Below are 56,935 nucleotides of genomic sequence, written 5' to 3'. Positions count from 1 at the left end.
CACACTTCGAGGCGCGGGACCTGCACGCGACCCAGTGGGGTCGCATCGGACCCTCCGAGACGCCGGAGGGTCCCAACTGTGGGCTGGTGAAGAACTTCGCCCAGTCGATGGAACTGTCCCAGAACGTCGAGGACGAACAGGAACTCAAACGCGAACTGGCATCGATGGGGGTCGAGGGCATTCCCGGCCTCGAGGGCATCGAACGAACGGCGGCCTCAGGGGACGACTAAATCATGAGCAGCCAAAAACGAGAGGCGAAAGTCTACGTCAACGGATCGCTGGTGGGGACCCACCCCGATCCGCACGAACTGGCAGAACAGATCCGGGAAGCGCGACGCATCGGCGACGTGAGCGAGATGGTCAACGTCTCGGTCAAAGACCGTACCCGCGAAGTGATCGTCAACGCCGACGCCGGCCGCGCGCGACGACCGCTTCTGGTCGTCGAGGACGGCGAACCGCGCATCTCCGAACAGGAGATCGAGGCGCTCCGCGAGGGGGATCTCGAGTTCGAGGATCTGGTCGATCACGGGTACATCGAGTTCATCGACGCCGAGGAGGAAGAGGACATCCTCGTGGGCGTCGACGAGGACGATTTGACCGAGAACCACACCCACCTCGAGATCGACCCATCGCTGATCTTCTCGATCGGTGCGGGGATGATCCCCTACCCCGAGCACAACGCCAGCCCCCGCATTACGATGGGAGCGGGGATGATCAAGCAGTCGCTTGGCCTGCCCAGCGCGAACTACCGGATCCGACCGGACACGCGCCAGCACCTGCTGCATTACCCCCAGCTCTCGATGGTCAAGACCCAGACGACAGAGCAGATCGGCTACGACGAACGGCCCGCGGCCCAGAACTTCGTCGTCGCGGTGATGAGCTACGAGGGGTTCAACATCGAGGACGCGCTGGTCATGAACAAGGCCAGCGTCGAGCGCGCGCTCGCTCGCTCTCACTTCTTCCGGACCTACGAGGGCGAGGAACGCCGTTACCCCGGCGGCCAGGAGGACCGTTTCGAGATCCCTTCCCAGGACGTCCGCGGTGCCCGCGGCGAGGAGGCCTACAACCACCTCGACGAGGACGGCCTCGTCAACCCCGAGACCGAGGTCGACGAGAACTCCGTCCTGCTCGGGAAGACGAGTCCGCCGCGATTCCTCGAGGAGCCCGACGATATGGGCGGACTCTCGCCCCAGAAGCGGCGCGAGACCTCCGTCACCATGCGCTCGGGTGAGTCGGGGATCGTCGACACCGTCACGCTCATGGAGGGTGAGGACGGCTCGAAGCTCTCGAAGGTCTCGGTGCGCGACGAGCGGATCCCCGAACTCGGGGACAAGTTCGCATCGCGACACGGCCAGAAGGGTGTCGTCGGCCACCTCGCGCCCCAGGAGGACATGCCCTTCACCGAGGAAGGGGTCGTTCCCGACCTCGTCCTGAACCCCCACGCGCTGCCGTCGCGGATGACCGTCGGCCACATCCTCGAGATGATCGGCGGCAAGCTCGGCTCGATGGAAGGCCGGCGCGTCGACGGGACCCCGTTCCTCGGCGAGGACAAGGACGAGCTCCGCGAGGGGCTCGAGGAGGCCGGCTTCGATTCCGCCGGCAAGGAGACCATGTACTCGGGCATCTCCGGCGAGAAGATCGAGGCCGAAATCTTCGTCGGCGTGATCTTCTACCAGAAGCTCTACCACATGGTCTCGAACAAGTTGCACGCCCGCTCGCGCGGGCCGGTGCAGGTGCTGACCCGCCAGCCCACCGAGGGCCGGGCCCGCGAGGGCGGGCTCCGTATCGGGGAGATGGAACGCGACGTGTTCATCGGCCACGGGGCCGCGATGACGCTGAAGGAACGGCTGCTCGACGAGTCCGACCGCGAGTTCATCCACGTCTGTGCGAACTGCGGGATGAGCGCGGTCGAGAACGTCGAACAACGGCGTGTCTACTGTCCGAACTGCGACGAGGAGACCGATATCCACGAGATCGAGATGAGCTACGCGTTCAAGCTCCTCTTGGACGAGATGAAGGCGCTGGGTATCGCACCGCGACTCGAACTGGAGGACGCCGTCTAACCCATGCAAGACACGACACCCAAAGACATCGGAGCGATCACCTTCGGGCTCATGGAGCCCGAGGAGTACCGGGAGATGAGTGCGACGAAGATCATCACCGCCGACACCTACGACGACGACGGCTTCCCCATCGACATGGGGTTGATGGACCCACGCCTCGGCGTCATCGACCCCGGCCTCGAGTGCAAGACCTGCGGGAAGCACTCCGGGTCCTGTAACGGCCACTTCGGTCACATCGAACTGGCCGCGCCGGTAATCCACGTCGGCTTCACGAAGCTCATTCGACGGCTCCTGCGTGGCACCTGCCGGGAGTGTTCCCGCCTGCTGCTGACCGAGGACGAGCGCGACGAGTTCCACGACCAGCTCGACGAATCGCGGAAGCTGAGCCGGGACTTAAACGACGTGACCAAGGCGGCGATCCGGCAGGCCCGCAAGAAAGACCGATGTCCGTTCTGCGGCGAGATCCAGTACGACATCGACCACGAGAAGCCCACGACCTACTACGAGGTCCAGCAGGTCCTGACCAGCGAGTACTCCCAGCGCATCGCCGGCGCGATGCAGGGCAACGAGGAGGAAGGCATCGAGCGGACGACGCCGGACGAACTCGCCGAGCAGACCGAGATCGAACTCACCCGGGTCAACGAGATCCTCTCGGGCTCGTTCCGTCCCCGGGAGAGCCAGCGCAAGGCCATCGAGAAGGCCCTGGACATCGATCTGACCGAGGAGGACACGAACAAGCTGATGCCGAGCGATATCCGGGACTGGTTCGAAGCCATCCCGGACGAGGACATGGAGGTACTGGGGATCAACCCCGAGCGCTCCCGGCCCGAGTGGATGATCCTCACCGTCCTCCCCGTGCCGCCGGTCACCGCGCGGCCGTCGATCACGCTCGACAACGGCCAGCGTTCCGAGGACGACCTCACCCACAAGCTGGTCGACATCATCCGGATCAACCAGCGGTTCATGGAGAACCGCGAGGCCGGTGCGCCCCAGCTGATCATCGAGGACCTCTGGGAGCTGTTGCAGTACCACGTCACGACGTTCATGGACAACGAGATCTCGGGGACGCCGCCGGCGCGACACCGCTCCGGCCGCCCCCTCAAGACCCTCTCCCAGCGCCTGAAGGGCAAGGAGGGTCGTTTCCGCGGCTCGCTGTCCGGGAAGCGTGTCAACTTCTCGGCTCGGACCGTCATCTCGCCGGACCCGACGCTCTCGCTCAACGAGGTCGGTGTCCCCGATCGCGTGGCCAAGGAGATGACCCAGACGATGAACGTCACCGAGCGCAACTTAGAGGACGCCCGGCGGTTCGTCTCCAACGGGCCGGAGGGCCACCCCGGCGCGAACTACGTCCGACGGCCGGACGGTCGCCGGCTGAAGGTGACCGAGAAGAACTGCGAGCAGCTCGCGGAGAAGGTCGAGGCCGGCTGGGAAGTGAATCGGCACCTCATCGACGGCGACATCGTCATCTTCAACCGCCAGCCGTCGCTGCACCGGATGTCGATCATGGCCCACGAGGTCGTGGTCATGCCGTACAAGACGTTCCGGCTGAACACCGTCGTCTGTCCGCCCTACAACGCCGACTTCGACGGCGACGAGATGAACATGCACGCGCTGCAAAACGAGGAGGCCCGCGCCGAGGCGCGCGTCCTCATGCGCGTCCAGGAACAGATGCTCTCGCCGCGGTTCGGCGAGAACATCATCGGGGCGATTCAGGACCACATCAGTGGGATGTACCTCCTGACCCACGACAACCCCCGATTCAACGAGACGCAGGCGCTGGACCTGCTGCGTGCCACCCGGATCGACGAACTGCCCGAGCCGAGCGGCGTCGACGACGAGGGCGAGCCGTTCTGGACCGGTCACGACGTCTTCTCGGAACTGCTTCCCGACGACCTCGATCTGGAGTTCACCGGCACCGTCGGCGACGAGGTCGTCGTCGAGGACGGCCAGTTGCTCAAGGGGACCATCGCCGAGGACGAGGTCGGCGAGTTCGGCGGCGAGATCGTCGACACCATCACGAAGGTCTACGGCAACACCCGCGCCCGGATCTTCGTTAACGAGGTCTCGACGCTGGCGATGCGTGCGATCATGCACTTCGGGTTCTCGATCGGGATCGACGACGAGACCATCCCCGATGAGGCCGAGTCCCGCATCGACGAGACCATCGCGGACGCTAACGACCGCGTCGAGGAACTGATCGAGGCCTACGAGCGCAACGAACTCGAGAGCCTCCCCGGCCGGACGATCGACGAGACCCTCGAGATGAAGATCATGCAGACCCTCTCGCGTGCGCGTGACAACGCCGGGAACATCGCGGACGAACACTTCCAGGACGACAACCCCGCGGTCGTCATGGCAAACTCCGGTGCGCGTGGGTCGATGCTCAACCTGACCCAGATGGCCGGCGCGGTCGGCCAGCAGGCCGTTCGAGGCGAGCGGATCAACCGCGGCTACGAGGACCGCACCCTCTCGCACTACGAACCGAACGACCTCTCGGCCGAGGCCCACGGCTTCGTCGAGAACTCCTACACCAGCGGGCTCACCCCGCGAGAGTTCTTCTTCCACGCGATGGGCGGCCGCGAGGGCCTGGTCGACACTGCAGTCCGGACCTCGAAGTCCGGCTACCTGCAGCGGCGGCTGATCAACGCCCTCTCGGAACTCGAGACCCAGTACGACGGCACGGTCCGGGACACCTCGGATACGATCGTCCAGTTCGAGTTCGGCGAGGACGGCACCTCGCCGGTCAAGGTCTCCTCCGACGAAGACAACGACATCGACGTCGAGGCGATCGCCAACCGCGTCCTCGATTCGGAGTTCGACTCCGAGGAAGACCGCGAGGAGTTCCTCGGCTCCAAGCCGCGCCCGACGAACCTCTCGGAACACGCCGACGATCGACTTACCGAGGGCACGGAGGTGAGCTCCGATGACTAACGTCGAGTACGACGTCGACGACGACACCATCGCGGTCGTCGAGGACACCGACCTCCCGCGGCGACTCAAGGACAACGTCTACGAGACCCTCGAGGACCGCGGCGACGCGACGGTCGAAGACGCCGACGAACTGGCGAAGGCCGTCGAAACCCGGTATCTCGACACTCGCGTCGATCCGCTCGACCCCGTCGGGACCGTCTCGGCCCAGTCGATCGGCGAACCCGGGACCCAGCTGACGATGAACACGTTCCACTACGCGGGGGTCGCCGAGATCGACGTGACTCAGGGGCTGCCACGGCTGATCGAGCTGGTCGACGCCCGGAAGACTCCGGACACGCCGATGATGACCGTCTACCTCGAGGGCGAGTACGCGACCGAGCGCGAGAAGGCCCACGAGGTCGTCTGGAAGATCGAGGCCACCCAGATCCTCGCGTTGGGTGACGTCTCGACGAACGTCGCGGACATGCGCGTCCAGATCTCGCTCAACGAGGACACCCTCAAAGAGCGGATGATCACGCCCGAGGAGGTCGCCGAGATCATCGAGGACTCGCTGGGCGTCAAGACGGTCCAGCAGGGCACCGAGATCCAGTTCGGCCCCGAGGAGCCGTCTTACCGGGACCTCCTCCAGCTCGTCGAGGAACTGCGCGACATTACGTTCAAGGGAATCGAGGATGTCTCCCGGGTCGTTATCCGCCGCGAGGAACTGGATAACGGCAACGAGGAGTTCGTCCTCTACACCGAGGGGTCGGCCTTCGGCGATGTCTTGGAGATCGAGGGCGTCGACGCCTCGCGAACGACGTGTAACAACATCCACGAGATCCACCGGAACCTCGGTATCGAGGCGGCCCGCGAGGCCATCATCGAGGAGACGAACAACACGCTGGCCGAACAGGGCCTCGACGACGTGAACGTCCGCCACCTGATGCTGGTCGCGGACATCATGACCAACCGCGGCGAGATCGAGTCGATCGGCCGCCACGGTATCTCCGGCAACAAGGACTCGGTACTCGCCCGTGCGGCCTTCGAGGTGACGGTCAACCACCTGCTCAACGCCGCGATCCACGGCGAAGTCGACGATCTCGACGGCGTCACGGAGAACGTCATCGTCGGCAAGCCGATCAAGCTCGGCACCGGCGACGTCGACCTTCGGATGGGATCGACGACCTCCGGCAGCGGCCAGGCCGACTGATCGATGGGTGTCACCCTCGACGACGACGCCCGGCAGTATCTGGCGGCTTTCGAGGACGTGACCGGCGTCGACGGGCGGGACTGTCTCGTCACCGACGGCGGTGACAGCCTCCTGATCGTCGTCGAACGCGGCGGCATGAGCGAGGCGATCGGTCCCGGCGGCCGTACCGTAAAGCGGTTCGAGGACCGTGCCGACGCACAGGTCCGACTCGTCGAAGACGCCGATAACGCCGAGGAGTTCGTCGCGAACGCGCTCGCACCGGCGGCGGTCTACAACGTCACGATCAGCGAAAACGACGATACCGTCGCGTACGTCGAGGTCGCGGAAGCGGACCACGGGGTCGCGATCGGCACGAACGGTCGCACGATCGACGCCGCCCGCACTCTCGCGAAGCGCCACTTCGGGATCGACGACATCCAGCTGTTGTAGCCCCGTTTTCTACCGTCTCGGTCGAGCCGAGCGACGCCACCCCGCGTCGGGGCCGGTCGGTTCGGTTCCCGACGATGGTCTCATACGGGTTCTCGTCACTGTTTACGGAGCCTACAGGACAGTCGCGGGTGTCCCGGCGACGACTGTAGATCACCCGTCTCGGTCGTTGCCGGTACGGCGGCGTCGCCGAAGACGTCCTCGCTTCTCCCCGTGACGCCGGGATCGTCCGGATCTCGATCGAATAGTCCGCGATCGTGAATTACAGAACCAAATGAATAAGCCGTACCCACCGATAGGCAGACTCACATGACGAATACGAGTGCGGAATCAGCCGACGAGATCGCCGTCGACGACCTCGAGATCGCGCCGGAAACCGGATGGAACGCGCTGTATCTCGACGGGGAGTGGGTTCCCGCGGGTGACCGTGACCTGATCGACGTCGAAAACCCCGCGACGCGGACGCGCCTGACGACGGTCCCCTCGGGAACCGAGGGCGACGTCGACGAGGCGTACGCGATCGCGGCGGAAGCGCAAGCGGCGTGGGCGGAGCGGCCACCCCAGGAGCGCGCCGGGATCGTATCCGAGGCCTGTCGGTTGCTGGGAGAGTACGCCGACGACCTCGAGACGTTGTTCGCGGTCGAGTGCGGCGGCGTCGAGCTGAAAGCGGACTTCGAGACCCAGCTCGCCCAGGGGACGATGGAGGTCGGTGCCGGACTGGCGATGCGCGACGGCGGTCGCCGCAAGGACTCGGTCACGCCGGGCAAGGAGAACCTGCTCGTGCGCGAACCGGCCGGCGTCGTCGGCGTCATCACGCCGTGGAACTTCCCGCTGTATCTCTCCAGTCGCGTCGTCGCACCCGCTATCGCGCTCGGCAACAGCGTGGTGTTAAAACCCGACGAACACACCCCGATAACGGGCGGACTCGTCCTCGCGAAGGTCTTCGAGGAGGCCGGCCTCCCGGCGGGCGTCCTGAACGTCGTCCCCGGCTACGGTCACGAGATCGGCGACCATTTCTCGGGCCACTCGGTTCCGTCGGTGATGTCGTTTACCGGCTCCTCGGAAGTCGGACGCGGCGTCGGCCAGCGCGCCGTCGGTGCGTACACGGAACCCGCACTCGAACTGGGCGGCAACAACGCCCACGTCGTCCTCGAAGACGCCGACCTCGAGCGGGCGATCGACGCCGGCGCGTTCGGCTCGTTCACCCACCAGGGACAGGAGTGCATCTCCATCAACCGCCATCTGGTCCACGAATCGCTGTACGACGAGTACGTGGCTGGACTGGCCGACCGCGCCGAGCAACTCCCCATCGGCGATCCCCTCGAGGAGGGGACCCTCGTCGGTCCGGTCATCAACGAGAGTCAGCGCGACAAGATCGTCGGCTTCCTCGAGGAGTCGGTCGAGCGCGGTGCGACGGTCGAGGCTGGCGGCGACTACGAGGGGCTGTTCGTCGAGCCGACGGTACTTTCGGATGTCACCAGCGACATGCCGGTCGCCTGCAACGAACACTTCGGCCCGGTCGCGCCAGTCGTTCCCTTCGAAACCGACGAGGAAGCGATTCGGATCGCCAACGACACCGAATACGGGCTGTCGGGATCGGTTCACTCGACGGACGTCGCCCGGGCGCGTGACGTGGCCGACGCGATGGAAACCGGCATGGTCCACATCAACGACCAGCCGTTGAACGACGAACCGCACGTCGCGTTCGGCGGTGTCGGCGCGTCGGGAATGGGTCGGTACAACGACGAGTGGATCCTCGAGACACTAACGACGGTGAAGTGGATCTCGGTCCAGCGCGAACCGAGAGAGTATCCGTACTGAGTCGCTCTCTCCCCGACGGTGCGTCGGTTCGAACGGCTACGCCGTCGGGCGCGACACGAGACCGTTCAGAGCCATTCGACGCGATACTCACAGCGGTGACCGCCGTCCGATCGACACTGGTCGCCGACTTCCTCGACCTGTACGGGGTTGTCGGCGAACTTTTTCGCGACGCCCTTGATTAGCCCCTTATCGAATTCACACGGGTAGGGGTTCTCACAGATCATCACACCCTCGTTCGCTCCCTCCTGTCGGAACTCGTAGGAGCCGATTTCGCTGCCGCGGTGGTTCTGATGGTAGGCCGTCTCGATCGCCGGTAACGCGTTCTCGACTTCGGAAAGGTCCGGCGGGAATTCGACGTGTTCGGGGACGTTCTGTCCCATATTTCGCATCCTGACGTCGCCGTACTCGTCGCGCATATCGTACAGCATGGCAAGCGGGATCTGAAGCGGATACCACTCGTCCGGTTCGATGTCCTCGAGCCCGTAGTCGGCGAGTTTGGACGTGATCTCTTTCCCCACGAACGACGAGATCGATTCACCGGCAGCGATGTACGACAGCGGACTCCGACCGATTACTTCCGCGTCCTCGAGCGAGGCCTCGAATCCGATTCGATCATCCACTGCCTGAAGTTCATCGCTGGACTGGGACTCCCCGTCGTCGCTTCCGACGAGTCGCTTGATCCAACTGTTCAGTGTAGCCATAACGAGTACAGGACATGTCCGATCCACCTAATAACTTTAGTTGCTAATTCGATATGATTATATGTCCGAATCGATCGATTCGCACTTCCATACGGGCGTCGGGTCCCGACTCGACGAACATCGAGTCGAACGAGGCGTTGGTTGCCGGCCCTCGCGGGGCGAGCGGTCATCGCAAACGAATGACATAATGGGGGCGCGACCGATCCGACGCCAGCGCGCGCCTCCGGCGACGAAACGCTCTGAAATCCCTTCGTTACCCTGCGTCGCCGATTCTCGAGCCGTAACGCCGCGCGGAAACGGGTCGCTTAAGTGCCTCCGTCGGATAGCGACGCCCATGGCAAACGGCAAATACGCCGCGCGCAAGCTCAAGAAGGACCGCCAGAATCAGCGGTGGTCCGACTCGGACTACGCGCGCCGCGCCCGTGGACTTCGCGAGAAGTCCGACCCTCTCGAGGGCGCACCTCAGGCCCGCGGTATCGTACTCGAAAAGGTCGGCATCGAAGCCAAACAGCCCAACTCGGCGATTCGGAAGTGCGTCCGAGTGCAACTGATCAAAAACGGCAAGCAGGTCACCGCGTTCTGTCCCGGTGACGGCGCGATTTCGTTCATCGACGAACACGACGAAGTCACCATCGCCGGGATCGGTGGGGCCAAGGGTCGTGCGATGGGTGACCTCTCCGGTGTCAACTACAAAGTCGACAAGGTCAACGGCGTCGCACTGAAGGAACTCGTTCGCGGGAACGCGGAGAAACCGGTGCGATAACTATGGCGGCAGAAGACCAACCCGACCCGGACGCGCCGGCCGGCGGCGCGGACGTCTCGGCCAAGCTGTTCGGCGAGTGGGAGATCGGCGAGATCGAGTACGCCGACCCCTCGACCGAACGCTACATCACGGTGTCGCCCGTCGCTCACACCGCGGGTCGCCACGCCCGCAAGCAGTTCAAGAAGTCCGAGATCTCGATCGTCGAGCGCTTTATCAACCGCTTGATGCAGACCGAGGAGAATACGGGCAAGAAACAGCAAGTCCTCAACTACGTCAGCGACGCGTTCGACATCATCCACGAGCGTACCGAGGAGAACCCGATTCAGATCCTCGTGACTGCCGTCGAGAACGCGGCCCCGCGTGAGGAAACCGTCCGCCTGAAATACGGTGGGATCTCGGTCCCGAAGGCCGTCGACGTCGCTCCACAGCGCCGCGTCGACCAGGCCCTGAAGTTCCTCGCCGAGGGCGTCTACAACGACTCGTTCAAGACGACCACCGACGTCGCGGAGGCCATCGCCAACCAACTCGTCGGCGCGTCCAACTACGACGTCGGCACCTACGCCGTCAGTCAGAAAGAGGAGAAAGAGCGCGTCGCGGCAGCCGCACGCTAACGCGTTACGCCGTCGCTTTTCGGCTTTCTTCGGGTGCGATAGCTTCGCCTCCCTATCTCGAGGGCTGCTCGTGACCGCGGGCCGTTTCGACCGACGTGTCGTAGTCATTGACAGCATTCCACGCCTGATCGCACGACTGCGTCGCGATCAGTCTGTCCATCGTTTCAGTGGCTACGATCACTGTCTGAGGTCCCCTTCCTCCGAGTCGATCCGTTAGCCGCCGTCCGGCTCGTGGTCGAACGGGCCGTGATTTCTGTCCGAGTATTTTTCTTCCTACATCATATCGGTACTATCTGGGATTGATATTGTTGATATCTCATACACTATATTAAAATAAATTTATTACAGCCGGCAACTATACTTCGAGTGTACCATGACGGATGTTACGCAGTACCTGAAGAATCACCCGCGAATGATCGGCGCACTGTTTACGATCCTGTTGCTACTCGGGCAGGCAGGCAACGCCGCAGCAACGAACGCGAGTGGCTTTGTCGGCCCCTAAGCGACGGGACCGAAGACCACTGTCCGAGAACTGGTTTTGTGTGGGAGTCCACCGCCCGGTGAGCGACCGCGAAGCGTCGTGATCGGGCCTGCCCGTTACGGTTCGAGTCCATCGTCGACCAGATCGGTACTCCACTGGACGTGCCCGTCTCGTATCACGGGGAACAACGCCTCATCGAAAAACGCCTCGAGTTCCGACTGCGTCACCGAAATCGGTCCCGTCTCTCCGGGAATAACGAAATACGACTCGACCGAATCGATGTGTGGTGACAGGACGCTTCCGTGCCGTCTGTTTCCCGCCGTGTACGCGATGATGTTCGCCGTGAGTGTCTCGCGTTCCCCGGATACCAGACAGACGTTCGGGATCTGCGTTTCGGGCTGTGTGATCGTCGTTCTCCCATCGCCGACCAACTGATACTGTTGCCCGACGACGTTTTCCTGTCGAGCGATGTCCAGCGTACTGTAGAGCGGGAACCCGAGGTTTAACAGTCGGGAGATGAGGACGCCGACGCTGACTGCGCCGCTGTTGACGACGTTACTGAGCGTGACGATCCCGCCGATACTCCCCCGCTCGACGAGATGCAGTCCCTGCTCGTGGGATCGACACGCGTTCAGTAAGAACGCCTTTATTCCGACGGTGTCGACTGTGTTAGCATCTAACTTCCCGTCCGAACACTGAAATCCGTCGTCGTCGATATGTCCGATGTAGTGGAGGAAGTCGCTGTCTTTCTCGAGAACGGCTGCGAGGTCGTCCATCGAGAGATCGTAGTGGATCGTCGTCTCGAACGGGAGTTGTTCGCGGGTCCCGTAGGTCCCGTGGACGCTCTCGAGTTCCGCGCGCATATCCGGATCGTTACAGACGACCTCGATTTCGATGGGGCCGTCTTTCGGCGTTCGCCCGATGTCGTTCCGATAGGCCGTGACAGACGTGGTACTGACGATCTCCGAGCCGTCGATACCGGTCCACGACTGTTGGATCCTCGGGACGTCCGACCGGTCCGTTGCCGTCTCGACGTTTGCGTTCCCACGGACGGCACCGGGCCGCGTGCTTCGCACGAAATCGTCCCGCGTGAACGCGTCGATCGCTCGTTCAGCGGCCGGCTCCGGTCCCGTCCGTTCTCGGCCGCTTTCTCTCGTCGTGACGACCGCGAGATCGTAGGCGAGAAACGGGAGCATCGGCACGTGAGCGCCGGTCGTCTCGAGTCGCGTCTCGAACTGCCAGGCCGGGAGATGAGGTTCCAGTTTCTCGTCCGGAATCTCGAGATAGCGTTCGAGTCGTTCGGCCAACGATCGGTCGTACGCGTCCGCGATGTCGATGTCGATCACCGGTTCGATCGATCGTCGTTCGCGTGACGGGAGCGGCGTGTTTCCTTCGGTCCTGACGACACAATCGAGGAGGAACGTTCGTTTCAGGACCCGCTTGACTGCCGACTCGAACTCATCCGAACCGTCGAGTGAGTGGGTATATCCGCTTTCGGTGACGATCCGCGGACTCGACCCCGGAACGACTTCTGCATCGAGATAGTACGCAAGCGGTGCGACGACGAACACGTGCCGGAGCGTCTCGGGAACCGCTATCCGAACGCTGTGGTCTCGATCGAGGGGGTCCGGTATCCGTAGGTCACTGCCGAGTTCGAGACGGGGTGGATGCCCTCGAAGCGTCGGATACGCCCGTTCCGGTGACGTCGTCTTTAATTCCGATCCGAACGCCGACACTGCGGCCATTAGATCGGTCGGGGCAGTCGTCGTCGTAATCGTTCTCGCCGGGCGCTTGTGTAACGATCTGGCCCCGAGGTGAACGGTCGTCTCCGCCCCGAAGTTGAGATACGTCTGCTCACGGTCCGAAAACACCTGCACGGAACCGGTAACACGAGCGTATACTTTTAACGGACCGGCCAGATCGAGCGTATACTCGTCCGGGGGGAGTCCCAGCTGCTCGGTCGGACTTACCTCGGCGAGCATCAGTCCGTCCGAGTCCCGAACGAGGACCGTATTGGGCTTCGGTAACGCGATCGAATCGGTCGTCACCGTCACTGCGGATCCGATCGGAAAGCCGATCCGATCAGTATTCGCCGCCGACGGGGTTACCGGACTCCCGGTCTCGAGACGGTAGCGGTGTCGCTCGATCGGATCGACGATCTCTACGCCGCGTTGTGTCGGCTCGAATTTCGGTTTCATTGGAACGGTAACTCGTGCGGTTGCCCGCGGACTGCCGGGGTCGTCGCTGGGAATTGGCCTTGGCCCGAGCCGTTACTCGGGACCGACCGATAGCCAACCGGACCGACGGTCGCCGTCCTCGATCGTCCATCGCTCCTGATAGTCGCCGTCGTGTTCGCGGAGTTCGACGATGATATCGAAAAGCGGCGAGAGGGTCTGGACGATCCTGGCGTCTCGCTCGACCGGCAGATGGTAGTGGGCCATCCCATCGACAGCCTTCGTTCGTCCGTTGACGAGATGGAGGAGTTTGAACACCCGCTGGCGGCCGTACTCCTCGAGCAACGGGAGCAGTGAGTCGATCCCCAACCTGACTTCGCCGGACTCGAGCGCGGCGGTGTTGGTTTCGAAGTTCTCGATCGCTTGCTCGATGGCGATCCCGAGGTCGGCAAGTGACTCCGCTTCGGTCGTTGCCGGCCGGATCGACGGTGTCTCCCCCGGCTCGGCCGTTGTGGCGTTGCGAGCCTGCGCGTCGTAGGCGATGACCGAGAGGGCCTCCGATCCGGTCTCATCGACGTGGTGTATGGCGTGGTGTGGGCCCGCCGTCGTCGAGACGAGGACGCGCCGCCGGGTCCGATCGGTACCACAGCCAAGCAGTCGACGACACGCATCTCGCCACTGATCGGGGTGGACGGATCCGACGACGAGGACGCTTGCCCCCCGGCGTTTCAACCGCGATAGCTCGTCGGCGAACCCCCCGTCAGTAGTTCCCACCTGGTCCGGTCCCGAAAACATTCCTCTATGTTCGATCCGTTCCGCTTATCAACCAATAAACGTTCGGGTCGAACGGTAGGCGAATTCGGGGATGGACATCGCGTTGTGCGCTGTGGGTGTTGGTCCGGAACCGTTCGTCACGACGGGACGCATGCGGTCTCCCGTTCGTCATTTCGGTGAGACCCCGGGGCATCGTGGTCCCACCGGGGAATCGGCACAGCGGCCGGTCTCAATCGGCCGCGGGGCCGCCACCGCCGACGTACGACCGGGTCGCATCGACCAGTACCTGTCGGTAGGTACTCGCGTCGGTCTCCCGGCCGAGTTCCCGGAACCGCCGTTTGAATCCCTCGAAGTCGATTTCCGGGGCGTCCATCGCCGCCGCGTGTGCGAGATCGTAGAGCCGATGATCACGCTTGACGAGGTCGTGTCGTTCCGCGAGTGCGAGCGCGAAGGCCGCGTTCACCGCCGTGATCTCGGGGTCGGCGCTGGCCGACAGCCGCCGGAGGCCGGGACGGGGCGGCGTCTCGGGGCGGTCGGCGATCGCCGTGGCCAGACTCGACTCGAGAAAGGAGAGCAGTTTCTCGCCGGGACCGACCGAGAGGGTGATGTCGTCGGCGTAGATGTCTTTCATGTGGTTGGCGATCTGGTAGCAGTGTGAGAGCTTGCGGCGTTCGACGCTCTTGCCGGCCAGCGCCAGGTAGAGAACCTCCTCGGTCGATTGGGTGTGTGAGGGGTGGTCCTGTTCGTGACGCGCCATGTGGGCGAACTCGTGGAGTGCGAGTTCGCTGGCCATCGCGCTCGAGGCGGCCTGTCGTGAGATGTTCAGGACGTGGCGGTCGTCGTAGTGGGCGGCCCAGGTCCGTTCGTCGGGGTCGTCCCGGAGCTGGACGTGGACCGGCAGCGAGAGGTCGTGTTCGGTTTCGAAGCGGTCTCGGGCACTGAGGAATGGAGAAGTCGGGCCCGGTCCCTGCACGCGAATATCCATGTGTGTTCCTACCAAGAGCCGACGGGATTTGACTCTTTTGTGCGTTCACACGTCGTCGGCTCCGCCGAGATCGTCTCGCTCTCGCCCTCGAGTGGCGACCAGCTCGCGGCCGAGTCGCCACGATAATGGGAGTGATTCACTCACTCAAATTGGATATTTCAACGTTCGAACCGGGAACGACGGCGGATTTCGGCGCCGACGAAACACTACCCTTTTGACCCCGCTACCGGTAATGGGGGGTATATGGGCCGACGCAAGAAGATCGTCCAAGAGTGTGAACGGCTGATGGACGAACCGGAGAACATCCGGAACATCGCCATCGCCGCTCACGTCGACCACGGGAAAACGACCCTTACGGACAACCTGCTGGCCGGTGCCGGCATGATCTCCGACGACACCGCCGGCGAACAGCTGGCGATGGACACGGAGGAAGACGAGCAGGAACGCGGGATCACCATCGACGCGGCCAACGTCTCGATGACTCACGAGTACGAGGGTGAGAACCACCTCATCAACCTCATCGACACGCCGGGCCACGTCGACTTCGGTGGCGACGTCACCCGCGCGATGCGAGCCGTCGACGGTGCCCTCGTGGTCGTCGACGCCGTCGAAGGGGCCATGCCCCAGACCGAGACGGTGCTGCGACAGGCACTGCGAGAGGGCGTCAAGCCGACGCTGTTCATCAACAAGGTCGACCGCCTGATCTCCGAGCTACAGGAGGGTCCCGAGGAGATGCAACAGCGTCTCCTCTCGGTCATCCACGACGTCAACGAACTCATCCGCGGCATGACCGAGGAGATGGACGACATCGAGGACTGGACCGTCTCCGTCGAGGACGGTACCGTCGGCTTCGGCTCCGCGCTGTACAAGTGGGGCGTCTCCATGCCGTCGATGCAACGCACCGGGATGGACTTCGGCGAGATCATGGAACTCGAGCGCGCCGACAAGCGTCAGGAACTCCACGAGCGGACGCCGCTGTCGGACGTCGTCCTCGACATGGTCTGTGAACACTTCCCGAACCCGCTCGACGCTCAGCCGCGTCGTATCCCGCGTATCTGGCGCGGCGACGACGAGAGCGATCTCTCGGAGTCGATGCGCCTCGTCGACGAGGACGGCGACGTCGTCCTGATGGTCACCGACATCGGGATCGACCCCCACGCCGGCGAAATTGCCGCGGGACGGGTCTTCTCGGGGACGATCGAGAAAGGCCAGGAGCTGTACGTCTCCGGGACCGCCGGCAAGAACCGCATCCAGTCGGTCGGGATCTACATGGGTGGTGAACGCGAGGAAGTCGAGGAGGTTCCCGCCGGGAACATCGCCGCCGTTACCGGTCTCAAAGACGCCATCGCCGGCTCGACCGTCTCGAGCGTGGAGATGACGCCGTTCGAGTCGATCGAACACATCTCCGAGCCGGTCATTACGAAGTCCGTCGAGGCCCAGAACATGGACGACCTGCCGAAGCTGATCGAAACGCTGCGACAGGTCTCCAAGGAGGACCCGACGATCCAGATCGACATCAACGAGGACACCGGCGAACACCTCATTTCGGGACAGGGTGAACTTCACCTCGAGGTCATCACCCAGCGCATCGAGAAGAATCAGGGCATTCCGGTCAATACCGGTGAGCCGATCGTCGTCTACCGCGAGCAGCCCCAGCAGCCCAGCGACGAAGTCGAGGGCATCTCGCCGAACCGGCACAACCGCTTCTACATCTCCATCGACCCGATGACGGACGACCTCGTCGAGACGATCAAACGCGGCGAGGCCTCGATGGACATGCCCGAGCAGGAACGCCGCGAGGCCCTGCAGGAGGCCGGCATGGAGAAAGAGACCTCCCAGAACGTCGAACACATCCACGGGACGAACGTCCTCATCGACGACACGAAGGGGATCCAGCACCTGAACGAGACGATGGAGCTGGTCATCGAGGGACTCGAGGAGGCCCTCGACAACGGCCCGCTGGCCAACGAGCCCGTCCAGGGGACGCTCATTCGCCTGCACGACGCCAAGCTCCACGAGGATACCATCCACCGCGGTCCGGCCCAGGTCATCCCCGCGACCCGCGAGGCCGTCCACAAGGCGCTGATCGACGGCCAGATCAAGATGCTCGAGCCGATGCAGGACGTCCGTATCGACGTGCCCAACGACCACATGGGCGCGGCCTCGGGCGAGATCCAGGGCCGTCGTGGCCGCGTCGACGACATGTACCAGGAAGGCGACTTGATGGTCGTCGAGGGCATCGCGCCGGTCGGAGAGATGATCGGCTTCGCCTCGGACATCCGCTCTGCGACCGAGGGACGGGCCTCCTGGAACACCGAGAACGCCGGCTTCGAGGTCATGTCCAACTCCCTCCAGCGCGACAAGATCATGGAGATCCGCGAGCGCAAGGGTATGAAGCTCGAACTGCCGCCGAGTATCGACTACATCTAAGCGCAGCTCACGGTTCCCGGGCGGTTTTGATTGCTTTCGGTATCGATGTGTCGCTCTCTCTCTCCTTCCGTTCTATTTTCGACGCGCTATAGTAGCCGCTGAAAGTCATTGCACACCTGATCGCACGATGGCGCTGCGATCAGTGTGTGAATCGTTTCAGCGGCTACTATAGTAATGCTCGGGCTTACGATCTCGCTGTAAGCGACACCGTACATCGACTTCTAGTATCGGTGATTGCCGGCGGTTCCAGTTTTGAACTGAAAAGAGAAATCGCTCGAGGTCGTCGGTACCCCTCGATGGATCCTCGCGGCGAGTAGTGCCGTCGTCGTGTCGCGGCCGCCCCCGCCTCATCTCCGCTCCCCACCAGCATTATTAAAAATAAACTATCTCAATAAATCTAAAGGTAATTAAAATATATTTTTAATTTATAGTAAAAAATACTCATCACTGGGGACATAGCTTTCCGATTAACTCGCACGCAAGTAAGTCGCGTTGCGAACGCGGTCGGTCAGTGCAGGTAACCGACGAGTGGCGATGCTGTGAGTCCGCCAGCGCCGGGCGTCGTACGGCGTCGGAGAGCAACAATGAATCGACGCAAGTTCATCGCGAGTGCAGGCGGTATCGGCACGGCAGCTATCGGCACTGCAGTAGTGCTTTCGGGTTCAGCCGCAGCACAGATCGGCGACTATACGTTCATCGGAACCAGCATCAGCGGAGAAAGCGACGACGGATCAGTCTCGGACACCCGGGCAGGAGCGACTAACGTCGTCTTCCAGTACGAAGGGCTGGACGAAGAACCAGGGGAAGCGACGGTCGAACTTCAGGTAGTCCACGGTGGCAAAGCGGCGACGATCGACGAGGCGACGACCGCGGTCAGCGGCACCAGCCAGTCGGACATCTCCCTCGGGGAAGACCTCACGGGGAGCGTCCTCGATCACGACGGTCTCTCGGCGTCGGACTTCCGGGCGAAAGAGGACGGTAGTGTGACGGAAAAGAACGTTGTCCTCCGTCTCAAGGTCACCGTCAACGATGTCAGCGGCTCGAGCGAGACGGACCTGAACGTCGTCATGCGAAACGCGGCCGCGGACGCCGGAATCGGTGGCGAAGCCGACGGTGAAGTCGTCACGGAGGAAGAGGAAGACGACCCCGTCGAGGAGATCAACGCCATCGTCGAGGACATCAACGCACAACTCGAGAACGTCGAGCCGGTCGGGAAGATCGATAACGCCGACGCCGAGACGATCGGCGCGCTCATCGAGGAGATCTTCACGCAGGTCACGGCCGAGATCGAGGCTCAGGCCGGCGTCGAGTACGACGTGAGTACCGTCGAGGAGGCCCGTGCAGCGGCCGAGGAGGCCTCACTCCCGCCGATCGCGGATGCGCTGAACAACGCGGCCGACGCGTCGAGGACATCCGGAACCTGGCCGACCAGTAGTGGCTTCGGCATCGCTGTGGCCGACTGATCCGGGGGCAGCACGCCTGCTATCGACGGTAATCCCAACGCGGTAACCCCCGAACCGGCCGCCGGCGCGCGTTCGCGGCTCTCGTCCGCCGTCGGCACTCCTTCCGTCGAGTCAACAACGGAGGCCCCGTCGCTGACGAGAAGAGACATCCTATTCGTAATCACCACCAGACGGCCGGAATTCCGTCTCCAGACGTCTCGATTCGGACCCGTTGTCGCTATTCGGACGGGTCGTCGGTGACCGCCCACCAGTAGAGAAACGGCGGCGTCGCGCTACTCCCGTTCGCCCGCGCCGAGCGCCGACTCGCCGACCTTCTCGTGGCCCTCGATGACCTCTTTGCCGCTCATGTACGGCCGCAGGGGCTCGGGGACGGTGACCGTTCCGTCCTCGTTCTGGTAGTACTCGAGGATGGCCACCATCACCCGGGGAATCGCGAGTCCGGAGGCGTTCAACGTGTGCAGATACTCCGCCGACTCGTGGCGCTCGGGTCGGTAGCGCAGGCCGGCCCGGCGAGCCTGGAAGTCCTCGAAGTTCGACGCGCTCGAGACCTCGAGCCAGCGGCCGCCGGCCTCGGGGCCGTCGTCCATGTCGTCGCCGGGGGCCCAGACCTCGATGTCGTAGGTCTTGGCGGAGGCGAACGTGAGATCGCCGGTACAGAGTTCGAGGATGCGGTAGGGCAACTCGAGCCGGCGCAGGACCTCCTCGGCCTCGTCGAGCAACTCCTCGAGGCGGTCGTAGCTGTCTTCGGGTTCGACGAAGTTGACGAGTTCGACCTTGTTGAACTGGTGGACGCGGACGATGCCCCGCGTTTCGGTGCCGTGTTCGCCGGCCTCGCGCCGGAAGTTCGGGGTGTAGGCCTGGTGTTTCAGCGGGAGGTCGTCGTCCAGCAGGATCTCGTCGGCGTACATGTTGGTGACCGGGACCTCCGCGGTGGGACAGAGCCAGAGGTCGTCGTCCTCGTAGGCCTCCTCGTTGCTGCCGCCCAGCCGGTAGGCGTCGTCGGCGAACTTCGGCAGCTGACCGGTCCCTCGCATCGACGCGCTCGTGACCGGGACCGGCGGGAAGACGTCGACGTAGCCCTGCTCGCGGTGGACGTCCATCATGAACTGGATCAGGGCGTGTTCGAGCTGTGCGCCCTCGCCCTTGAGGAAGTAGAAGCCGGCACCGGTCGTCTTGGCGGCCCGTTCCTCGTCGATGATGTCGAGTTCCTCGCCGAGTTCGTAGTGGGGGGTGACCTCCTCGGGGAGGTCGTGGTCCTCGTCGAAGCCCCAGCGGCGGTCCTCGACGTTGTGGCGCTCGTCGACGCCCAGCGGGACGCTCTCGTCGGGGAGCTGGGGGACCTCGAGCAGCCGCTCCTGGAGTTCGTCCTGCAGTTCGATGGCCTCGTCCTCGACGTCCTCGATCTCGGCTTTGAGGTCCTGCGAGCGCTCGATGGCTTCCTCCCGTTTCTCCTCCTCGCCGTCGGCGACGAGCTTCCCGATCTTCTTGGTGATCTGGTTGCGCTCGTGGCGCAGGTCGTCGCCGCGGGCTTTCAGTTCCCGCCAGCGTTCGTCCAGCTCGAGTATCTCGTCGACGTCCACGTCGGCCCCGCGGTCGTCGAGGGCGTCGCGTACCTCGTCTGGGTTCTCGCGCAGGTAGGTCCGGTCGAGCATTGCCCGTGCGTTCTCTGCGCCCGGGCAAAACCGTGTCGGAAGCCCGGCTCACCGTCGGCGGTTCGGAACCGGCGGGAAACGCTTTTTTCGTCGGCGGGCCGACTCTCGAGGTATGGACCCGCTCGAGGGCGAGACGTCGTCGGCGTCGATCGAGTACGAGCCCGTCAGCGTCAAGGACGTACTCGTCGAGATGAAAGACACCGCGGAGCTGTTGATCGACCTCTCGTACTCGGCGGTCCTCCACCGCAGCGAGGAACTCGCGACGGAGGTCCTCCGGCTCGAGGAACGGATGGACGTCCTCGAGATGCGAGCCCGAATGAGCCTGTTGATGGCCGCCCGGAAGCCGGCCGACGCCGAGCAGCTCGCGCCCGTACTCGGCATCGTCGGGGCCGCCGACGAGATCAGCGACGCCGCCGGCGACATCGCGAAGATCGTCCTCGAGGACATGGGGCTGCCCGAGGCGATGCGGGCGGCCCTGCCCGACGCCGCCGAGGCGCTGCTCCGGGGCGTCGTCGCGGCCGACTCGCCCTACGCCGGTCGCACCCTCGAGGACATCGACCTCGAGTCCGAGACCGGCGTCCGGGCCATCGCGCTCCGACGGGGCAACGAGTGGCTGCTCAACCCGGGGCCGACGACGCGGATCGAGGCCGACGACGTCGCCTTTCTCCGGGGGCCCGAGTCGGCGATCGGCGACGTCTGTGAGATCCTGACCGGGGAGGCCTACGAAGCGCCTACGGTCGTGAGTCCCGACATCGACGACTTAGAGCGGGCGGTGGACACGATCGTCCACATGAAGGACTTCTCGGAGCTGGCGGTCGATCTGGCCTACAGCAGCGTGCTGTTCGACAGCGAGGAGCTGGCCGAGGAGGTCCGCAACCTGGAGGTCGAGGTCGACGCGATGCAGTCGCGGTTCGAGGCCTGGACGCTGCGGGCGGCCGCGGACGCGACGGATCCGGTCGTGTTGCGCGGACTGATCCAACTGGGCAGCAGCACCGAGCGGATCAGCGACACCGCGATCGAGATCAGCGAGGGCGTCCTGCGCGACATCGACGTCCACCCGGTCGTCCAGCTGGCGGTCCAGGAGAGCGACGAGATCATCGCCCGCATCCCGGTCGAGTCGGGCAGCGACCTCGACGGGACCGCGGTGACCGAGGGCGTTCCCGACGCCGACTCCACGATGTCGGTGATCGCTATCCGCCGGCCGGACGAGGGGTGGCTACTGGTGGCCGACGCCGACGCCGAACTGCGCGGCGGCGACGTGTTGATCTCGAAGGGGACCCGGACGGCCGCGGCGGCGTTTCGGGACCTCGCATCAGTGTCGTGACGCGCTCGCTCTTTAAGTGGTTCTGGCCATAAGGTAGAGATACGACGGGAGAACGGTCCTTCTCGAGCCGACCACGGCCGGCGAGACGCGAGTCCGTCGGTCGCGCCGTCGGGGTCCGGGCACTCAGTTCAGGACGACGATCGCGACCCCCGAGAGGACGATCACGCCGAGGATGTCACAGACGTTCGTGACGACCGGAATCGTCGTGTCGTCGGGATCCAGCCCCTGTGTGTAGGAGACGTAGGTCGCGAGAACGCTGAGGACGATCGCGAGACCGGCCAGCACCATGCCGCTGACGACCGAGATGAGCATGAGATCGAGCAGCGCCATCGGTTCGGCGATGAACTGGCCGACGAGCCAGGCGACGATCCCCAGCGCGGTGAAGATCGTCGCCGCGAGCCCGAGGATCGCCGCCACGTTCGTCCACAGCACCTCGTCGCGGGGATCGAACTCGAGCAGGCCCAGGTGGAGCCGCGTCGAGAGCCGCGAGGAGAGGATCGCGCCGAGGTTGCCGCCCATGCCGATCATCACGGGGACCAGCACGAGCAGGGTGGGGTTCGCGAGATAGGTCTCCTCGAGTTCCTCGAGGACGTAGCCCGACCCCATCTCGAGGATCGAGAGCGCGATCAGGATGGGAAACATCGTGGCGACGATGCTGCGGATCGACCAGGTGTCGGACGGGTCGTCGGGATCGGTCGCGGCCATCAGAAGATCACCCCGACGACGGTGATCGCGACGAACAGGAAGACGACGCCGAAGATGTCGCCGAGCGTGGTGACGATCGGCCCGATCAGGTTGTCGGGGTCGAGCCCGTACTCGTAGCTGGCAAACACCAGTGTCAGCATGCCGAAAATCAGCGTGAACGAGGTCAACACGCCCGAGACCAGCATGATGCCGACGAGTTCGACGAGTCGGGCGGACTCGCGACCCAGGACCTGCAGGATTCCCCACGAGAGGACGCCGATGAACACCGAGATGCCGATGCCGTTAATAAAGGAGGCGGCGACGGCGTTGACGAGCCGTCGGTCCCACGAGAACTCCGGATCGATCATCCCCTGATGGAGGCCGCTCGAGATGCGTGCCCCGAGCGCGCCGTAGACGTTCCCCCGGGTCGCGAGGAAGGCGGGGAGCAACAGCAGGAGGCCGGGAAACCGCTCGAACCCCGCGGTCATCCCGTCCGAGCCGAGGACTGAGCCGGCGAAGACCCCGCCGGCGAGGCTGACCACGAGGATCGGCAGTGCCTCGCGGTAGATGCGCCACGCGTCTTGGCGAGCCGCCATAGCGTCGTCTAACGCAGGCCGGACATATACCTACCACGGGTCGAACCCGAGCGGATCGCGAGAAACCGTGGGTTTATGTGTCACATCTGAGCGATCGCTAACGTGTCTCGGGCCGGCGCGACGTCGGAGCCGGACGCGCCTCAGAGGGCGGCAACGAGCCCCCACGCGAGGCCGATCGCGGCGAGCGACCCGGCGAGACTGATCGCGGCGTTGCCGATCGCGAGGGTGCGGTCGCCGCGTTCGTACAGCCGGAGGGTCTCGACGGAAAACGAGGAAAACGTCGTGAACGAGCCACAGATTCCGGTCGCGACGAGTTGCAGCGTCGACTCGCTCGCGCCCGCGAAGACGACCAGCCCGAGGGCGAAGCTCCCGAGGACGTTGACGACGACCGTCGCCACCGGGAACCGCTCGCGCTCGAGTCGGCTCGAGACCCACTGGCCGACCCAGTACCGACAGACTGCGCCGATCGCACCGCCGGTGCCGACGACGTGGGCCGGCTCGGGGTCGACGGTGGCGGCCGCGCGGGCGAGCGCCTCGAGCAGCGACGTGACGGGCAACGTCGCGCTCACGTCGTCTCACCACCGACGGGTCGGGGACCGTCGAGGCGACGCGCGAGCGCGCGGCCCGCCAGCACCCCGACCAGGCCGAGGCCGTAGTTGGCGGCGACGACGCCAAACAGGGCGAGCGGCGACGACGCGAGCGCGGCCTGTAACGCGAACGTGCTGTAGGTCGACAGCGAGGAGAGGAAGCCGGTCGTGAGGACGAGTCGCGCCCGCGACGACAGCCGGCCGGCAGCCTCGGCCTCGTAGACGACGACGGCGAGGACCGCACTGGCGACCGCGTTGACGAGGACGATCGACGCTACGTCCGGGAGCAACCCCATCGCGAAGAACCGCAGGTTCGAGCCGGCGAAGCCGCCGATCGCGATCAACGCGAGCGCCTCGAGTCGAACGAGGGGATGTGGGTCTGCCATGGCTGGTGGTGGCAGGGACCGTCAGCCGACCGTCGCCCGTAGCGTGACCGTTCGCCGTCGGGACAGCGGTCGGCAGTTGGGTCAGGCGGGCCCCATCGCCCGGATACGACGCCGTTCGCACAGGCGCGAAATGAACGTTGCGAACGCCGTCACGTCGCGTCGAGCGGGGAGGGAAAGACCCAAGGTTAGACTGGCTCTAAACCGAGCCATGGCCGGAGACGTCCCCGCGGACGGTAGCCGGACGGCGTTCGCGCGAGCGTCGTGGGCGAACGTCCTCGGCAACGTCGTCAAGATCGTCGCCGAGGGGAGCGCGGGGCTGGCCTTCGGCAGCGTCGCCCTGCTCGCGGACGCGGCCCACTCGGTGGCGGACCTGGTCGCCAGCGTCGTCGTCCTCGTCTGGGGACGGAGTTCCTTCGACGAGCCGGACACGACCCATCCGCACGGCCACGACCGGATCGAGCCGCTGACGGCGCTTTTCGTCGGTTCGGTGGTCGCCCTCCTCGGGCTGAACCTGCTCTACCGATCCCTCGAGGGACTCGTGGCGGGTCCCGATATCGAGTTCAGCGTCCTGTTGCTCGCGGCGCTTGGCTTCTCGATCGCCGACATGTACCTGGTCTATCGCTACACCGTTCGGATCAACGATCGCCTCCAGTCGACTGCCCTCACCGCGCTCGCGAAGGACTGTCTGAACGACATCTACACCTCGGTCGCCGCCATCGTCGGCGTCCTCGGCGTCCTGGTGAACTATCCGATTCTCGACCCGATCGCCGGCGGACTCGTCAGCCTGCTCGTCGTCTATCAGGGCGTCGAGATCGGCCGGGAAAACGTCGACTACCTGATCGGTGCCGCCCCCGGGCCGGAGAAACGGGGCGAGATCACGGCCGCTCTCCGTCGCCACCCGGCCGTCGAGGGCGTCCACGACCTGACGGTCTTCTACGACGGTACCGTCCTCGAGGTCGAGGTCCACGCCGAGGTCGACGGCGACATGCCGTTCCGGGAGGCCCACGACATCGAGTCGGAACTGGTCGATCGTCTGCGGGGACTCGAGGATGTCGGCGACGCGCACGTCCACCTCGACCCCTCGGGGATCGGCGAGTGGAAGGAGTCGGCCGACGGGTGACGCGGCGGTTCCCGCTACGGTGACCGTTCGGCCGCGTCCCTCGCGGCCGCCGCCCGCCGTAAGGTCACCGCAAAGACGCTGCCGTCCGGGCCGGTCTCGCGGAGTTCGACGCTGCCCCCGTACCTGTTCGCGAGGATCCGTGAGAGGTAGAGCCCGAGCCCGTGGTTGGTCGATCTGCGTTCGAACAGCGTTTCCCTGTCGGCTTCGGCGATCCCCGGGCCGTCGTCGGTGACCCTGACGACGACGGTTTCCGGCGTCGTCTCGGCGGTGACCCGAACGCGGGCCGTGCCCTCGTTGTGTTCGATCGCGTTCTCGAGGAGATTCTTGAAGATCCACTCGACGCCTTCGTTGGCCCTGACGCGGGCGGTTTCCGGCAGATCGGCCTCGATGTCGGCGCCGTCGAACCGGGCGCGACACTCGGCCAGTTGCGCCCCGAGTACCGCGACGAGATCGACCGCGGCCCCGTTCTGTGGCCCCCGATTCGCGTCCAGCATCGCCCGGACGTCCTCGATGACGCCGACGAGGTCGTCGCTCTCGCGTTCGATCGTCTCGAGGCGGTCGTGGACGTCCTCGCGATCACACTCCGCCCGCAGGAGCGTCGCGTGGCCCCCGATGATCTGCGAGGAGTTGAGGACCTCGTGTCGCAACAGATCGTTCAGATACGCAAGCAGCTCCCGTTCGTCCTCGAGTTGTCGGGCGCGGACCGTGGCGGCCGTGGCTTGGACCTCCCGCTGGATGGCCCGCGCTTCGACGTAGCCGACGGCGAACCCGCCGACGGCACCCGTGTTGAGCGCGAAGTGGGCCCAGGTGGAGTTGGCCGCCAGCGAGTCGGCGGGAAAGAAGACGATCGACAGCATGTTGACCGCCAGAAAGCCGACCGCGCCGCCGAAACACCACTTGCAGATCCGGGCGTACCGGCTCTCGTCGATATCGCTTTCCACGAGCCTGTGGCCGCCCCAGCCCAGTCCGACGGCGGGGACGCCGATCGAGAGCAGGCTGGTCAGGTAGGCCGTCGCGCCGAGTCCGTCCGCGAAGGCGAGCCACCAGCCGACGAGGCCGGCGATCGAGAGCCCGCCGAACGCGCTGATGAGGTGGGGCAGCGACGACCGCTCGAGCCACGACGATGGGGCGAGGAGCCGCCTCGAGTACGGCGCGTCGTGGTTCATGTCGGCTCCGGAGACGGTGTCGGTTCGCGGACGGGACGGACCATGTACGCTGTGCAAGAGAACGCGGTGTCAAATCTGTATCGGCTCTCGGCCCGGGGTCGCCGCGACGCGAGCTTTTATCGGGTCCGATGACGGTTTTTCGATATGGCAATCGGAGACGTCCGCGAGGTTACCGCCGGCGACTGTTCGGACCTCTACTACCTCGATACGGGAATGTACGGAACGAGCGGCTACGGTGCCGTTTACATCCTCGACGACGACCGTCCGGCGGTCGTCGACACGGGGATCGGCACGAATTACGACCTGCTTCGCGAGGCACTCGCCGAGGTCGGCATCGATCGCGAGGACCTCGCGGCCATCGCGCTGACGCACGTCCACCTCGATCACGCCGGCGGGGCCGGCTTTCTCGCCGAAGACTACCCGAACGCCGACGTCTACGTCCCCTCGCTGGGAGCGGATCACATCGCTGATCCCTCCCGGCTGATCGCGGGAACCAAGGCGGCCGTCGGCGACCAGTGGGAACATTACGTCGAACCCGAGTCCGTCCCCGAGGACCGGGTCGTCGCGATCGAGGGCGGCGACAGCATCGATCTCGGGACACACGAACTCCGCGCCCACGCGGCCCCCGGCCACGCGCCCCACCAGGTCGTCTACGAAGATCCCACAAACGACGCGGTCTTCGTCGCCGACGCCGCCGGCATCTGGGTCCCCGACGTCGAACGAATCAGGCCGACCTCGCCGCCCTCGAACTTCGACCTCGAGCAGTGTCTCGCCGACGTCGAGACGCTGCAGGACCTCGACCCCGACGTCTTGCTGTACCCGCACTTCGGCCCCCGATACGTCGGCGACGACGCCGACCGGGCCCTCGACGAGTACGCGGCCGTCCTCGAGGAGTGGGCCGACCGGGTCGCCGACAAACGCCGCGAACTCGGCGACGACGAGGCGGTCCTCGAGTACTTCGCCGACGAGGCCGAACTGGCCGACGTCTGGGGCAGGGAGAAAGCCAGCGAGGAGGCGAAACTGAACACGCGCGGCGTTCTCGGTTATCTCGACCACCGGGAGTGACCGTTGACCCGACCGTCGTACGGTTTACTGTCAGTCACTGCCGGCGTAACCGCCGCCCTAGTCGCGGTTGCGCCGGGATATCGGTACAGCAATCCGTCTCACCGGTCGATCGACCGCGACTCGAGAGCGACGTTCGGTTCCGTTACTGTCCGCGTTCGCCGGGCCGTCGTAAACGCAGCGATGGATGCAACAAGTTTCATCACGTTTTATCGCACGGGAGCAACTCTCACACACATATGAACTGGCGGGACGCGGAACGAGAGTACGAGGACGAGGTCATCGGCGAGACGAATCTCGCGCGGATGTTCGAGAACGCGGCCGACCGCTACACGAACCGGCCGGCCCAACAGTACAAGGGCGGCATCTACGATCGGTCGCTGACGGACGACGTCGTCCCCGCCGCGACGCCCGGCGAGTTCCGGACGCTCTCCTACGCCGAGATGCGCGATATCGTTCGCAACCTCTCGGCCGGCTTTCGCGAACTGGGCGTCGAGGCGGGCGACCGGATCGGGATCTTCTCGAACACGCGCATGGAGTGGGCCCAGACGGATTTCGCCCTGCTGTCTGCTGGCGCAGCCGTCACGACGGTTTATACCAGTTCCTCGCCCGACCAGGTCGAGTACCTGCTCGACGATCCCGACGCCGACGGCGTCGTCGTCGAGAACGAGGAACTGCTCGAGAACGTCCTCGAAGTCGAGGACGACCTCGACCTCGAATTTATCGTCACCATCGACGAGGTCGACGGCTACGACGATCGCGACGACGTGCTGACGCTGGGCGAGGTCTACGACCGCGGCGAGGACGCCTTCGACCTCGCGGCCTACGAGGAGCGCATCGACGCGATCGACCTCGACGATCTGGCGAGTCTGATCTACACCAGCGGAACGACGGGCAAGCCAAAGGGCGTCCAGTTGACCCACTGGAACTTCCGCTCGAACGTCAACGCCTCCCGGAAGCGGTTCGGCCCGCGGCCGGACAAAGACGACGACGTACCGGTGTTGAACGAGGAGTCGGTGGCGATGTCGTACCTGCCACTGGCTCACGTCTTCGAGCGAACGGCGGGCCACTTTGCCCTCTTCGCGGGCGGCACCTGTATCGCCTACGCCGAGAGCCCGGACACGCTGCAGGAGGACTTCAGCACCGTCGGTCCGACGACGGCCACGAGCGTTCCCCGGGTCTACGAGAAGATCTACGACGCGATCCGCGAGGAGGCCAGCGACTCGAGCGTCTCCCGCCGGATCTTCGAGTGGGCCACCGACGTCGGCGTCGAGTACCAGCGGACGGAGTCGCCGGGGCCGATCCTGAAAGCCAAGCAAACCCTGGCCGACAAACTCGTCTTCTCGACGGTTCGGGACGCGCTGGGCGGGAACATCGAGATCCTGATCAGCGGCGGCGGGAGCCTCTCGCCGGAGTTGTGTCGGCTCTATCACGCGATGGGGCTGCCGATCTTCGAGGGCTACGGGCTGACCGAAACCGCACCTATCGTCTCGACGAACCCGCCGGAGGAGGCGAAGATCGGCACGATCGGTCCCACGCTGTACAACGTCGACGTGACGGTCGACGAGACCGTCGCCGATCAGGAGGCCTTCACGGACGACGCCGGTGAGGTCGGCGAACTCCTCGTCAAGGGTCCCAACGTCACGCAGGGCTACTGGAACAAGCCCGGCGCGACCGAGGGCGCGTTCGTCGAGGACGAGGATGGCGAGCGCTGGTTCCGAACCGGCGATATCATCCACCTGCGTCCCGACGGCTACCTCGAGTTCCGCGATCGCGTCAAGCAGATCATCGTCCTCTCGACGGGGAAAAACGTCGCCCCCGGCCCGCTCGAGGACGCCTTCGCGGCCAGCGAGGTCGTCGAGCAGGCGATGGTCGTCGGCGACGGCGAGAAGTTCATCGGTGCCCTCCTCGTGCCGAACACGACCCACGTCCGCGAGTGGGCCGACGCGGAGGGGATCGACCTGCCCGACGACCCGCAGGCGATGTGTGACGACGAGCGGGTCCGCGCCCACATTCAAGAAGAGGTCGACCGCGTCAACGAGAACTTCGAGAAACACGAGACGATCAAGCAGTTCGAACTCGTACCCCAGGAGTTCACCGAGGAAAACGACATGCTCACCCCGACGATGAAAAAGAAGCGACGGGTCATCCTCGAGCGGTTCGAGGACCGAGTCGACCGGATCTACGAGGACGCCTGATCGGTTCGCCTCCGCGTTCGTTCTCACCCGGTCGCGGTCGACGCGACCACGGGATCGGCCCGGCCGTCCGTCGGGTTTCTCACAGGAGTTAACCGAGTGGACCGTTTCGTTCGAACCGAATGGACGGGCGAGTAGTACCGGCACGGCGATCGGCCACGGAGCCGCGAGTCCGACGATGACGGGTGCGGAGGCGAGCGGCGATCTTCTCGTCCTGGTCGCCGTGATCGTCGGCCTCGGCGTCGTCTCGCAGTTGTTGTCGGCGCGGTTCCGGGTGCCGAGCGTCCTCTTTCTCATCGCCGCGGGTGTCGCGATCGGCCCGGAGGGGCTCGGCGTGTTGACCATCGACTCTTTCGGCGAGAGCGGACTCTCGACGATCGTCGGACTCTCTGTGGCCATCATCGTCTTCGAGGGGGCGTTCCACCTCAAAGCCGAGAAGATCCGGGAAGCGCCGGCAGCCGTGATCCGATTGACGACGAGCGGTGCGGCGATCGCCTTTCTGGGAACTGCCGGCGCGGTCCGCCTTTTCCTCGGGGCGAACTGGGACATCGCGCTGTTGATCGGCGCACTCTTGATCGCGACGGGGCCGACGGTCATCACGCCGATCCTGAAGGTCGTCCCCGTCCGCGACCGGGTCGCGGCGACCCTCGAGACCGAGGGAATCGTCAACGACGTGACGGCGGCGATCCTCGCGGTCGTGCTGTTCAAGTCGATGACCATCAGGCAGATCCACGCGGACGTCTACCTGCAACTGTTCGCCGAGCGGCTCGGTACGGGGCTGCTCGTCGGTGTCGTCGTCGCCGCGGTCGTCTGGGCGGTGTTACAGTACGTCGATATCTCGCCCGACGACGCGCCGCGAAACGCGCGATTGCTGACGGTAGCGGGGGCGATCATCGCCTTCGGGACGGCCGATTACGTCTTCGCCGAGGCGGGCGTCGCGGCCGCAGCGACGGCCGGCCTGATCCTGGGCAACGCCAACCTCCCCTACGAGGAGGAGATCGAGGCGTTCAAAGGCGATATCACCCTGCTGGTCCTCTCTTTTGTTTTCATCACCCTCGCGGCACTGCTCGAGTTTGATCAGTTGTTCGCGCTCGGGTTCGGCGGCGTGGCCGTCGTAGTGATCATCATGCTCGTTCTGCGGCCGTTCCTGGTCTTTCTCTCGACGCGGGGCGGCCAGTTTACGTTCAGAGAGCGGCTCTTTATGAGCGCCGTCGGCCCGCGGGGGATCATTCCAGCCTCGGTCGCGACGCTGTTTGCGATCCGACTGCAGACCGACGCAGCGCCGACGAACCCGGCCGGTGCGGACCTGCTCGTGGGGACGGTCTTTCTCGTCATCCTCGTGACGGTCGTCCTCGAGGGCGGCCTGGCTCGACAGATCGCGGAGACACTCGACGTGATACCCATGCGTGTACTCATCATCGGCGGCGGCCGCGTCGGTCGCTCGCTGGCAGAACGACTCGAAGCGCGCGGCGAAAACGTGGTGCTGATCGAGGCGGACAAGACGGTCCTCGAGGAGCTTCGGAACGACGGGTTCACCGCCCGCGAAGGCGACGGCACCGACACCGAGGTGTTACGCGAGGCGGGCGTGGACAACGCCAAGACGGTCGTCGCGGCGACCGGCGACGACGATGCGAACCTCCTCGTGGCCCAGCTCACGAAATCGAACTTCGACGTCGAGACCGTAATCGCTCGGGCGAACAACCCGTCGAACGCGTCGGCGTTCGAGGACCTCGGCGTCCAGACGATCTCGGCGGCCGAGTCGACCGCGTGGGCGATCGACAACCGGATCGAGCGGCCCGCGCTCTCGGACTGGATGTCCGAACTCGGTCGCTCCGGCGACGTCCAGGAGATCGAGATCACCGACGGGGACCTCGTCGGGCGGCGGATCGTCGACGTCGGGGACGAACTCCCGAACGGCGTCCTCGTCGCGCTCGTGAGCCGGGACGGGACCAGCGAAGTGCCGACTCCCGACGTCGAACTGCGGGCGGGGGATCACATCACGCTCATCGGCCGCACCGAGGCCGTTCAGGAGACGATCGATCAGTATGGGAGGCCGGTCTAACACCCGGCCTCTCGCGGACGTTACGTAACAACTGAACCGATTTACACACCGATCGCACAGCCGTCGTGCGATCGGGTGTGCAATGACTTTCGGTGGCGACTACAACATCGGGAGCCCGATGACGACGCTGCCGACGAACGCTTCGGCCTTGTCCTTCCGGGTGAATTTGGTACTGGCTTTCCCGCCCCTCGAGTCGTGTGAAAGCCGGCTGAGCAGTCGCATCGTTCGTCGCACTTCCGTCCGCTCGTCGGCCGTATCGACCGTCTCCTCGAGCGTCTCGAGTCGCTCGTAGACGTCGTCGATGGTCGCGCCCGCGAGCGGTTCGTCCGGCTGGAACGGACCGGGCGCAGACGCCGCGGGTAAATACCGCCGATCCGACCCGACTGCCCGCCGGACCGAACGCGGCCCAACTCGGCCGGCCCGTCGCCGAATCCCGCCCGAAAAACCGATACCGTTTTGCGGCCGCATCCATCACTGTGGTACTATGAAACACGTACGGGGACCGCTGTGTTCGATCGACGTCGGGGAGCGAACCGCCGAGACCGAGGACATCGACGACGTCCTCGAGTCCTACGTCGGCGGTCGGGCGCTCGGAACGAAACTCGCCCACGAGCGGCTCCCGTTCGACGTCGATCCGCTGGGGCCGGACAACCGACTGTTCTTCGCGACCGGGCCACTCCAGCACTCGACGATGAGCTTCACCGGGCGGACGTCGGCGACGACCGTCTCGCCGCTGACCGACGGGCTGCTGTCCTCGAACGCCGGCGGGTTCGTCTCGCGGAACTTCACGGGGACCGGCTACAGCGCCGTCGAGATCACCGGCGCGAGCGACGACCTCGTCGTCGTCCACGTCACCGACGACGGCGTCGAGTTCGAGGCCGTCCCCGACCTCGAGGGGGCGACCGTCCCCGAGACCTGCGAGTATCTCGAGGACGAACACGACCTCGGGCCGGAACACACCGCCGTCATCGGGCCGGCCGGCGAGAACGAGGTTCGCTTTGCCTCGGTCATGACCTCGGAGGAGCGAGCCTTCGGCCGCGGCGGGCTCGGCGCGGTGCTTGGCTCGAAGAACGTCAAGGCGATCACCTTCGACGGCGACTCGACCCGCGAGGTCGAGATCCCGGCCGTTCAGATGGAGATCCACGGCGAGGCGGCCCAGGCCGATCACCCGATGAAGGCACAGGGGACCACCTCGGTCGCCGAGTACGCCAACATGGTCGAGGCCCTCTCGAGCTACTACTTCGAGGACCTCTCCTTCGAGGGGATCGAGGGGATCAGCGGCGACCGCGTCGAGGAGAAGAAATACAAGAAAGGCACCTGCTCGTCGTGTGCCTTCGCCTGCAAGCTGCCGACCCGCGACGAGGAATCGGGCCTCGAGACGGAAGGGCCCGAGTTCGAGACGCTGATGGCCTTCGGCTCGAACTCGGGCGTCGACGACATCGTCGACGTGATGAAATCGAACAAGCTGTGTGACGTCTACGGCCTCGACACCATCTCGACGGGCGACACCATCGCGGCCTACCTCAAGAGCGAAGACGAGTTCGGTAACGTCGATCTCATCCACGACCTCGTCGAGCAGATCGCCCGCCGCGAGGGCGTCGGCGACACGCTCGCGGAGGGCGTCGACCGGATCCACGACGACCTCGGCGTCGAGAACTGGTCGGTCAAGGGCATGGAATTTGCCGCCCACGACGGCCGCACGCTGAACGGACAGGGACTCGCCTTCGCCACCTCGAACCGCGGCGCCGACCACATGTACGCCGAGTTCTACCCCTACGAGTACCCGCTGGTCGGCGAGGAAGACGCGTTCCAGAAGGAGGGCCTCGAGGGCAAGCCGCCCAAACTCGTCGAACTCGAGAACCTAAACGCCGTCAAGGATAGCGCGATTTTCTGTAAGTTCTCCCGGGACTTCCTGACCGAGGAGCGCATCGAGACGCTGCTCGACGCCGACTACGACGACCTGCTCGCCCTCGGCGGCGAGGTCGTCGCCATGGAACGGCACTTCAACAACCAGCGCGGCTTCGACCGCGGTGACGATCGGCTGCCCTACGAACTGCCCGACTTCGAACAAGGCCTCGAGGAGTACTACGCCGAGCGCGGCTGGAACGACGACGGCACCGTCCCCGACACCAAAGTCGGCGGGAGCAGCGCAGCACCGGCCGACGACTGATCGCGACTCCCTTCTCCCGGTCGCCACGAGCGAATCGGGGCCGCTCACTCGACCGGAATTCGCGTGACCGTCCGTGCGGGCGTTCTGACCGGGACCGACCCGGCCGTTCGGCGGCGTTGCGATCGTCCTCGAGCGTCGCGAGCCGTCGTTCGACCCCGTCGTGGTGGCCCGCGCCGACGACTGCGACGACGTCGTGGCCCGTTCGACGGCCACGAGGTCCGGCTCGACCGCGCGGATCCGTTCGCGGACCCGCCTGCAATGGGCCGGCGAGAAGTGGACGCTGGGGACGAGAGCGACCGTGCCGTGGTCGGACATCCCCTGTGTGTTCACCGCCCAGCGGCTTGAAGCCACGACCCAGTCCGCTACTCGTCGTCGGTTTCCTCGAGATCCGGCTCGAGGCGGTCGTCACCGCGTGACGGCAGCGACGTGTCGTCGGCTCGCGAGGGGTGGATGTTGACGTTGTGTCCCCGATAGGGGTCGCTTTCGGGGTCGTAGGAGAGTTCGCTGCGCTCGAAGATGTAGATGAAAAACCCGATCAGCGGGATGCCGAAGGTGATCGCCGCCCACTTCCACTGGGGCTCGAGACCCACCCGACCGGCGTCCCAGTAGGCGAGTGCGGTGAGCCCGAGGTGCCAGGCCAGCGGGATGCCGACGATGATCGCGAGGAGGCCGATGCGCATACGCGGCCTACGGACTCGGGACTACTAAAGGCCCGCTAACTGACGGTGGCTCGAGGACGGGTGGCAGTGAGATGATAGGAGTGCTGTTATCGGAGCCGCTGAAAGTCATTGCACACCTAATCGTACGACAGCGCTGCGATCAGTGTGTGAATCGTTTCAGCGGCTACTATAGTTGACGTCGAACTCGATCGCCGCGCCCTGACGCGAGCACCGTTTGTCTCGGCCGACACTACCGCGTCGGCCTCGCAAAATCTGGACCAAAACGTCCAGTTCCCGCTGCTTAGTTGACGTCGAACTCGATCGCTGCGCCCTGCCCGAAGCCGACACACAGCGTCGCCAGCCCGAGGCCGCCGCCGCGCTTCTGGAGTTCGTGGATCAGGGTAACGGGCAGGCGCGCGCCCGAGGCCCCCAGCGGGTGGCCCAGCGCGATCGCCCCGCCGTTGACGTTGAAGATCTCGGGGTCGATGCCGAGTTCGTCGCGGGAGTACAGCGACTGGCTCGCGAAGGCCTCGTTGAGTTCCACGAGGTCGTACTCGTCGATGTCGCGGCCGTTTCGCTCGAGCAGGCCCCGCGTCGCGGGCACCGGGCCGATCCCCATGACGGTCGGGTCGACGCCGGCGACGTTGTTCCGGCCGACCTCGGCCATGATCTCGAGGTCGTGTTCCTCGGCGAAGGCCTCGCTGGTGACCAGCAGGGCGGCCGCGCCGTCGGAGATCTGGGAGGCGTTACCGGGCGTGACGGTGCCGTCCTCCTTGAAGACGGTGGGGAGCTCGGCGAGTTTCTCGGGGGTCGTGCCCGGTCGGATGCCCTCGTCTTCCTCGACGGTGCCGTCCTCGGTTTCGATCGGGACGATCTCGTCGTCGAAGCGACCCTCTTCGGTCGCCTCGGTGGCGCGTTGCTGGCTGCGGGCGGCGTACTCGTCTTGCTCCTCGCGGCTGACGCCGTACTCCTCGGCGACTTTCTCGGCGGTCATCCCCATCTGGAGGTCCCCGAGGTCGTACAGTTCGGAGATCTTCGGGTGGATGTGGCCGTAGCTTTCGCCCATCGCGACGCGGCTCATGCTCTCGACGCCGCCGGCGATGATGGCGTCTCGGTTGCCGGCCGCGATGGCGTCGGAGGCGGAGATGACCGACTGCATCGAGGAGGCACACCAGCGGTTGATCGTCGTCGCCGGAACCGACTCGCCCAGCTCGGAGAGCAAGGCGATGACGCGGGCGAGGTTGTTGTCCTGCTCCTCGCGCTGCTGGGCACAGCCCCACATCAGGTCGTCGATTTCCTCGCCGGAGAGGCCGGTTTCGGCCAGGATCTCGTCGATCAGCGGCACCGAGAGGTCCTCGCTGCGTACGTCGGCGTACACGCCGTCTTCTTTGCCCTGTGGCGTCCGTACTGCCTTGACTACGACTGGCGTCTGTGACATATACTACCGCATGCCCCTCACGGACTTAAATCCGGTCGAACTCCGGCTGGCGGGAAAAGTGTTTACGGGCCGAGTTGCGGGTCCGCCGGCCGGCCGTCGTCGCCGACCCACGGCCCGCCGGAGTCGACGACGGGGGTCGATCGCGCCGCCCTCGAGCCGGTCGGCTCGAGAACAACCCTTATCTCGGATAGCTGGTAATACGCGGGTATGGACGAGGACGGACTGGACGCGTCTCGATTCGAGGGCGACGACGCCGCGTCGGACCGCGACCCCGAACCCGCTGGGGCGGCAGACGAGGACAGCGACGGCGGCTCGATGCCGGGGGTGCCGGATCCCGACCCGCAGGACGACGGCGTCCCCGAGGACGTACAGAAGTACGCACGCTTCAAAAAGATGGACGGCGCGCAGTACGACCGGGTCAACGAGTTCCTCCGGGACCGCACCTACATCACCGCTCGCGAGTGGGCCATCGCGCGGCTCTGTTCGGACTTCCGGACCGAGACCGGCGTCGAGATGACCAAAATCGGCGAGAACCTGCCCGAACTCGTCCCCTTCATGACCGACACCTACTCGCCACAGGCGGTCAATCAGGCCAGAGCCTCCTTCGAGGAGAAGGTCCGGACCGCCGGCGCGACCTTTCTCTACGGCGCGATGTGTGACTTCTTCACCGCCGAGGAACTCGACGACGTGATGTACGAGGCTACCGAGGTCGCCAAGTTCCTCCTCGAGGTCGAGGGCGTCGACCTCTCGGTCGAGGAGGAACTCGAGGCCGAGGAACGCATCTCGAGTGTCATGCGGGAGGTCCGCGAGGCCAGCGAACAGTTGCGCGCGGCGGACCTCGCCGAGAGCGAGGCGGACGGCGAGTGACAGAAAACGGTAATACGGCTGTAGTGAGTCGGCACAGATATGAACGACTCTCGTGACGGGCGGTCGGGTCCGACCGACGACGGCGGACGCTCGCCCGAGTTGATCGGTGCCGGCATCGGCGTCCTCGAGCTGCCGGTGTTCGGTTATCTCGGGTTCGTACTGTTCGGGCAACCGGTCTTCGGTGCGTTCGTCGGGCTCGTAGTGGGGCTCGGGACGTACCTCTCTTTTCCCGCCCTCGTGGCGGACGACGACCCCAGTGACGTCGAGATGACGCCGGAACCCGTCGGCGACCGGCTCCGTCGGTTCCACCGCACGGCGGCCGGGCTCGCGCTCCCGCCGGCGGGGATCCTGCTGCTCGCGTGGCGGTTCGTCAACGAGAACGTCCTGCTCGGGACCCTCGCGACGGCCGTGATCGGGCTGGCGATCTACGCCCCGCTCGCGGTGTTGCTGCCGCGACGGCGCTCCTGATACGGTCTGTTGGAACTGTTTCCCGGTGCGACCGCAGGACGGCTCGCGGTCGCGCCGGCACTGACTGACAGCGGTCCGTCTGACGGCGCAGCCAGGGTCGGCCGCTCGTTGCGCGTGCGCGTCCGTTACTTATCCCCGCTCGAGGGCTACATTGCTCGCATGACGGACCTGCCACTGGCACCCGAGGACGGCTGGGAATCGCTCTATCTCGCTGGCGACTGGACCGACGCCGGCGACCGCGATGCGATCACCGTCGAGAACCCCTACACGCGCGAGGCGATCGCGTCCGTCCCGGCGGGGACCGAGGACGACGTCGAGCGGGCCTACGAGACCGCCGCGTCGGCACAGGAGGCGTGGGCCCAGCAACCGCCACAGGCCCGCGCGGGCGCGATCGACGCGGCCGTCGAGTTCGTCGGGGACCACCGCGAGGAGATCGCTGAGCTCCTGGCCCGCGAGTCGGGGAGTACGCGGGTCAAAGCCGAGGCCGAATTGGAGACCGCGATCGGGATGATGCAACAGGCCGCCAGCTACCCGTTCCGGATGGCCGGCCAGCACGCGGACTCGATCACGCCGGGCAAGGAGAACGTCGCCGAGCGAGTGCCGGTCGGCGTCGTCGGCGTCATCTCGCCGTGGAACTTCCCGCTGCATCTCTCGATGCGGGCGGTCGCGCCGGCGATCGCGGCCGGCAACGCGGTCGTCCTCAAACCCGCCTCGAACACGCCGATCACGGGCGGGCTGTTGCTCGCGCGGATCTTCGAAGCCGCGGGCGTCCCCGAGGGGGTCCTCAGCGTCGTCCCCGGCCGCGGCTCCGAGATCGGCGACGCGGTCGCCGGCCACGAGATCCCCCGGACCATCGCCTTCACCGGTTCGACCGAGATCGGACAGGGGGTCGCCGCCGCGGCGGCGCGCAACTGTGCCCTGCCAGCCATGGAACTCGGCGGGAACAACGTCCACGTCGTCACCGGCGGGGCCGACCTCGAGCGGGCCGTCGACGGCGGCGTCTTCGGCTCCTTTCTCCACCAGGGCCAGATCTGCATCTCGATCAACCGCCATCTGATCCACGAGTCGGTTTACGACGACTACGTCGACGCGCTGGCCGACCGGGCCGCGTCGCTGCCGACCGGCGACCCGACCGACGACGACACCGTCATCGGTCCCATCATCGACGAGAGCCAGCGCGACCAGATCCTCGAGTACGTCGAGGAATCGGCCGAGGCGGGCGCGACCGTCGAGACCGGGGGCGACCACGACGGACTCGTCGTCGAACCCACGGTCCTCTCCGACGCCGACAACGACATGGCCGCGGCCTGTAACGAACACTTCGGCCCCGTCGCGCCCGTGATCCCCTACGCGAGCGACGACGAGGCGATCGAACTGGCCAACGACACGATCCACGGCCTCTCGGGGTCGGTCCACAGCGAGGACCTCGAGCAGGCTCGGAAAATCGCGGACGGGATCGAGACGGGGATGATCCACGTCAACGACCAGCCGATCAACGACGAGCCACACGTCCCCTTCGGCGGGATGAAACAATCGGGTATCGGCCGATACAACGGCGAGCAGATCCTCGAGGAAGTGACGACGACGAAGTGGATCTCGATCCAGCACGAGTCCCGAGAGTATCCGTTCTAAGGTCCGCACAGCCGCGGCCGGCGGCGGCTTCGACTGCCCCCAGTTGGCCCGCTTCCGACTCGAGCGAGACACGCGACGCTCAGTCCCGCTCGCGTCGGTTCGGAACCGTGATCCTTATCAGTGCTATCAGCAAACTAACTTGTAGCATGGACCGCCGAACCTATTTAGTCACCGCTGGCGTCGGCGCGTCGTCCCTCCTCGCGGGCTGTCTGAGCGACGGCCCGGCTGAAGACGACTCCGACGACGAACCGGATCCCGACGGCGACGAGTCCGGTCCCGAGAACGAACCGAGACCCGGGGAGGTCATCGAAACGTACCTCGAGGCCGCTCAGGCCGAAGATCCCGACGCGATGGCTGCGGTCGTCCACAGCGCGAGCCCGTTACAGGGGCTGCTGACCGATCCGGAGTGGGAGTTCGAATCGAGCGGCGCCGCCGACCTCGACGCTCTCGAGACCGAAACCGTCACTGCTGACGGCTCCGTCGCGGACGTCCGCGGGCTGGAGGGTGCCGAGTTCTGGTTCGCGCAGTCCGACCTCGAGGCCGAGATCGACGACGAGGAGATCGTGCTGGTCCGCGCCGAACTGGACGGTTCGGCCGCCGGTGACGGCCCCGGCGTCTACGCGCTCGTGACCGAGGGCGACGAGTGGAAGATCTTCTGGGTCGAGAGCGGAGACGACACGCCCGAAGACCCCGAGGAGGCGTTCGAGCCGGAGATCATCGACACCGACGACGACGTCGTCGAGCGGATCGAGTGGGGCGTCGACGCGGTGGACGCTCCCGAGGGCTCCGACTCCGAACCCGGCTACTACGCCCGCGTCCACCTCACCGACTCGCCCGGCCTCGAGGCCGACCTGATCCGTATCGAATCGACCGTCGCCGGCTCGGAGTTCGAGTTCTACGGTGAAGACAAGACCGAGCCGTCGACGTCGTGGGCGGGGACCTGGGCGAACGTTCGGCTCAACGCCGACGGCGATCAGATCGTCGTGACCGCCGTCCGCGGAGACACCGAGACGGTCGTCCACCGGGAACACTACGAGCCGTCGAACTGACTGCGATTCCAACCGCAACGTGAACGGAGCGACCGACGGAATTCGAACTCCGGACCTCGTATCGCTACTCCCTGCTCGAGTCGGTACACCGGCGGACGGTGCCTCGAGGGAATGGCGACGAAGTGGATCTCGGTCCAGCACGAATCCCGAAAGTCCCCGTTCTAAGCCGCTCGAGGGACCCGTTTCCGTCGGATCGAACGCACGGGTTCCGTGACCGATCGAAACTCACCGGTCAGGACTGACAGTAGACTCCGTCGACGAACGCGCCCTGGCAGGTCAGTGAAACTTCGTACCGGGCAATAGCCGGCGAATAATCGGTGGACAACGCGGAGACGTCGATCGTCGCCGTCTCGCCCGGTGTCGCCTTCGTCTCGTTCGTCGTCTCCCTCCCCGTCCCGCTCCTAGCGAGTTCGGTTCCCTCGGCATCGTACAGTACCAGCTCGTAGCCGTATTCGACGAGGTTCGTCGTCCGGTCGCCGTTGTTGCGGACGGTTACTACAACTCTGAACCCGTCCTCATCGTCTCTCGGTTCGTGGGACTCGATTGCGCGTTCGTCGACCGCACTCTCGGCGATCGATTCCGCTTCGTTTTCGGCCGGCGTCTTGCCGTCCGTCCCGCTACAGCCCGCGAGTGCGGACGTTCCGAAAGCCGCGGCCCCCATCCCGACGGTTCGCAGCAGCGTTCGCCAATTCATACAGATCTAAAATACATGAATATAACACTACTACAAGAACGCTTACGCTCGGTTCGGGTTCAGCGAGCCGTCCGACGTCTGTCCGCAGCGGCCGCGAGGGGTAGTTCGCGCATACGGCTCTCGATGGCGTTCGAATCGGTATGCGAGGGCTGGGATTTGAACCCAGGGACCCCTACGGGAGCGGGTCTTAAGCCCACCGCCGTTGGCCTGCTTGGCTACCCTCGCACAGAAGGGCGTTCGAGTGTAGTGGCCCCGCTGGAATGTGCGTTTCGATGTTCGCGCCCGCTCGAGTCCCTACCAGTCGACGCTCAACGTGCCGTCGCCGTGGGGATCGGGCGCGATCTCCTCGTCGGTTCGGCGGTCGACGACGTGGATGCAGCCGTCGTCTTTCTTGGCCGGACAGACCTCCGCGGCGCGGACGTTGTGGTCCAGTTCCTCCTCGCCGAAGAAGTACTCCTCGGGCTGGGCCATCCCGGAGGCGATCGACATCTCCCAGTTGTCGCTGACCTCGGCGCACTTGCCCGCGCCGAAGCACTTGTTAGCCTCGAAGATGATTTTGTAGGGTTTCTCCTCGACCGGGGGCGCGTCGCTGGAACCGACGTCGCTGGCCTGCTGGATACCGTCGTCGTCGCTCATGTGTTCCCGTTCGAGCGAGCGGCCTTTCGCGTTACGGTTGGCGCGAGTGGCGGTATCCATTCCACCGGTCGTGACACAGTGACTCTCCATCTCCTGCTATCAGACTACTAACTGAATATCTGTCTTACCAAATAAACAATATTTTGGACGGATGGTAGTAGTGGTAAAAGTATAAAACACCACTAGAATGATAGGATCGCCGCGATCACAGTAACTGCTGAGTGCGTTCGTACTCGTCTCTGATCGCGAAACGACTTCTCTAAAGTATTCTCGTTAGAACTAGCTATATACCCAACTTTATTGCCTAAAAAGCGTGGTATCGAAATAAAATTGGGAGAAATAAGCTCCCGGCTCGACGATCCTTACCAAAATTGATACGGCCCAAGTCTCGAAACGATTCCAGTATCACACCAACTCCCCGGTGGTTAATCAATAAATACACAATACTATTTGGCCGATGATGTAATACTCAGATATCGTTATTGTGTAGAAATACGAACTGATTCTGTGAGGGGGTCCGCTACACCGCTCGGAACGGAGAAAGAGACCGGGATCGGCGTTCGCGACTCAGATTACAAACATATGCATGTAATGAATTAGCAAAACAGCGTGGACTCGAGCGATCTGATCTCGTCTCGAAGCAGTTGTGCCAACTCCTCGGCCGTGGACTCGTCGGTAGCCATGCGATAGGTCGGTCCGCCGACCGAGAACGCTCCGAGGATCTCGCCGTCGGGGTCCGTTACGGCCGCGCCGACGGACCGATAGCCGTCGATTAGTTCCTCGTCGTTGACTGCGTATCCGCGATGTCGGATCGCCTCGAGTTCGTCGAACAGTTCGGACTCGTCGGTGATGGTGTGGTCGGTCGTGGCCGGAAGCCCCCAGCGCTCGAGAATCTCGTTGACCTGCGATTCGGACATCGACGCCAGGAGGGCCTTTCCGGAGGCGCAGTTGTGCATGTAGAACCGGTTACCCGCCCGAAACGGACTGGATTCCGACAGACTTCGTCGGGACGACTCTCCGATCGCGTACTCGAGGGAGTACGCGCGGCCGTTCTCCTCGACGATGAAGTCGGCCTCGTGCCCGGTCGTCTCGGCGATGGAGTAGACGTGCCGGCGCGCCGTCGCGTACAGCGGGTTTCGTCCGCGTGCGTGTTCGCCGAACGAGAGAAACTGGAGGCCGACGTGGAAGGTGTCGCCGTCCCGGACGAGGAATCCCTCGTCGACCAGCGTGTGGAGGTGATTGTGGACGGTGCTTTTCGCCAGTTCGAGGCGGTCGGCCAGTTCGCTCAGCGTAGCACCGTCGCTGTCGCGGACCGCGCGAACGAGCGCGAGTGACGTTTGTGTCGTCTTGACCGGTCGAGGGCGATCGTCGGTCATCGTTCGAAGTCGTCGTGTCGTCTGTGCATAAGGGTTCGGAATGTGTGAATCGGCTTCTGTAACGTCCGTCGAATCTGCGATTTATTTCTTGATGGTTTACGGTGACGAATCGGCGCTCGACGTATCCATACTGTCGTCTATATATGGGTTCTGTTACCACGACCGCTCGAACGGTATGGGCGGCCGGGCTACGGTTCCCGTCGATAGCCGTCCGTTCGGAAGGAGTGAACGGAAGTTGCGGAGTCACGCGGATCGGTCGATTCCGTCCGTCGCTCACCTCGTTGGGTCGGAATCGCCGCCCTGGCGTTCACGTATTCCGAACGCACCGCCGCCGATCACGGCCGGGCCCGTGCGCCGGTTCCGAGTGCGGACGGTGTCCCGATCGGCCGGCGCTAATCGGCGCCGCAGTGGGTCGTCCACCCGCAGTGCCGACACCACTCGTCCGGGTCGTCGGTCAGTCGTCCACAGAGCGGACAGTTCGTCTCAGTCATCGTCGGTCGTAATGTCGGCGGACAGTCCCTGTGCCATCTCGATGTCTTTCGAGTTGTTCAGGGTCCAGGCGGTGCGTTCGGTGACGGCCTCGATCACTTCGCGACCGCTCGGGTAGCCGTTCCCGGACTTGTTGACGCCGCCGAAGGGCAGGTGAACCTCCGCGCCGATACACGGCAGGTTCCCGTACGCGAGTCCGACTTCGGCGTTGTCGCGGTAGTAGTTGATCTCGCGGTAGTCCTCGGAGATGATCGCTCCCGCGAGCCCGTAGTCGGTGTCGTTGTGGATCTCGACGCCGTCCTCGATGTCGCCCGAGTACTTCATGAGCGCGACGTGGGGGCCGAAGACCTCCTCTTGCGTACACCGGAGGTCGGCGTCCGGGTCGGCCTCGTAGACGAACGGGCCGATCCAGTGGCCGTCCTCGTGGCCGTCGGGCACCTCCGCGTCGTCCAGTTCGTCGCGGTCGACGAGGACGTTCACGTCTTCGCTTCGCGCGAGTTCGTTGTACTCGAGGACCTTCTCCTTGTGTTCGGCTTCGACGAGCGGCCCCATGAACGTGTCTTCGGCCAGCGGGTCACCGACCGCGATGTTCTCGGCGATATCGACGAAGCGTTCCTTGAACTCGTCGTAGATATCCTCGTGGACGATCAGGCGTTCGCTCGAGACGCAGCGCTGACCGGTGGTCTTGAACGAACTCATAACGGCCGAGTGAACGGCCGTGTCGAGGTCGGCCTCGTCGCTGATGACGACGGCGTTCTTGCCGCCCATCTCGCAGGCCGCGAGCTTGCCGGGCTGTTCGGCGACGGTCTTGGCGACTTCCTGACCGACCTCGGCCGAACCGGTAAAGAGGACGGTGTCGACGCGTGGATCGTCGACGATCGAGGCACCGGCGTCGCCGAAGCCCTGGACCATATTGAAGACGCCGTCGGGAATTCCGCTCTCCTCGAACATCTCGGCGATGATCTGACCGCACCACGGGGTCTGCTCGGCGGGCTTCCAGACGACGGTGTTGCCCTCGACCAGCGAGACGGCCATGTGCCAGAACGGGATCGCGACCGGGAAGTTCCAGGGCGTAATACAGCCGACGACGCCCCGGGGCTTGCGGCGCATGTACGCGTCCTTGCTCCCGATCTCGGAGGGAACCACGTCGCCGTGTGGGTGTCGGGCGTTGCCCGCGGCCCACTCGACCATGTGTGCGGCCTCGACGACGTCGGCTTTCCCCTCGGAGATCTCCTTGCCACACTCCTTGGTGACGATTTCGCCGAGTTCGTCCGTCCGCTCGCGCAGTTCGTGGTAGATGTCCCAGAGGAACTCCGCGCGGTCGATGTACGACAGGTCGCGCCACTCCTCCTGTGCCGCCTCCGCGGCCTCGAGGGCGCGATCGACGTCGGCCTCCGTTCCGCGGTGGACGGTCCGCAGCGTCTCGCCGGTCGCCGGGTTCTCGCTCTCGAAGGTTTCCTCGCCCTCGCCGTCCGTCCATTCGCCGTCGATGTAGTGTCGGTCGGGTCGGTCTGTCGTCTGCTGGCTCATACGATATGAACGACGGATCACGGCGGAATAACCACGGCCTCCCATGGTCGGGCTCTGTTCCCGGCGGCGATCGGCGACGGCGACCGCCACGCGGCCCGCAGATTCGACCTTCGGTTCGGTGCGGAGCCAACGCGAGTCCACGACCGGACCGTGGTATCGGTATTCAGTATGTTTATAGTCCTCACGGCGAACTGTTCGAGTAGAACCGATCCATGAGCAGCACGAGTTCGACCACGACCACGACAGGGACGGCCGACGGGACGCGACTTACGCTCGATATCTGGCATCCGGACTGCTGGGGCCTGCAGGCGACCGAGGCAGTCGACGCCGGCCTGCTCGTCCACACCGTCCATCGAACCGTCGAGGAGGCGGTCAAGGGTCACTTTACCGTCTACGCCGACACGACGGCACAGCTCGACGAGTTCGTCGCGTTCGCCGACGAGTCCCCGCTGACGCACTCGACGGTCGAACTCGGACAGCGACCCACCACGGCACCGAACCCGGGGAACGCGACGCGCGAACTGTTCGTCGAGTACGAGCCCGAACACAGTATCAGCGATACGCTCGTCTCGCACGGTTTCATCCACGACGCGTCGGTGCGCGTCGAGGGCGGCGTCGAACACTGGCCGGTCTTCGTGGCCGGCGGCCGCGAGGAAATCCGGCGTCGACTCGAGGCCATCCGGGCGGAGACGGACGCGGAGATCTCGATCAGTCGGGTCGCCACGCCCGACGGCGGCTCGTCGGGGGCCGCTGATCGGACGGACCTCCTCACGCCGCGCCAGCGCGACGCGTTCGAACTCGCTTGCGAGCGGAACTACTACGCGTGGCCCCGCGAGATCAGCACGCGCGAACTCGCGGACGAACTCGGTGTCTCGAAGACGACGCTGCTCGAACACCTCCGGAAGGCCGAAGCGAAACTGCTCAACCCCGACGACGTCTGAGCGCCGCGGATTTATTCGCCGTCCCACCGACCGAATCTTTTGGTCGGGTATCTATTTAGGGACGTTCCGTGCCAGTCGTTCGGTATGATACCGCCGATCGCGAGCCGGTTCGTCGCCGGAACCACCGTGTCAGGCGCTCTGGACCACGTCTCGGAGTGTAACGAAGCGGGTATGGGTGGCATCCTGAACCTCCTCGGTGAGCATTACCACGATTCCGAACCCGCGGCCGAGGACGCCGACGAGTACTGTCATCTCGTCTCCGAACTGGCCGACCGCGGTCTGAACGGCAGCGTCTCGGTCAAACCGTCCCAGATCGGTATCGACGTCGGGCCGGACGTCTTCACGGAGAACTTCGAACGGATCGTCGAGACGGCGGCGGCCGAGGACGTGTTCGTCTGGTGTGACATGGAAGACCACACGACGACCGACACGACGCTCGACGCCGTCGAAGCGACGGCCCGGGACCATCCCCACGGCGTCGGCGTCGCGATTCAGGCGAACCTCAGGCGGACCCGCGACGATCTGCGTCGCCTCGCCGACGTTCCCGCCGCCGTCCGTCTGGTAAAGGGCGCCTACGACGAACCGTCGTCGGTCGCCCTCGACTCGAAATCGGCCGTCGACGACGCGTACGAGGAGTACCTCGAGTTCCTGTTCCGCGAGTTCGATCAGGGCGTCGCGGTCGGGAGTCACGATCCGGCGATGCTCGAGGTCGCGGTCGACTGTCACGAGGAGTACGGGACGCCGTTCGAGATCCAGATGTTGATGGGGGTCCGCGAGGACGCCCAGCGCGAACTCGCCGCGAAGGGGTACGAGGTCAACCAGTACGTTCCCTACGGCGATAAGTGGATGCAGTACTTCTACCGACGGATCCGTGAACGAAAGGAGAACGCGCTGTTCGCGCTTCGGGCCGTCGTCGGCGTCTGACCGAAGCGTCTCTCGCGACGAAGCGGTTCGCTGACCGATCGCGTGAGCGTCTGCCCTCGAATTCTTTCGCACCAATCTAGTCCGCATCAAAGCGGCGATTTCGATATATTTATGTGTGGGTAGTAAGCACACGCCACTATGCCTCAAAGTGGTTCAGTCGAATTGCTCTGGTTATTCGGCCCGTTCGTCCTGTACCTGGTGATGCTCGTCGTCTACTACATCTGGGAAGGAAAGCGAGAGAAACGACTCCGAGAGCGCTACGAGGAGGTGAAACATGGCCAGTGAAGGGTTAGCCGGTTCGGCCGGGAGCTGGGTACTCGGAACGTTCGCCGTCTACCTGCTCGTCCTGCTCGGTATCGGACTGTACTCCTCACGGCTCATGGACTCCGTCGACGACTACGTCATCGGCGGTCGGAGCGTCGGTCCGGTCGTCACCGGCTTCTCCGAACGCGCCTCCGAGATGAGCGGTTGGCTCACGCTCGGTGTCCCGAGCGACGCGTTCGGTACCGGTGTGATGGCCTTCTACAACGGTCTCGGGATGATCCCCGCCGACCTGTTCGCGTGGGCCGGAATCGCGAAACGCCTCCGGAAGTACACGGAGATCGTGAAGGCGGTCACGCTGCCGACCTTCTTCGAGACGCGTTTTCAGGACGACACCGGCTACGTCAAGGGCGTCTCCGCGTTCGTACTGATGCTCTTCGAAGGCGGATACGTCGGCGCACAGATCGTCGCCGCCGGGACGCTGCTGGAGGTCCTCACCGGCGTCTCGTCGCTTGTCGGGATCCTCGTCGGCGGCGTCATCGTCGTCGGCTACACCATGCTCGGCGGCTACTTCGCCGTCGCGTGGTCCGACTACGTGCAGGGCGCGATCATCCTGGCCGCGTTCATCGTCCTGCCGATCATCGCCTTTACCAACTACGGGCTCCCGTTCGGCGAACTCGCGTCCGCCGGGAGTTCGTACACGAGCGTCACGGCCGGCATGACCGGCTGGGCCGCGATCTTCGGGATCATCAGCTACGCCGCCATCGGGCTCGGCATCCCCGGGAACCCGCACGTGATGGTCCGGTTCATGGGGATCGACGAGGTCGAGAACATCCGTCTGGCCGCGCTGGTCGCCCAGCTGTTCATGTTCGTCGCCTACATCGGTGCCGGCTTCGTCGGGCTGTACGCGCTGGTCGCCTTCGGTCAGGGCGGTATCGAGGATCCGAACAACGTCATGCCGTTGCTCACGCTCGAGTTCTTCCCCGGTGCGATCGCGGGGATCATCCTGGCGGCCGCCCTCGCCGCGATGATGTCCAGCGCGGACTCGCAACTGCTCGTCGCGACGAGCGCCATCGTCGAGGACGTCTACCACGGCTACATCAACCCGAACGCGAGCCAGGAGCGACTCGTCCGCTACTCCCAGTACGTCACGCTCGGGCTCGGCGCGGCGAGCGTCGCGTTCGCCTTCCTCGCACAGAACACGCCGATCTACACGCTCGTCCTCGACTACGCGTGGGGCGGCCTCGGCGCGGCCATCGGTCCGACGCTTATCGCGGCCGTATGGTGGAAACGGGTCACCGCGACGGGCTCCGTCGCGAGCATGATCGTCGGCACCACGACGATGATCCTCTGGACGCAGCTGTCGACCCTCCTCGAACTGGTCGGCCTCATGGGGGCCGTCGAGGGCTCGGCGTTCCTCACCGGCCTGGTCGGGGTCTACGGCCTCTTCCCCGCGTTTATCCTCTCGACGGCGACGCTCATCGTCGTCTCGCTGCTGACGACGCCGCCCGAAGGCGTCGACGATCACTTCGATTCCTTCAACAAACCGCTCTCGGCGCTCTCCAGCAGCGACGATCCGACCGGCACTCCCGAATACGTGACCGACGGCGGCCGCGACGTCGGTCCCAAGGCCGTCACGGAGACCGACAACATCCGCGCACACGTGCGGGCCAGCGAGTACTGGGACGAGGGTGACGAGTGAATGAGCGACGCGCGTCGACAACCGGTCGAGCCCGCGACCGTCACTGGCGAGTCGCGCGAACGCGTGACTCTCACCGTCATCGAACCGACGGTGACGCGCGAGGACGTCGACTCGAGCGGTCGCGTCGGCGCCGTCGCGTACCCGTATCGGATCTACGACACCGTCGCGACGATCGAACGGCCGCTGATTTCGGACCGCGACATCGAGTACGTCGTCAGCGTCGACCGCTCTCGTCGACTCGCCGTCCGGGCCGACGTGTTTCCCGAGACCGTCACGGAACCCGTCGACGACGTCCTCGTCGTCCCGTCCGAACTCTCCGACGCGCAGGTCCGCGACAAGGCCGAAGACGCGGTGTTCACGTGGACGCTCCGGAAAGTCGCCGTCGGCTCCGCGCCGGACCTGACCTTCGAACGGTCGGTCGACGCCCACAAGCTGTTCTGGATCGCGTCCCGACCCGACGGGGACGTCATCGTCGATAGCGTCCGCGGCACGGAGATGCCGCTGACGGAGTGAGTCGGGCGGGAGTCCGACTCGGCCGCCGCGCCCGCGCGGCGATCATCGCCGACGAGTCCGACCGGCAGAGAGCCGAGTACCGCTCTCGAGTTCCGGTTCGCCACGCGAAAGTATCAGATATATAAATTACTATGGTTGTTGGTACCTTCCGTTCACGGCGGCCGCATCAGCGACACGTCGCGTCCGACCGAGCACTCTCGTCGAAACCGGTGACGGAGGCTCGAACACGGACTTCGTCCTCGTGTAATGTTACTTTTGATTGTTCGGGACGTAGACGAAACCCCGGAGCCGCGTCTCGGAACGGGTGGGTGGATCGCCCCCTCCCCGACACTGTCCCGAGAACAGTTGTGTGGCGTCGATCGAACGGTTTCCCGTCCGATGAACGGCCGAAACACGTCGCTCGCGTCGCGTTCTTCCCCGTCGGAAACCTGCGAACGGTTTGCGGCCTCAGAAATGAATTCACCCTGGCAATATGATGGAATTGTTTCTATACACATACAACTGCGCGGCGGCCGTTAGCCAGACGTTCCACTCGCTTCGTTCGTGCGACACTGGCCGTCGAACGCGGCCCGTCTCGCTTACCGGCGACGCATCTCCCGGGCGACCGGACCGCCGTCGAAGCGACACTCGCTACGCCGAGACGTCCGCCGACGGCTCCGGCAGGTCGTAGGTGACGCCGGTCAACTCGCTCGAGACGTCCCATAGCCGGCGGGCCGTCTCCTCGTCGTAGGAGCGGTCCGAGGAGGCCTGGCGTTCGGGCGTGCCGCGCATGTTCATGAGGCCGCCGGGGCCGTAGTAGGCCCCGCCCTCGGCCCCGGGTGCGGTGGCGGCGTACAGGGTCGGGAGCGCACCCATTGCGGCCGATTGAGCCACGACGGTGTTCAGCACCGCCATCCCGGCCTTGCGGAGCCGGCTGCCGCTCTGTTCGGGGCCGCGCAGCTGTAACCGGGTGTTCGCGTAGCCGGGATGGACCGCAACGCTCGCCGCGTTCGCGTCGGCGGTGAGCAGCCGGCGCTCGAGTTCGTAGGCGAACAGGACGTTCGCCAGCTTCGACTGGGCGTAGGCGTCCCACTTGTCGTAGTCGTCCTCGTGCTGGAGGTCGTCGAAGTCGATCCGCCCGCGCTCGTGGACGCCGCTCGAGACGGTGACGATCCGCGAGTCGGGCTCGGTCTCGAGCCCCAGGTTCTCGAGCAAGAGCCCGGTCAGTGCGAAGTGCCCGAGGTGGTTGACGCCGAACTGGGTCTCGAAGCCGTCCGCGGTCTCCGAGCGAGGAATCGCCATGACCCCGGCGTTGTTGACGAGGACGTCGATCTCCGCCTCGAGTTGGGCCGCGAAGTCGCGAACGGACGCGAGATCGCCCAGATCGCAGGCCTCGACGCGGAGGTCGGCACCGGGGATTTCCTCGCGAATCCCGTCGGCCGCGTCCGCGCCGCGTTCGGCGCTGCGACAGGCCATGATCACCGTCGCACCGTTGCGCGCGAGTTCGCGCGTGGCCTCGAGACCGATGCCGCTGTTCGCGCCGGTGACGACGATCGTCCGTCCGCTTTGGTCGGGGACGTCTTCGGCTGTCCAGTCCATGGTGAGCGTACGGGCCGGCGGCCCTAAAACGGACGCGTCGGTCACGCCTCGATTCCACGCGACGTCCACGGCGTGCGTGCAGTCGCACCGCCCGGCCGAACGGTTCGAGCGGGCTTACTCGTAGTCGACCGAGACCGACTCGAGGACGACTTCCTCCTGGGGCTGGTCGTTGGCGTCGGTCTCGACGCTGCCGATCTCGCGAACGACGTCCATGCCGTCGGTCACTTTGCCGAAGACCGCGTGGCGGTCGTCGAGGTGGGGCTGGGCGTCGAGCGTGATGAAGAACTGCGAGCCGTTGGTGTCGGGCCCGGAGTTGGCCATGCTCAGGATCCCCGCGTCGTCGTGGCGCAGCTCGTCGTGGAACTCGTCGTCGAACTGGTAGCCGGGGCCGCCGCGGCCGGTCTCGGTCGGGTCGCCGCCCTGGATCATGAAGCCCTCGATGACGCGGTGGAAGGCAACGTCGTCGTACAGGGGCTCACCCTCGATCTCCTCGCCCGTCTCCGGGTCGGTCCAGGTCTTGCCGCCGGTCGCGAGCCCGACGAAGTTGTCGACGGTTCGGGGGGCCCGCTCGTCGTAGAGTTCGACCTCGATGTCGCCGCGGTTCGTGTGCAGGGTGGCAGTAACGTCTCCCATACCGTCCGCGACGGCGGGCCGAGTGAAAACGGTAGTGGTCTCGCCCGCTGCAGCCCGATCCGGACGGTCAATTACATCACTTACAGAGTAACATCTTTGACTTCGAATACCCTACTGACCCACATGCCGATCGACATCGACACCTTCGACAAGCGTTCGAGCGAGGAGCTAAACGGGCTCACGAACGCCGAGAAGGTCGTTCGATTCCTCGCTGCGAACGACGACGCGGCGTACACCCCCTCCGAAATCGCGGCCCGGGTCGACGTCAAGAAGAATTCGATCGGAACGGTTCTCAGCCGTCTCGAGGACCGCGATCTCGTCCGCCACAAGGGCGACTACTGGGCGATCGGTGACCCGGACACGGTCCGCGACGCGTACGAGGCACACCGGCTCCTCGAGTCGCTGGACGAGCGATACGGGACGGAGGATCTCGAGGAGTGGCGGGAACACGCCGCCGAGGGCGAATAGCGATGGGGTACGAGCGCGGCGATGTCGCCATCGCGATCGATCCCTTCAAAGACGGTTCGAGCGGCCGACCGTCTCTCGTCGTCGGTCGCGAAACGACGCCCTTCCACGGCGAACAGTACATCTCCCTCTCGCTTACGACTCGAACGTGGTACGAGGAGCGAATTCCCCTCGCGGCGGACGACTGGGTAGAGGGCGGCGCTCCTCGCTCGAGTTCGATCATGCCGTGGTCGGTCACTTCGATCGATGCCGATCTGATCGAGCGCTATCAGGGACGACTCGAGGGGGGCGTCGTCGACGAGGCCGCGGCGACCCTCTCCGAATACGTCCGTCCTGACTGACTGCTCTCTCCATCCGTTCGTGACAGCGGTCGGCCGCAGCTACATACCGCGGGCCGTGGAACGACCGCTCATGACTGAGAGAACGCACACGGCGGAACGGCTGACGCTCGCGCGGCTCCCGTCGGGCGTCGACCTGACGACGACGGTCCACACCTATCGCGGCGCGGAGTCCGGGCCGACGCTGTACGTCCAGGCGGCCCAGCACGGCCGCGAGATCAACGGCACCGAAGTCCTCCGGCGGTTCCACGAGCGACTCCCCCTCGAGTCGCTGTCCGGAACCGTGATCGCGGTCCCCGTCGCGAACCCGCTGACGTTCGACCGCGTTTCCTACACCACGCCGGAGCCACTCGACGGCGTCCACCCGAACATGAACCGGATCTGGCCGGGCGACGCGGACGGCACCCTCCACCAGCGGATGGCCGCCCGACTGTGGGAATACGTCACGGCGGCTGACGCCGTCGTCGACCTCCACACGGGGAGTCCCGACATGCTCCCCCACGTCGTCTATCGTGAGGGAGACGAGTACTCCCGCGGCCTCGCGACCGCCTTCGGAACCGATCTCCTGCTGGCCGAGGGGGCCGGCGAGGACGTCCCCGACGAGTGGCACCGGCGGGGCTTCGCCGGCAAACTTCGGGTCGCCGCCGCGGACGAGGGGATCCCCGCGATCACGCCCGAACTCGCCCACAACAAACGGATCATCGAGGACGTCGTCGAGACGGGCGTGACGGGGCTGGTGGACGTCTGTCGACACCTCGACGCGCTCCCCGGTGCGGTCCCCGAGCGCGACCAGCGGAGCGCCCGCAACCACCTCGGGCAGGTTTCCGCGGCCGACGCCGGACTCTTCCGGCCGACGCCCGGGCTCGCCGTCGGCGACGAGGTCGCCGAGGGTGCGCCGATCGGGACGGTGTACGACCCGACGACCTACGACGCGCTTCAGGAGGCCCGCACGAAACGGGGCGGCCTCCTCTATGCGCTCACGCGCGAGGCGACGGTGACCGCGGGCGACCAGCTCGCGAGCGTGGCGCTGACCCGCGAGGCGTAGTCAGCAGGTCGAGAACCCGCCGTCGACGACCAGCCCGTGGCCGCTGACGAACGAGGCCTCGTCGCTGGCCAGAAAGAGGATCGCGTTCGCGATCTCTGCGGGCTCGCCCAGCCGCTTGAGCGGGTAGTCCTCGGCCATCTCCGCTCTGGCGACCTCGGGATCGTCCTGCTGTGCGAGAAAGCCCTCGAGCATCTGGGTCTCGGTGAAGCCGGGACAGACGGCGTTCGCGCGGACGCCGTAGGGGCCGGCCTCGGCCGCGACCGTCCGGGTCATGTTCAACACGGCGGCTTTGGTCGTCGAGTAGGCCGCCTGCTTGGGGAGCCCGAGGATGCTCGCCAGCGAGCCGACGTTGACGATCGAACCGTGGCCCTGGTCTTTCATGTGGGGCAAGGCGGCCGAACAGCCGTTCCAGACGCCCTTGATGTTGATGTCGATCACGAAGTCCCGGGTCTCGTCGTCGAGGTCCTCGAGGCTCCCGCCGGGGTGGCCGGTGCCGGCGTTGTTGACCATCACGTCGATGCCGTAGTCGTCGGCTACGGCGTCGACGACGTCGTGAAACCCCTCGCTGTCGGTGACGTCGAGTTCGGCGAACTCGGCTTCGCCGCCGGCTGCCTCGATGGTCTCGACGGTCTCTTCGCCGCCCTCGACGTCGACGTCCGTGACGATGACGCGTGCCCCTTCCTCGGCGCACCGCTCGGCGGTCGACCGACCGATCCCCGACGCCGCGCCCGTGATAACTACTGTCTTGTCTTCGAGTCGCATACGGTCCTATTGGACGGCCACCACATAAATTCGTTCATGATTTACGACCCGTATTCTGCCGATGTTCATCGAACTCGGTCGTCGCGAAAACAGTGTAATCCGTCGCTCGAGGCCGGCCACTCGCGGCAACCCCGTCGTGATGTCCAAGAAATATATAGGAGCAGAAAGTATTTGGAAAATCCTATTGAAATTACCAATTTATCCCCTCGAACAAGGGCCGTTCGACCGGACTCCGGTCGATGGCTCGGCGGCTATACGGTCACGTCCGTAAAACGAGTCTGACGGCATTGTATCGTCTAATAGTGGCCGACACGGGACGTTTCTCGAGCGGTACGCCGTCCGAACCGCTTCCCTCGTTCCGCTCTCGAATAATCCGGCAGGTTCGTCGCTTGTCGTCCGATTTAACGGTCGTCCGTGACGATTCGCGAGTGTTTCTCGAGTTCGATCGGACCGTCATCCGTGGCGACAGAAATACCAGTTTCTATTCATACCTTGAAAACCGATAGTTATGTGGTCCGACTTCGCGCAGCGGCTCCGTCGAACTGATCCCTCGTCGGTCGATCGGCGCCGGCAGCGACGGCGGCTTCCGACCGATCGCCCCGGGGGTTTACGGACATATGACTGTAAACCAATGCGGAGTCGGTGCGGGGTCCCGGGATCGACCACGACGATCGATTTCGATCCGCGGTCGTCTCGCCTCGACCGACCGCGTTCGGTCTGACTGAACGGCTACGAGAACATCACGTTGACTTCGATCGTGTTCGCCGTCGACAGCAACCGGTCACGCAGGTCGTTTTTCTCCCACTCGTTCTCGAGGCGGTGTTGTGGGCCGGCGACGGTGACCGCCCCGTAGACGGTGCCGTCGTTGTCCAGGATCGGTGCGCCGATCGCGCTGATCCCCCGGAGGTACTCTCCCTGGTTGTACGCGACGCCTTCCTCTCGAATCGCGTCGAGTTCGTCGAAGAGGGTCTCTCGATCGGTAATCGTGTTCTCGGAGAACGCCGGGAGCCCCCACTGGTCGATGATGTCCTCGACTCGCTCCTCGTCGAAGTGAGCGAGCATCGCCTTGCCGCCGGCCGAGTTGTGGAGGTAGGTGTGAGTCCCGATGTCGATGTCGCTGGTGAAAGAGCGCGTCCCCTCGCTGACGTTGATAACCGTCCCGAGCCCGTTCTGGTGTGTCGAACAGAGGACGCGCTCGCCGACCTGTGCCGACAGTTCGTCGATCGGTGCGTCGGCGGCTTCGTACAGCGGCTCAGCGTGTTTGACGTGTTCCCCGAACGAGAGAAACCGGAGGCTCAGCCGGTATTCGTCGCCCTCTTGGACGACGTACCCCTTCGACCGCAGCGTCGTCAGATGGGCGTGTACCGTACTCTTTGCTACTCCCGTTCGCTCGGTGAGTTCGGTGACGCCGGCCCCTTCGGCCTGCCACAGCGCCTCGAGAATATCGAGGGTCTTCACCACCGCATCGACCCGATTCCCTCCGTCCGTGTCTGGTGTTGCCATACGCCGTATTCAACGATGGGTGTCAAAGCTGTTCCGCTCTGCTGAACGCCAGCTGCGGGCGAAAAAATCAATTCGGATCCGGATCGTCGGTCGTTCGGGCTCGAAACGACGGATTCGAGGCGCTCGACCTGTACTATGGTGGCTGAAAACGATTCCCATGGTAACGTTTATGTAGGGCGTGATGTGACGTAGATTATGGACTTCAGCGAACCGTCCGAAGCCGTCCAGATCAAGAAGGCACTCGACGACTTCATCGATCAGGAGGTCGCCCCGCTCGAGAACGAGTACGATCAGTTCCTCGGCGCGGACTACGAGAAGGAAATCGTCGACGACGAGCATCGGCAGGTCCCCGAGTACCGCAACATCGTCGAGGAGATTCGCCAGAAATCCGTCGAGGCGGGCTTTTACGGCATGACGATGCCCGAGGAGGTCGGCGGCGGCGACGTCGACATCCTCACTCGCGCCATCGTCGGCGAACACATGTCCAACCGGCCGCCGGGCTTTCACAGTTCCATCTTCGGCGGCGCGGGCGGACCGACGCCGATCCTGTTGAACTGCGACGAGCGCCAGCGCGAGGAGTATCTGGAGCCGCTGATGGACGGCGAGATCACGACCTGTTTCGCCCTGACCGAGCCGGGCCACGGCAGCGACGCCCACCACATGGACACCCGCGCCGAGAAGGACGGCGACGAGTGGGTCATCAACGGCCAGAAGGTCTACATCACGAACGCGCCCTACGCCGACTTCGCGATGGTCTTCGCCCGGACCAGCGGCGACGACGGCGACCTCAGCGGGATCACCTGCTTCCTCGTCGACAAGGAGACGCCCGGCTTCGAGGTCGGGAAGATCCACCGCGCGATGGGGATGACGCCCGGGACGCACGCCGAACTCCACTTCGACGACTGCCGCGTCGGCGAGGAGCAGGTGCTGGGCGAGGTCGACGCGGGCTTTCAGTCCGCGATGGACTGGATCGGCGGCGGTCGAATCAACATCGCCGCCGGCGCGGTCGGGACGGCCGAGTTCCTGCTGGACATGTCCCTCGAGTACGCCCGCGACCGGGAGACGTTCGGAAAGCCGATCGGTCACCGGCAGGGAATCTCCTTCCAGTTGGCCGAACTCGCGACCGACATCGAACAGGTCCGCCAACTCTATCGCTACGCCGCCTGGAAGATGGACAACGGCGAACGCGCCCGGAAAGAGGAGTCGATGGCGAAGCTCCGCGGCGCGAAACTGGCCAACGACGCGGCCGACATCGCGATGCAGGTCCACGGCGGAGCCGGCTTCATGAAGGACCTACCGATCGAACGCAACTACCGCTCGGCGCGGGTCTTCCGCATCTTCGAGGGGACCGACGAGATCCAGAAACGGACGATCGCTCGCGAACTCATCTGAGATGAGTGAGTCGACGGAGCGGGGTACACGCGCCGCTGGGCAGGTGTCGCGCATCGACTTCGACATCGAGTGGCCGCCGAAACACGCCGCGGCCTACCTCATCGAGGAGCCCGCGCCGATCCTGATCGATACCGGTGACCCCGAGGAACGGGCCGAAGCGACGATCCGCGAAGAGCTGGCAGCGACGGGGTACGACCTCGCGGACGTCGCGGCGGTCGTCGTTA

General features: G+C 65.0%; 51 protein-coding genes, 1 tRNA gene and 1 pseudogene (2 of these 53 cut by a window edge). 31 read left to right on the top strand and 22 right to left on the bottom strand.

Annotated features, from left to right (window positions below; genetic code table 11):
- The 6 genes from A6E15_RS15235 to A6E15_RS15210 all read left to right on the top strand — a co-directional run.
- Positions 1 to 230, top strand: the end of a protein-coding gene (locus A6E15_RS15235; protein WP_049965451.1) for a DNA-directed RNA polymerase subunit B''. Its footprint begins 1,351 nt before the window's first position; only the last 230 of its 1,581 coding nucleotides appear in the window; the start codon falls outside the window, past its left edge; its stop codon occupies positions 228 to 230.
- A gap of 3 nt (positions 231 to 233) precedes the next feature.
- A complete protein-coding gene (gene rpoB, locus A6E15_RS15230; RefSeq protein WP_076147443.1) occupies positions 234 to 2,063 on the top strand; it encodes a DNA-directed RNA polymerase subunit B in 1,830 nt (609 codons plus the stop codon).
- A gap of 3 nt (positions 2,064 to 2,066) precedes the next feature.
- Positions 2,067 to 4,994, top strand: a complete 2,928-nt coding sequence (locus A6E15_RS15225; RefSeq protein WP_076147441.1) for a DNA-directed RNA polymerase subunit A' — start codon at positions 2,067 to 2,069, stop codon at positions 4,992 to 4,994.
- A complete protein-coding gene (gene rpoA2 / locus A6E15_RS15220) occupies positions 4,987 to 6,183 on the top strand; it encodes a DNA-directed RNA polymerase subunit A'' (protein ID WP_076147440.1) in 1,197 nt (398 codons plus the stop codon). Before A6E15_RS15225 ends, rpoA2 begins: the two co-directional genes overlap by 8 nt.
- Before the next feature lie 3 nt (positions 6,184 to 6,186).
- A complete protein-coding gene (locus tag A6E15_RS15215; protein ID WP_076147438.1) occupies positions 6,187 to 6,612 on the top strand; it encodes a NusA-like transcription termination signal-binding factor in 426 nt (141 codons plus the stop codon).
- Positions 6,613 to 6,918: 306 nt separating this feature from the next.
- Entirely contained in the window at positions 6,919 to 8,430 is a 1,512-nt protein-coding gene (locus A6E15_RS15210) for an aldehyde dehydrogenase family protein (protein ID WP_076147436.1), read from the top strand.
- A gap of 65 nt (positions 8,431 to 8,495) precedes the next feature.
- Here the strand turns inward: A6E15_RS15210 and A6E15_RS15205 are convergent, their stop codons facing one another.
- Positions 8,496 to 9,131 (bottom strand): hypothetical protein, encoded by a 636-nt coding sequence (locus A6E15_RS15205; protein ID WP_076147434.1) that lies wholly within the window; start codon positions 9,129 to 9,131, stop codon positions 8,496 to 8,498.
- Positions 9,132 to 9,465: 334 nt separating this feature from the next.
- On the opposite strand from A6E15_RS15205, the gene A6E15_RS15200 reads away from it, so the two are divergent.
- The 3 genes from A6E15_RS15200 to A6E15_RS21725 all read left to right on the top strand — a co-directional run bounded on the left by A6E15_RS15200 (position 9,466) and on the right by A6E15_RS21725 (position 11,007).
- On the top strand, positions 9,466 to 9,894 hold the full coding sequence (locus tag A6E15_RS15200) for a 30S ribosomal protein S12 (protein ID WP_004267302.1): 429 nt from the start codon (positions 9,466 to 9,468) through the stop codon (positions 9,892 to 9,894).
- A gap of 2 nt (positions 9,895 to 9,896) precedes the next feature.
- Positions 9,897 to 10,505 (top strand): 30S ribosomal protein S7, encoded by a 609-nt coding sequence (locus A6E15_RS15195; protein ID WP_076147433.1) that lies wholly within the window; start codon positions 9,897 to 9,899, stop codon positions 10,503 to 10,505.
- A gap of 373 nt (positions 10,506 to 10,878) precedes the next feature.
- A complete protein-coding gene (locus A6E15_RS21725; RefSeq protein WP_277612937.1) occupies positions 10,879 to 11,007 on the top strand; it encodes a DUF7503 family protein in 129 nt (42 codons plus the stop codon).
- Between the two features lie 95 nt (positions 11,008 to 11,102).
- Here the strand turns inward: A6E15_RS21725 and A6E15_RS15190 are convergent, their stop codons facing one another.
- The 3 genes from A6E15_RS15190 to A6E15_RS15180 all read right to left on the bottom strand — a co-directional run bounded on the left by A6E15_RS15190 (position 11,103) and on the right by A6E15_RS15180 (position 14,919).
- A complete protein-coding gene (locus A6E15_RS15190) occupies positions 11,103 to 13,184 on the bottom strand; it encodes a hypothetical protein (RefSeq protein WP_076147431.1) in 2,082 nt (693 codons plus the stop codon).
- A 72-nt stretch (positions 13,185 to 13,256) separates the two neighbouring features.
- Positions 13,257 to 13,955, bottom strand: coding sequence for a DUF7504 family protein (locus A6E15_RS15185; protein WP_076147430.1), 699 nt, complete (start codon positions 13,953 to 13,955; stop codon positions 13,257 to 13,259).
- 208 nt (positions 13,956 to 14,163) lie between these two features.
- Entirely contained in the window at positions 14,164 to 14,919 is a 756-nt protein-coding gene (locus A6E15_RS15180) for a DUF5781 family protein (RefSeq protein ID WP_076147428.1), read from the bottom strand.
- 243 nt (positions 14,920 to 15,162) lie between these two features.
- Between A6E15_RS15180 and A6E15_RS15175 the strand changes: the two genes are divergently transcribed.
- Together A6E15_RS15175 and A6E15_RS15170 are read left to right on the top strand one after the other, a co-directional pair.
- A complete protein-coding gene (locus tag A6E15_RS15175; protein WP_076147426.1) occupies positions 15,163 to 17,349 on the top strand; it encodes an elongation factor EF-2 in 2,187 nt (728 codons plus the stop codon).
- Between the two features lie 584 nt (positions 17,350 to 17,933).
- Complete coding sequence (locus tag A6E15_RS15170; protein WP_245800585.1) at positions 17,934 to 18,812, top strand: hypothetical protein; 879 nt, start codon at positions 17,934 to 17,936, stop codon at positions 18,810 to 18,812.
- A gap of 272 nt (positions 18,813 to 19,084) precedes the next feature.
- On the opposite strand, the gene serS is transcribed toward A6E15_RS15170, so the two are convergent.
- Positions 19,085 to 20,464, bottom strand: a complete 1,380-nt coding sequence (serS, locus tag A6E15_RS15165) for a serine--tRNA ligase (RefSeq protein ID WP_076147424.1) — start codon at positions 20,462 to 20,464, stop codon at positions 19,085 to 19,087.
- 112 nt (positions 20,465 to 20,576) lie between these two features.
- Between serS and A6E15_RS15160 the strand changes: the two genes are divergently transcribed.
- Entirely contained in the window at positions 20,577 to 21,788 is a 1,212-nt protein-coding gene (locus tag A6E15_RS15160; protein WP_076147423.1) for a potassium channel family protein, read from the top strand.
- Between the two features lie 123 nt (positions 21,789 to 21,911).
- Here A6E15_RS15160 and A6E15_RS15155 read toward each other — a convergent pair whose 3' ends face one another.
- From A6E15_RS15155 to A6E15_RS15140, 4 genes are all read right to left on the bottom strand, one after another.
- Positions 21,912 to 22,493: a magnesium transporter gene (locus A6E15_RS15155; RefSeq protein ID WP_076147421.1), complete on the bottom strand. Its 582-nt coding sequence runs from the start codon at positions 22,491 to 22,493 to the stop codon at positions 21,912 to 21,914.
- Positions 22,493 to 23,068 carry a magnesium transporter gene (locus tag A6E15_RS15150; protein ID WP_076147419.1) on the bottom strand — a complete coding sequence of 192 codons (576 nt, stop codon included), beginning with the start codon at positions 23,066 to 23,068 and terminating at the stop codon, positions 22,493 to 22,495. The genes A6E15_RS15155 and A6E15_RS15150 overlap by 1 nt, the downstream gene beginning before the upstream one ends.
- Positions 23,069 to 23,208: 140 nt before the next feature.
- Positions 23,209 to 23,637 (bottom strand): fluoride efflux transporter CrcB, encoded by a 429-nt coding sequence (gene crcB, locus A6E15_RS15145; RefSeq protein ID WP_139326609.1) that lies wholly within the window; start codon positions 23,635 to 23,637, stop codon positions 23,209 to 23,211.
- Positions 23,634 to 24,041, bottom strand: coding sequence for a fluoride efflux transporter FluC (locus A6E15_RS15140; RefSeq protein ID WP_076147418.1), 408 nt, complete (start codon positions 24,039 to 24,041; stop codon positions 23,634 to 23,636). Before A6E15_RS15140 ends, crcB begins: the two co-directional genes overlap by 4 nt.
- Positions 24,042 to 24,249: 208 nt before the next feature.
- On the opposite strand from A6E15_RS15140, the gene A6E15_RS15135 reads away from it, so the two are divergent.
- The gene (locus A6E15_RS15135; protein ID WP_076147416.1) at positions 24,250 to 25,161 is read left to right on the top strand and encodes a cation diffusion facilitator family transporter; all 912 of its coding nucleotides are present in this window, start codon (positions 24,250 to 24,252) and stop codon (positions 25,159 to 25,161) included.
- Positions 25,162 to 25,175: 14 nt separating this feature from the next.
- Here the strand turns inward: A6E15_RS15135 and A6E15_RS15130 are convergent, their stop codons facing one another.
- Positions 25,176 to 26,327 carry an ATP-binding protein gene (locus A6E15_RS15130; protein WP_076147415.1) on the bottom strand — a complete coding sequence of 384 codons (1,152 nt, stop codon included), beginning with the start codon at positions 26,325 to 26,327 and terminating at the stop codon, positions 25,176 to 25,178.
- A gap of 144 nt (positions 26,328 to 26,471) precedes the next feature.
- Between A6E15_RS15130 and A6E15_RS15125 the strand changes: the two genes are divergently transcribed.
- From A6E15_RS15125 to A6E15_RS15115, 3 genes are all read left to right on the top strand, one after another.
- Positions 26,472 to 27,392, top strand: coding sequence for an MBL fold metallo-hydrolase (locus A6E15_RS15125; RefSeq protein ID WP_076147413.1), 921 nt, complete (start codon positions 26,472 to 26,474; stop codon positions 27,390 to 27,392).
- Positions 27,393 to 27,628: 236 nt separating this feature from the next.
- A complete protein-coding gene (locus tag A6E15_RS15120) occupies positions 27,629 to 29,587 on the top strand; it encodes an AMP-dependent synthetase/ligase (RefSeq protein WP_076147411.1) in 1,959 nt (652 codons plus the stop codon).
- 175 nt (positions 29,588 to 29,762) lie between these two features.
- A complete protein-coding gene (locus A6E15_RS15115) occupies positions 29,763 to 31,646 on the top strand; it encodes a cation:proton antiporter domain-containing protein (protein ID WP_076147410.1) in 1,884 nt (627 codons plus the stop codon).
- A 102-nt stretch (positions 31,647 to 31,748) separates the two neighbouring features.
- Here A6E15_RS15115 and A6E15_RS15110 read toward each other — a convergent pair.
- A pseudogene (locus A6E15_RS15110) lies at positions 31,749 to 31,949 on the bottom strand (DUF2391 domain-containing protein); the annotation flags it as partial.
- Positions 31,950 to 32,130: 181 nt separating this feature from the next.
- Between A6E15_RS15110 and A6E15_RS15105 the strand changes: the two are divergent.
- Positions 32,131 to 33,816, top strand: a complete 1,686-nt coding sequence (locus A6E15_RS15105) for an aldehyde ferredoxin oxidoreductase family protein (protein ID WP_076147408.1) — start codon at positions 32,131 to 32,133, stop codon at positions 33,814 to 33,816.
- Positions 33,817 to 34,178: 362 nt separating this feature from the next.
- On the opposite strand, the gene A6E15_RS15100 is transcribed toward A6E15_RS15105, so the two are convergent.
- Positions 34,179 to 34,496, bottom strand: a complete 318-nt coding sequence (locus A6E15_RS15100) for a hypothetical protein (protein ID WP_076147407.1) — start codon at positions 34,494 to 34,496, stop codon at positions 34,179 to 34,181.
- 280 nt (positions 34,497 to 34,776) lie between these two features.
- Complete coding sequence (locus A6E15_RS15095) at positions 34,777 to 35,913, bottom strand: thiolase family protein (protein ID WP_076147405.1); 1,137 nt, start codon at positions 35,911 to 35,913, stop codon at positions 34,777 to 34,779.
- Positions 35,914 to 36,120: 207 nt separating this feature from the next.
- On the opposite strand from A6E15_RS15095, the gene A6E15_RS15085 reads away from it, so the two are divergent.
- From A6E15_RS15085 to A6E15_RS15070, 4 genes are all read left to right on the top strand, one after another.
- A complete protein-coding gene (locus tag A6E15_RS15085; RefSeq protein WP_076147404.1) occupies positions 36,121 to 36,780 on the top strand; it encodes a DUF5806 family protein in 660 nt (219 codons plus the stop codon).
- A 39-nt stretch (positions 36,781 to 36,819) separates the two neighbouring features.
- Entirely contained in the window at positions 36,820 to 37,248 is a 429-nt protein-coding gene (locus tag A6E15_RS15080; RefSeq protein ID WP_076147402.1) for a hypothetical protein, read from the top strand.
- A 159-nt stretch (positions 37,249 to 37,407) separates the two neighbouring features.
- A complete protein-coding gene (locus A6E15_RS15075) occupies positions 37,408 to 38,880 on the top strand; it encodes an aldehyde dehydrogenase family protein (protein WP_076147400.1) in 1,473 nt (490 codons plus the stop codon).
- Between the two features lie 146 nt (positions 38,881 to 39,026).
- Positions 39,027 to 39,929, top strand: a complete 903-nt coding sequence (locus tag A6E15_RS15070; protein WP_076147398.1) for a hypothetical protein — start codon at positions 39,027 to 39,029, stop codon at positions 39,927 to 39,929.
- Between the two features lie 232 nt (positions 39,930 to 40,161).
- Here A6E15_RS15070 and A6E15_RS15065 read toward each other — a convergent pair whose 3' ends face one another.
- From A6E15_RS15065 to A6E15_RS15045, 5 genes are all read right to left on the bottom strand, one after another.
- Entirely contained in the window at positions 40,162 to 40,623 is a 462-nt protein-coding gene (locus A6E15_RS15065; RefSeq protein WP_139326608.1) for a hypothetical protein, read from the bottom strand.
- A gap of 141 nt (positions 40,624 to 40,764) precedes the next feature.
- Positions 40,765 to 40,848: transfer RNA gene (locus A6E15_RS15060), tRNA-Leu, on the bottom strand.
- Between the two features lie 69 nt (positions 40,849 to 40,917).
- A complete protein-coding gene (locus A6E15_RS15055; protein WP_076148386.1) occupies positions 40,918 to 41,259 on the bottom strand; it encodes a ferredoxin in 342 nt (113 codons plus the stop codon).
- A 596-nt stretch (positions 41,260 to 41,855) separates the two neighbouring features.
- On the bottom strand, positions 41,856 to 42,635 hold the full coding sequence (locus tag A6E15_RS15050) for an IclR family transcriptional regulator (protein ID WP_076147394.1): 780 nt from the start codon (positions 42,633 to 42,635) through the stop codon (positions 41,856 to 41,858).
- 483 nt (positions 42,636 to 43,118) lie between these two features.
- Entirely contained in the window at positions 43,119 to 44,654 is a 1,536-nt protein-coding gene (locus A6E15_RS15045; RefSeq protein WP_076147393.1) for an aldehyde dehydrogenase family protein, read from the bottom strand.
- Positions 44,655 to 44,866: 212 nt separating this feature from the next.
- On the opposite strand from A6E15_RS15045, the gene A6E15_RS15040 reads away from it, so the two are divergent.
- From A6E15_RS15040 to A6E15_RS15025, 5 genes are all read left to right on the top strand, one after another.
- Positions 44,867 to 45,595, top strand: a complete 729-nt coding sequence (locus A6E15_RS15040; RefSeq protein ID WP_076147391.1) for a helix-turn-helix domain-containing protein — start codon at positions 44,867 to 44,869, stop codon at positions 45,593 to 45,595.
- Between the two features lie 84 nt (positions 45,596 to 45,679).
- Positions 45,680 to 46,519, top strand: coding sequence for a proline dehydrogenase family protein (locus tag A6E15_RS15035; RefSeq protein WP_076147389.1), 840 nt, complete (start codon positions 45,680 to 45,682; stop codon positions 46,517 to 46,519).
- 138 nt (positions 46,520 to 46,657) lie between these two features.
- Positions 46,658 to 46,804 (top strand): hypothetical protein, encoded by a 147-nt coding sequence (locus A6E15_RS21075; RefSeq protein ID WP_175607274.1) that lies wholly within the window; start codon positions 46,658 to 46,660, stop codon positions 46,802 to 46,804.
- Positions 46,794 to 48,482 carry a sodium/proline symporter gene (locus A6E15_RS15030; protein WP_076147387.1) on the top strand — a complete coding sequence of 563 codons (1,689 nt, stop codon included), beginning with the start codon at positions 46,794 to 46,796 and terminating at the stop codon, positions 48,480 to 48,482. The genes A6E15_RS21075 and A6E15_RS15030 overlap by 11 nt, the downstream gene beginning before the upstream one ends.
- Positions 48,483 to 48,995, top strand: a complete 513-nt coding sequence (locus A6E15_RS15025) for a hypothetical protein (RefSeq protein ID WP_076147385.1) — start codon at positions 48,483 to 48,485, stop codon at positions 48,993 to 48,995. It begins immediately after the preceding gene.
- 630 nt (positions 48,996 to 49,625) lie between these two features.
- Here the strand turns inward: A6E15_RS15025 and A6E15_RS15020 are convergent.
- Together A6E15_RS15020 and A6E15_RS15015 are read right to left on the bottom strand one after the other, a co-directional pair.
- Positions 49,626 to 50,573: an oxidoreductase gene (locus A6E15_RS15020; protein ID WP_076147383.1), complete on the bottom strand. Its 948-nt coding sequence runs from the start codon at positions 50,571 to 50,573 to the stop codon at positions 49,626 to 49,628.
- Between the two features lie 114 nt (positions 50,574 to 50,687).
- Positions 50,688 to 51,206 carry a peptidylprolyl isomerase gene (locus A6E15_RS15015; protein ID WP_076147381.1) on the bottom strand — a complete coding sequence of 173 codons (519 nt, stop codon included), beginning with the start codon at positions 51,204 to 51,206 and terminating at the stop codon, positions 50,688 to 50,690.
- A gap of 123 nt (positions 51,207 to 51,329) precedes the next feature.
- Between A6E15_RS15015 and A6E15_RS15010 the strand changes: the two genes are divergently transcribed.
- The 3 genes from A6E15_RS15010 (at position 51,330) to A6E15_RS15000 (ending at position 53,054) form a co-directional block, all read left to right on the top strand.
- Complete coding sequence (locus tag A6E15_RS15010; RefSeq protein WP_076147379.1) at positions 51,330 to 51,674, top strand: MarR family transcriptional regulator; 345 nt, start codon at positions 51,330 to 51,332, stop codon at positions 51,672 to 51,674.
- 2 nt (positions 51,675 to 51,676) lie between these two features.
- Entirely contained in the window at positions 51,677 to 52,012 is a 336-nt protein-coding gene (locus A6E15_RS15005; protein WP_076147377.1) for a growth inhibitor, read from the top strand.
- Between the two features lie 70 nt (positions 52,013 to 52,082).
- Positions 52,083 to 53,054, top strand: a complete 972-nt coding sequence (locus tag A6E15_RS15000) for a succinylglutamate desuccinylase/aspartoacylase family protein (RefSeq protein ID WP_076147375.1) — start codon at positions 52,083 to 52,085, stop codon at positions 53,052 to 53,054.
- On the opposite strand, the gene A6E15_RS14995 is transcribed toward A6E15_RS15000, so the two are convergent.
- Together A6E15_RS14995 and A6E15_RS14990 are read right to left on the bottom strand one after the other, a co-directional pair.
- Positions 53,055 to 53,816 carry an SDR family NAD(P)-dependent oxidoreductase gene (locus A6E15_RS14995; protein ID WP_076147373.1) on the bottom strand — a complete coding sequence of 254 codons (762 nt, stop codon included), beginning with the start codon at positions 53,814 to 53,816 and terminating at the stop codon, positions 53,055 to 53,057.
- Between the two features lie 729 nt (positions 53,817 to 54,545).
- On the bottom strand, positions 54,546 to 55,319 hold the full coding sequence (locus A6E15_RS14990; protein ID WP_076147372.1) for an IclR family transcriptional regulator: 774 nt from the start codon (positions 55,317 to 55,319) through the stop codon (positions 54,546 to 54,548).
- A 195-nt stretch (positions 55,320 to 55,514) separates the two neighbouring features.
- Here A6E15_RS14990 and A6E15_RS14985 point away from each other — a divergent pair, with 195 nt between their 5' ends.
- Together A6E15_RS14985 and A6E15_RS14980 are read left to right on the top strand one after the other, a co-directional pair.
- The gene (locus tag A6E15_RS14985) at positions 55,515 to 56,711 is read left to right on the top strand and encodes an acyl-CoA dehydrogenase family protein (RefSeq protein ID WP_076147371.1); all 1,197 of its coding nucleotides are present in this window, start codon (positions 55,515 to 55,517) and stop codon (positions 56,709 to 56,711) included.
- A gap of 1 nt (position 56,712) precedes the next feature.
- On the top strand, positions 56,713 to 56,935 hold the start of the coding sequence (locus tag A6E15_RS14980; RefSeq protein WP_076147369.1) for an MBL fold metallo-hydrolase. 773 nt of this gene lie beyond the right edge of the window; 223 of the gene's 996 nt are visible here — the first part of the coding sequence; the start codon lies at positions 56,713 to 56,715; the stop codon falls past the right edge of the window.

It is taken from the genome of Natrinema saccharevitans (assembly GCF_001953745.1).
Taxonomy (GTDB): domain Archaea; phylum Halobacteriota; class Halobacteria; order Halobacteriales; family Natrialbaceae; genus Natrinema; species Natrinema saccharevitans.
This window is presented reverse-complemented; position numbering and strand designations above follow the sequence as displayed.

Bases quoted from the DNA above. Each gene is read 5' to 3' on its own strand.
- rpoB (WP_076147443.1), top strand. From the start codon at position 234: ATGAGCAGCCAAAAACGAGAGGCGAAAGTCTACGTCAACGGATCGCTG.
- A6E15_RS15225 (WP_076147441.1), top strand. From the start codon at position 2,067: ATGCAAGACACGACACCCAAAGACATCGGAGCGATCACCTTCGGGCTC.
- rpoA2 (WP_076147440.1), top strand. From the start codon at position 4,987: ATGACTAACGTCGAGTACGACGTCGACGACGACACCATCGCGGTCGTC.
- A6E15_RS15215 (WP_076147438.1), top strand. From the start codon at position 6,187: ATGGGTGTCACCCTCGACGACGACGCCCGGCAGTATCTGGCGGCTTTC.
- A6E15_RS15210 (WP_076147436.1), top strand. From the start codon at position 6,919: ATGACGAATACGAGTGCGGAATCAGCCGACGAGATCGCCGTCGACGAC.
- A6E15_RS15205 (WP_076147434.1), bottom strand. From the start codon at position 9,131: ATGGCTACACTGAACAGTTGGATCAAGCGACTCGTCGGAAGCGACGAC.
- A6E15_RS15200 (WP_004267302.1), top strand. From the start codon at position 9,466: ATGGCAAACGGCAAATACGCCGCGCGCAAGCTCAAGAAGGACCGCCAG.
- A6E15_RS15195 (WP_076147433.1), top strand. From the start codon at position 9,897: ATGGCGGCAGAAGACCAACCCGACCCGGACGCGCCGGCCGGCGGCGCG.
- A6E15_RS21725 (WP_277612937.1), top strand. From the start codon at position 10,879: ATGACGGATGTTACGCAGTACCTGAAGAATCACCCGCGAATGATCGGC.
- A6E15_RS15190 (WP_076147431.1), bottom strand. From the start codon at position 13,184: ATGAAACCGAAATTCGAGCCGACACAACGCGGCGTAGAGATCGTCGAT.
- A6E15_RS15185 (WP_076147430.1), bottom strand. From the start codon at position 13,955: ATGTTTTCGGGACCGGACCAGGTGGGAACTACTGACGGGGGGTTCGCC.
- A6E15_RS15180 (WP_076147428.1), bottom strand. From the start codon at position 14,919: ATGGATATTCGCGTGCAGGGACCGGGCCCGACTTCTCCATTCCTCAGT.
- A6E15_RS15175 (WP_076147426.1), top strand. From the start codon at position 15,163: ATGGGCCGACGCAAGAAGATCGTCCAAGAGTGTGAACGGCTGATGGAC.
- A6E15_RS15170 (WP_245800585.1), top strand. From the start codon at position 17,934: ATGAATCGACGCAAGTTCATCGCGAGTGCAGGCGGTATCGGCACGGCA.
- serS (WP_076147424.1), bottom strand. From the start codon at position 20,464: ATGCTCGACCGGACCTACCTGCGCGAGAACCCAGACGAGGTACGCGAC.
- A6E15_RS15160 (WP_076147423.1), top strand. From the start codon at position 20,577: ATGGACCCGCTCGAGGGCGAGACGTCGTCGGCGTCGATCGAGTACGAG.
- A6E15_RS15155 (WP_076147421.1), bottom strand. From the start codon at position 22,493: ATGGCCGCGACCGATCCCGACGACCCGTCCGACACCTGGTCGATCCGC.
- A6E15_RS15150 (WP_076147419.1), bottom strand. From the start codon at position 23,068: ATGGCGGCTCGCCAAGACGCGTGGCGCATCTACCGCGAGGCACTGCCG.
- A6E15_RS15140 (WP_076147418.1), bottom strand. From the start codon at position 24,041: ATGGCAGACCCACATCCCCTCGTTCGACTCGAGGCGCTCGCGTTGATC.
- A6E15_RS15135 (WP_076147416.1), top strand. From the start codon at position 24,250: ATGGCCGGAGACGTCCCCGCGGACGGTAGCCGGACGGCGTTCGCGCGA.
- A6E15_RS15130 (WP_076147415.1), bottom strand. From the start codon at position 26,327: ATGAACCACGACGCGCCGTACTCGAGGCGGCTCCTCGCCCCATCGTCG.
- A6E15_RS15125 (WP_076147413.1), top strand. From the start codon at position 26,472: ATGGCAATCGGAGACGTCCGCGAGGTTACCGCCGGCGACTGTTCGGAC.
- A6E15_RS15120 (WP_076147411.1), top strand. From the start codon at position 27,629: ATGAACTGGCGGGACGCGGAACGAGAGTACGAGGACGAGGTCATCGGC.
- A6E15_RS15115 (WP_076147410.1), top strand. From the start codon at position 29,763: ATGACGGGTGCGGAGGCGAGCGGCGATCTTCTCGTCCTGGTCGCCGTG.
- A6E15_RS15105 (WP_076147408.1), top strand. From the start codon at position 32,131: ATGAAACACGTACGGGGACCGCTGTGTTCGATCGACGTCGGGGAGCGA.
- A6E15_RS15100 (WP_076147407.1), bottom strand. From the start codon at position 34,496: ATGCGCATCGGCCTCCTCGCGATCATCGTCGGCATCCCGCTGGCCTGG.
- A6E15_RS15095 (WP_076147405.1), bottom strand. From the start codon at position 35,913: ATGTCACAGACGCCAGTCGTAGTCAAGGCAGTACGGACGCCACAGGGC.
- A6E15_RS15085 (WP_076147404.1), top strand. From the start codon at position 36,121: ATGGACGAGGACGGACTGGACGCGTCTCGATTCGAGGGCGACGACGCC.
- A6E15_RS15080 (WP_076147402.1), top strand. From the start codon at position 36,820: ATGAACGACTCTCGTGACGGGCGGTCGGGTCCGACCGACGACGGCGGA.
- A6E15_RS15075 (WP_076147400.1), top strand. From the start codon at position 37,408: ATGACGGACCTGCCACTGGCACCCGAGGACGGCTGGGAATCGCTCTAT.
- A6E15_RS15070 (WP_076147398.1), top strand. From the start codon at position 39,027: ATGGACCGCCGAACCTATTTAGTCACCGCTGGCGTCGGCGCGTCGTCC.
- A6E15_RS15065 (WP_139326608.1), bottom strand. From the start codon at position 40,623: ATGAATTGGCGAACGCTGCTGCGAACCGTCGGGATGGGGGCCGCGGCT.
- A6E15_RS15055 (WP_076148386.1), bottom strand. From the start codon at position 41,259: ATGAGCGACGACGACGGTATCCAGCAGGCCAGCGACGTCGGTTCCAGC.
- A6E15_RS15050 (WP_076147394.1), bottom strand. From the start codon at position 42,635: ATGACCGACGATCGCCCTCGACCGGTCAAGACGACACAAACGTCACTC.
- A6E15_RS15045 (WP_076147393.1), bottom strand. From the start codon at position 44,654: ATGAGCCAGCAGACGACAGACCGACCCGACCGACACTACATCGACGGC.
- A6E15_RS15040 (WP_076147391.1), top strand. From the start codon at position 44,867: ATGAGCAGCACGAGTTCGACCACGACCACGACAGGGACGGCCGACGGG.
- A6E15_RS15035 (WP_076147389.1), top strand. From the start codon at position 45,680: ATGATACCGCCGATCGCGAGCCGGTTCGTCGCCGGAACCACCGTGTCA.
- A6E15_RS21075 (WP_175607274.1), top strand. From the start codon at position 46,658: ATGCCTCAAAGTGGTTCAGTCGAATTGCTCTGGTTATTCGGCCCGTTC.
- A6E15_RS15030 (WP_076147387.1), top strand. From the start codon at position 46,794: ATGGCCAGTGAAGGGTTAGCCGGTTCGGCCGGGAGCTGGGTACTCGGA.
- A6E15_RS15025 (WP_076147385.1), top strand. From the start codon at position 48,483: ATGAGCGACGCGCGTCGACAACCGGTCGAGCCCGCGACCGTCACTGGC.
- A6E15_RS15020 (WP_076147383.1), bottom strand. From the start codon at position 50,573: ATGGACTGGACAGCCGAAGACGTCCCCGACCAAAGCGGACGGACGATC.
- A6E15_RS15015 (WP_076147381.1), bottom strand. From the start codon at position 51,206: ATGGGAGACGTTACTGCCACCCTGCACACGAACCGCGGCGACATCGAG.
- A6E15_RS15010 (WP_076147379.1), top strand. From the start codon at position 51,330: ATGCCGATCGACATCGACACCTTCGACAAGCGTTCGAGCGAGGAGCTA.
- A6E15_RS15005 (WP_076147377.1), top strand. From the start codon at position 51,677: ATGGGGTACGAGCGCGGCGATGTCGCCATCGCGATCGATCCCTTCAAA.
- A6E15_RS15000 (WP_076147375.1), top strand. From the start codon at position 52,083: ATGACTGAGAGAACGCACACGGCGGAACGGCTGACGCTCGCGCGGCTC.
- A6E15_RS14995 (WP_076147373.1), bottom strand. From the start codon at position 53,816: ATGCGACTCGAAGACAAGACAGTAGTTATCACGGGCGCGGCGTCGGGG.
- A6E15_RS14990 (WP_076147372.1), bottom strand. From the start codon at position 55,319: ATGGCAACACCAGACACGGACGGAGGGAATCGGGTCGATGCGGTGGTG.
- A6E15_RS14985 (WP_076147371.1), top strand. From the start codon at position 55,515: ATGGACTTCAGCGAACCGTCCGAAGCCGTCCAGATCAAGAAGGCACTC.